The sequence below is a fragment of the Amycolatopsis sp. NPDC051758 genome (assembly GCF_044453095.1).
Classification (GTDB): domain Bacteria; phylum Actinomycetota; class Actinomycetes; order Mycobacteriales; family Pseudonocardiaceae; genus Amycolatopsis.
Genome location: NZ_JBITCJ010000013.1, coordinates 55,446 through 109,977 on the forward strand (window position 1 = coordinate 55,446; position 54,532 = coordinate 109,977).

General features: G+C 71.8%; 56 protein-coding genes (1 of these 56 running past the window's edge). 30 read left to right on the forward strand and 26 right to left on the reverse strand.

Going from position 1 to position 54,532, the window contains the following annotated elements; genetic code table 11:
* The 3 genes in view from ACIA5G_RS43810 to ACIA5G_RS43820 are tightly spaced (each overlapping or abutting the next) and all read left to right on the forward strand, a layout consistent with a single transcriptional unit that may run on beyond the window.
* Positions 1 to 741, forward strand: partial view of an LLM class flavin-dependent oxidoreductase gene (locus ACIA5G_RS43810; RefSeq protein ID WP_395934557.1) — the 3' portion only. Its footprint begins 102 nt before the window's first position; only the last 741 of its 843 coding nucleotides appear in the window; its start codon lies off the left edge, out of view; it ends in the stop codon at positions 739 to 741.
* A complete protein-coding gene (locus ACIA5G_RS43815) occupies positions 741 to 1,661 on the forward strand; it encodes a 3-keto-5-aminohexanoate cleavage protein (RefSeq protein WP_395934559.1) in 921 nt (306 codons plus the stop codon). Before ACIA5G_RS43810 ends, ACIA5G_RS43815 begins: the two co-directional genes overlap by 1 nt.
* The gene (locus ACIA5G_RS43820) at positions 1,658 to 2,404 is read left to right on the forward strand and encodes an SDR family NAD(P)-dependent oxidoreductase (RefSeq protein WP_395934561.1); all 747 of its coding nucleotides are present in this window, start codon (positions 1,658 to 1,660) and stop codon (positions 2,402 to 2,404) included. The genes ACIA5G_RS43815 and ACIA5G_RS43820 overlap by 4 nt, the downstream gene beginning before the upstream one ends.
* Before the next feature lie 35 nt (positions 2,405 to 2,439).
* On the opposite strand, the gene ACIA5G_RS43825 is transcribed toward ACIA5G_RS43820, so the two are convergent.
* Positions 2,440 to 3,600 carry an LLM class flavin-dependent oxidoreductase gene (locus ACIA5G_RS43825; protein WP_395934563.1) on the reverse strand — a complete coding sequence of 387 codons (1,161 nt, stop codon included), beginning with the start codon at positions 3,598 to 3,600 and terminating at the stop codon, positions 2,440 to 2,442.
* A 114-nt stretch (positions 3,601 to 3,714) separates the two neighbouring features.
* Positions 3,715 to 4,443: an SDR family NAD(P)-dependent oxidoreductase gene (locus tag ACIA5G_RS43830; RefSeq protein WP_395934565.1), complete on the reverse strand. Its 729-nt coding sequence runs from the start codon at positions 4,441 to 4,443 to the stop codon at positions 3,715 to 3,717.
* A gap of 71 nt (positions 4,444 to 4,514) precedes the next feature.
* Here ACIA5G_RS43830 and ACIA5G_RS43835 point away from each other — a divergent pair, with 71 nt between their 5' ends.
* Positions 4,515 to 5,357 carry a helix-turn-helix domain-containing protein gene (locus ACIA5G_RS43835; protein ID WP_395934567.1) on the forward strand — a complete coding sequence of 281 codons (843 nt, stop codon included), beginning with the start codon at positions 4,515 to 4,517 and terminating at the stop codon, positions 5,355 to 5,357.
* Here ACIA5G_RS43835 and ACIA5G_RS43840 read toward each other — a convergent pair.
* The gene (locus ACIA5G_RS43840; protein ID WP_395934569.1) at positions 5,311 to 5,736 is read right to left on the reverse strand and encodes a pyridoxamine 5'-phosphate oxidase family protein; all 426 of its coding nucleotides are present in this window, start codon (positions 5,734 to 5,736) and stop codon (positions 5,311 to 5,313) included. The two genes, ACIA5G_RS43835 and ACIA5G_RS43840, sit on opposite strands and share 47 nt — an antisense overlap.
* A gap of 152 nt (positions 5,737 to 5,888) precedes the next feature.
* Between ACIA5G_RS43840 and ACIA5G_RS43845 the strand changes: the two genes are divergently transcribed.
* Positions 5,889 to 6,158, forward strand: a complete 270-nt coding sequence (locus ACIA5G_RS43845) for a GlsB/YeaQ/YmgE family stress response membrane protein (RefSeq protein WP_395934571.1) — start codon at positions 5,889 to 5,891, stop codon at positions 6,156 to 6,158.
* A 45-nt stretch (positions 6,159 to 6,203) separates the two neighbouring features.
* On the opposite strand, the gene ACIA5G_RS43850 is transcribed toward ACIA5G_RS43845, so the two are convergent.
* On the reverse strand, positions 6,204 to 7,304 hold the full coding sequence (locus tag ACIA5G_RS43850) for a trypsin (protein WP_395934573.1): 1,101 nt from the start codon (positions 7,302 to 7,304) through the stop codon (positions 6,204 to 6,206).
* A 343-nt stretch (positions 7,305 to 7,647) separates the two neighbouring features.
* Between ACIA5G_RS43850 and ACIA5G_RS43855 the strand changes: the two genes are divergently transcribed.
* Together ACIA5G_RS43855 and ACIA5G_RS43860 are read left to right on the forward strand one after the other, a co-directional pair.
* Positions 7,648 to 7,914 (forward strand): hypothetical protein, encoded by a 267-nt coding sequence (locus ACIA5G_RS43855; RefSeq protein ID WP_395934575.1) that lies wholly within the window; start codon positions 7,648 to 7,650, stop codon positions 7,912 to 7,914.
* A gap of 140 nt (positions 7,915 to 8,054) precedes the next feature.
* Positions 8,055 to 8,462, forward strand: coding sequence for an ATP-binding protein (locus tag ACIA5G_RS43860; protein WP_395934577.1), 408 nt, complete (start codon positions 8,055 to 8,057; stop codon positions 8,460 to 8,462).
* Between the two features lie 296 nt (positions 8,463 to 8,758).
* Here the strand turns inward: ACIA5G_RS43860 and ACIA5G_RS43865 are convergent, their stop codons facing one another.
* From ACIA5G_RS43865 to ACIA5G_RS43905, 9 genes are all read right to left on the reverse strand, one after another.
* Entirely contained in the window at positions 8,759 to 9,142 is a 384-nt protein-coding gene (locus ACIA5G_RS43865) for a hypothetical protein (protein ID WP_395934579.1), read from the reverse strand.
* Between the two features lie 97 nt (positions 9,143 to 9,239).
* Positions 9,240 to 10,271 carry an ion channel gene (locus ACIA5G_RS43870; protein WP_395934581.1) on the reverse strand — a complete coding sequence of 344 codons (1,032 nt, stop codon included), beginning with the start codon at positions 10,269 to 10,271 and terminating at the stop codon, positions 9,240 to 9,242.
* 104 nt (positions 10,272 to 10,375) lie between these two features.
* The gene (locus ACIA5G_RS43875; protein ID WP_395934583.1) at positions 10,376 to 10,924 is read right to left on the reverse strand and encodes a hypothetical protein; all 549 of its coding nucleotides are present in this window, start codon (positions 10,922 to 10,924) and stop codon (positions 10,376 to 10,378) included.
* A gap of 92 nt (positions 10,925 to 11,016) precedes the next feature.
* Complete coding sequence (locus ACIA5G_RS43880) at positions 11,017 to 12,144, reverse strand: hypothetical protein (RefSeq protein WP_395934585.1); 1,128 nt, start codon at positions 12,142 to 12,144, stop codon at positions 11,017 to 11,019.
* Positions 12,141 to 12,476, reverse strand: a complete 336-nt coding sequence (locus ACIA5G_RS43885; protein WP_395934587.1) for a hypothetical protein — start codon at positions 12,474 to 12,476, stop codon at positions 12,141 to 12,143. Before ACIA5G_RS43885 ends, ACIA5G_RS43880 begins: the two co-directional genes overlap by 4 nt.
* Before the next feature lie 9 nt (positions 12,477 to 12,485).
* On the reverse strand, positions 12,486 to 12,983 hold the full coding sequence (locus ACIA5G_RS43890) for a YbaB/EbfC family nucleoid-associated protein (protein WP_395934589.1): 498 nt from the start codon (positions 12,981 to 12,983) through the stop codon (positions 12,486 to 12,488).
* 99 nt (positions 12,984 to 13,082) lie between these two features.
* Positions 13,083 to 13,385, reverse strand: a complete 303-nt coding sequence (locus tag ACIA5G_RS43895) for a DUF1905 domain-containing protein (protein ID WP_395934591.1) — start codon at positions 13,383 to 13,385, stop codon at positions 13,083 to 13,085.
* Between the two features lie 40 nt (positions 13,386 to 13,425).
* Positions 13,426 to 13,902, reverse strand: a complete 477-nt coding sequence (locus tag ACIA5G_RS43900) for a hypothetical protein (RefSeq protein ID WP_395934593.1) — start codon at positions 13,900 to 13,902, stop codon at positions 13,426 to 13,428.
* 101 nt (positions 13,903 to 14,003) lie between these two features.
* On the reverse strand, positions 14,004 to 14,981 hold the full coding sequence (locus ACIA5G_RS43905; RefSeq protein WP_395934595.1) for a helix-turn-helix domain-containing protein: 978 nt from the start codon (positions 14,979 to 14,981) through the stop codon (positions 14,004 to 14,006).
* 73 nt (positions 14,982 to 15,054) lie between these two features.
* On the opposite strand from ACIA5G_RS43905, the gene ACIA5G_RS43910 reads away from it, so the two are divergent.
* The 3 genes from ACIA5G_RS43910 to ACIA5G_RS43920 all read left to right on the forward strand — a co-directional run bounded on the left by ACIA5G_RS43910 (position 15,055) and on the right by ACIA5G_RS43920 (position 17,932).
* On the forward strand, positions 15,055 to 16,239 hold the full coding sequence (locus ACIA5G_RS43910; protein ID WP_395934597.1) for a hypothetical protein: 1,185 nt from the start codon (positions 15,055 to 15,057) through the stop codon (positions 16,237 to 16,239).
* Between the two features lies 1 nt (position 16,240).
* Positions 16,241 to 16,606: a hypothetical protein gene (locus tag ACIA5G_RS43915; RefSeq protein WP_395934599.1), complete on the forward strand. Its 366-nt coding sequence runs from the start codon at positions 16,241 to 16,243 to the stop codon at positions 16,604 to 16,606.
* Between the two features lie 153 nt (positions 16,607 to 16,759).
* Positions 16,760 to 17,932: an exo-alpha-sialidase gene (locus ACIA5G_RS43920; protein WP_395934601.1), complete on the forward strand. Its 1,173-nt coding sequence runs from the start codon at positions 16,760 to 16,762 to the stop codon at positions 17,930 to 17,932.
* Positions 17,933 to 17,945: 13 nt separating this feature from the next.
* Here the strand turns inward: ACIA5G_RS43920 and surE are convergent, their stop codons facing one another.
* Positions 17,946 to 18,686 (reverse strand): 5'/3'-nucleotidase SurE, encoded by a 741-nt coding sequence (gene surE, locus ACIA5G_RS43925; protein WP_395934603.1) that lies wholly within the window; start codon positions 18,684 to 18,686, stop codon positions 17,946 to 17,948.
* Complete coding sequence (locus ACIA5G_RS43930) at positions 18,683 to 19,609, reverse strand: 1-phosphofructokinase family hexose kinase (RefSeq protein WP_395934605.1); 927 nt, start codon at positions 19,607 to 19,609, stop codon at positions 18,683 to 18,685. Before ACIA5G_RS43930 ends, surE begins: the two co-directional genes overlap by 4 nt.
* A 151-nt stretch (positions 19,610 to 19,760) precedes the next feature.
* On the opposite strand from ACIA5G_RS43930, the gene ACIA5G_RS43935 reads away from it, so the two are divergent.
* The 3 genes from ACIA5G_RS43935 to ACIA5G_RS43945 all read left to right on the forward strand — a co-directional run bounded on the left by ACIA5G_RS43935 (position 19,761) and on the right by ACIA5G_RS43945 (position 24,334).
* Entirely contained in the window at positions 19,761 to 21,728 is a 1,968-nt protein-coding gene (locus tag ACIA5G_RS43935) for a glycoside hydrolase family 31 protein (protein ID WP_395934607.1), read from the forward strand.
* A 78-nt stretch (positions 21,729 to 21,806) separates the two neighbouring features.
* Positions 21,807 to 23,108, forward strand: coding sequence for a DUF1800 family protein (locus ACIA5G_RS43940; RefSeq protein WP_395934609.1), 1,302 nt, complete (start codon positions 21,807 to 21,809; stop codon positions 23,106 to 23,108).
* Positions 23,105 to 24,334, forward strand: coding sequence for a DUF1501 domain-containing protein (locus ACIA5G_RS43945; protein WP_395934611.1), 1,230 nt, complete (start codon positions 23,105 to 23,107; stop codon positions 24,332 to 24,334). The genes ACIA5G_RS43940 and ACIA5G_RS43945 overlap by 4 nt, the downstream gene beginning before the upstream one ends.
* Here the strand turns inward: ACIA5G_RS43945 and ACIA5G_RS43950 are convergent.
* The 3 genes from ACIA5G_RS43950 to ACIA5G_RS43960 form a co-directional block, all read right to left on the reverse strand.
* The gene (locus ACIA5G_RS43950; protein WP_395934613.1) at positions 24,331 to 25,635 is read right to left on the reverse strand and encodes a sensor histidine kinase; all 1,305 of its coding nucleotides are present in this window, start codon (positions 25,633 to 25,635) and stop codon (positions 24,331 to 24,333) included. The two genes, ACIA5G_RS43945 and ACIA5G_RS43950, sit on opposite strands and share 4 nt — an antisense overlap.
* On the reverse strand, positions 25,632 to 26,312 hold the full coding sequence (locus ACIA5G_RS43955) for a response regulator transcription factor (protein WP_395934615.1): 681 nt from the start codon (positions 26,310 to 26,312) through the stop codon (positions 25,632 to 25,634). Before ACIA5G_RS43955 ends, ACIA5G_RS43950 begins: the two co-directional genes overlap by 4 nt.
* A 141-nt stretch (positions 26,313 to 26,453) precedes the next feature.
* Positions 26,454 to 30,128 carry a CARDB domain-containing protein gene (locus tag ACIA5G_RS43960; RefSeq protein ID WP_395934955.1) on the reverse strand — a complete coding sequence of 1,225 codons (3,675 nt, stop codon included), beginning with the start codon at positions 30,126 to 30,128 and terminating at the stop codon, positions 26,454 to 26,456.
* Positions 30,129 to 30,309: 181 nt separating this feature from the next.
* On the opposite strand from ACIA5G_RS43960, the gene ACIA5G_RS43965 reads away from it, so the two are divergent.
* Entirely contained in the window at positions 30,310 to 30,819 is a 510-nt protein-coding gene (locus tag ACIA5G_RS43965; RefSeq protein ID WP_395934617.1) for a helix-turn-helix domain-containing protein, read from the forward strand.
* Here ACIA5G_RS43965 and ACIA5G_RS43970 read toward each other — a convergent pair.
* Positions 30,816 to 32,033, reverse strand: coding sequence for a sulfite oxidase (locus ACIA5G_RS43970; RefSeq protein ID WP_395934619.1), 1,218 nt, complete (start codon positions 32,031 to 32,033; stop codon positions 30,816 to 30,818). The two genes, ACIA5G_RS43965 and ACIA5G_RS43970, sit on opposite strands and share 4 nt — an antisense overlap.
* Before the next feature lie 187 nt (positions 32,034 to 32,220).
* On the opposite strand from ACIA5G_RS43970, the gene ACIA5G_RS43975 reads away from it, so the two are divergent.
* A complete protein-coding gene (locus ACIA5G_RS43975) occupies positions 32,221 to 32,709 on the forward strand; it encodes a beta-class carbonic anhydrase (protein ID WP_395934621.1) in 489 nt (162 codons plus the stop codon).
* Between the two features lie 79 nt (positions 32,710 to 32,788).
* On the forward strand, positions 32,789 to 33,181 hold the full coding sequence (locus ACIA5G_RS43980) for a hypothetical protein (RefSeq protein WP_395934623.1): 393 nt from the start codon (positions 32,789 to 32,791) through the stop codon (positions 33,179 to 33,181).
* A 42-nt stretch (positions 33,182 to 33,223) separates the two neighbouring features.
* Here ACIA5G_RS43980 and ACIA5G_RS43985 read toward each other — a convergent pair whose 3' ends face one another.
* Complete coding sequence (locus ACIA5G_RS43985) at positions 33,224 to 33,544, reverse strand: hypothetical protein (RefSeq protein ID WP_395934625.1); 321 nt, start codon at positions 33,542 to 33,544, stop codon at positions 33,224 to 33,226.
* 113 nt (positions 33,545 to 33,657) lie between these two features.
* Between ACIA5G_RS43985 and ligA the strand changes: the two genes are divergently transcribed.
* Both ligA and ACIA5G_RS43995 read left to right on the forward strand, forming a co-directional pair.
* Complete coding sequence (gene ligA / locus ACIA5G_RS43990) at positions 33,658 to 35,649, forward strand: NAD-dependent DNA ligase LigA (protein WP_395934627.1); 1,992 nt, start codon at positions 33,658 to 33,660, stop codon at positions 35,647 to 35,649.
* An 11-nt stretch (positions 35,650 to 35,660) separates the two neighbouring features.
* The gene (locus ACIA5G_RS43995) at positions 35,661 to 36,074 is read left to right on the forward strand and encodes a hypothetical protein (protein ID WP_395934629.1); all 414 of its coding nucleotides are present in this window, start codon (positions 35,661 to 35,663) and stop codon (positions 36,072 to 36,074) included.
* A 178-nt stretch (positions 36,075 to 36,252) separates the two neighbouring features.
* Here ACIA5G_RS43995 and ACIA5G_RS44000 read toward each other — a convergent pair whose 3' ends face one another.
* Positions 36,253 to 36,885 carry a TetR/AcrR family transcriptional regulator gene (locus ACIA5G_RS44000; RefSeq protein WP_395934631.1) on the reverse strand — a complete coding sequence of 211 codons (633 nt, stop codon included), beginning with the start codon at positions 36,883 to 36,885 and terminating at the stop codon, positions 36,253 to 36,255.
* A 118-nt stretch (positions 36,886 to 37,003) separates the two neighbouring features.
* Between ACIA5G_RS44000 and ACIA5G_RS44005 the strand changes: the two genes are divergently transcribed.
* Both ACIA5G_RS44005 and ACIA5G_RS44010 read left to right on the forward strand, forming a co-directional pair.
* Entirely contained in the window at positions 37,004 to 37,648 is a 645-nt protein-coding gene (locus tag ACIA5G_RS44005; protein WP_395934633.1) for an SRPBCC family protein, read from the forward strand.
* A gap of 34 nt (positions 37,649 to 37,682) precedes the next feature.
* Positions 37,683 to 38,024 (forward strand): hypothetical protein, encoded by a 342-nt coding sequence (locus ACIA5G_RS44010; RefSeq protein WP_395934635.1) that lies wholly within the window; start codon positions 37,683 to 37,685, stop codon positions 38,022 to 38,024.
* Between the two features lie 37 nt (positions 38,025 to 38,061).
* On the opposite strand, the gene ACIA5G_RS44015 is transcribed toward ACIA5G_RS44010, so the two are convergent.
* Positions 38,062 to 38,358 (reverse strand): DUF1540 domain-containing protein, encoded by a 297-nt coding sequence (locus ACIA5G_RS44015; protein ID WP_395934637.1) that lies wholly within the window; start codon positions 38,356 to 38,358, stop codon positions 38,062 to 38,064.
* A gap of 315 nt (positions 38,359 to 38,673) precedes the next feature.
* Here ACIA5G_RS44015 and ACIA5G_RS44020 point away from each other — a divergent pair, with 315 nt between their 5' ends.
* The 6 genes from ACIA5G_RS44020 to ACIA5G_RS44045 all read left to right on the forward strand — a co-directional run bounded on the left by ACIA5G_RS44020 (position 38,674) and on the right by ACIA5G_RS44045 (position 45,463).
* Positions 38,674 to 39,033, forward strand: a complete 360-nt coding sequence (locus ACIA5G_RS44020) for a hypothetical protein (protein WP_395934639.1) — start codon at positions 38,674 to 38,676, stop codon at positions 39,031 to 39,033.
* 185 nt (positions 39,034 to 39,218) lie between these two features.
* Positions 39,219 to 40,361, forward strand: a complete 1,143-nt coding sequence (locus ACIA5G_RS44025) for a cytochrome P450 (RefSeq protein ID WP_395934641.1) — start codon at positions 39,219 to 39,221, stop codon at positions 40,359 to 40,361.
* A gap of 67 nt (positions 40,362 to 40,428) precedes the next feature.
* The gene (locus ACIA5G_RS44030) at positions 40,429 to 43,587 is read left to right on the forward strand and encodes a BTAD domain-containing putative transcriptional regulator (protein ID WP_395934643.1); all 3,159 of its coding nucleotides are present in this window, start codon (positions 40,429 to 40,431) and stop codon (positions 43,585 to 43,587) included.
* A gap of 35 nt (positions 43,588 to 43,622) precedes the next feature.
* Positions 43,623 to 43,781 carry a hypothetical protein gene (locus tag ACIA5G_RS44035; protein ID WP_395934645.1) on the forward strand — a complete coding sequence of 53 codons (159 nt, stop codon included), beginning with the start codon at positions 43,623 to 43,625 and terminating at the stop codon, positions 43,779 to 43,781.
* A gap of 336 nt (positions 43,782 to 44,117) precedes the next feature.
* On the forward strand, positions 44,118 to 44,888 hold the full coding sequence (locus ACIA5G_RS44040) for a choice-of-anchor P family protein (protein WP_395934647.1): 771 nt from the start codon (positions 44,118 to 44,120) through the stop codon (positions 44,886 to 44,888).
* Between the two features lie 11 nt (positions 44,889 to 44,899).
* Positions 44,900 to 45,463: a class F sortase gene (locus tag ACIA5G_RS44045; protein ID WP_395934649.1), complete on the forward strand. Its 564-nt coding sequence runs from the start codon at positions 44,900 to 44,902 to the stop codon at positions 45,461 to 45,463.
* 197 nt (positions 45,464 to 45,660) lie between these two features.
* Here the strand turns inward: ACIA5G_RS44045 and ACIA5G_RS44050 are convergent, their stop codons facing one another.
* From ACIA5G_RS44050 to ACIA5G_RS44060, 3 genes are read right to left on the reverse strand one after another with little or no spacing between them, the layout of a single operon-like run.
* Entirely contained in the window at positions 45,661 to 46,407 is a 747-nt protein-coding gene (locus ACIA5G_RS44050) for a succinate dehydrogenase/fumarate reductase iron-sulfur subunit (protein ID WP_395934651.1), read from the reverse strand.
* Positions 46,404 to 48,332 (reverse strand): fumarate reductase/succinate dehydrogenase flavoprotein subunit, encoded by a 1,929-nt coding sequence (locus ACIA5G_RS44055; RefSeq protein ID WP_395934653.1) that lies wholly within the window; start codon positions 48,330 to 48,332, stop codon positions 46,404 to 46,406. The genes ACIA5G_RS44050 and ACIA5G_RS44055 overlap by 4 nt, the downstream gene beginning before the upstream one ends.
* A gap of 1 nt (position 48,333) precedes the next feature.
* Positions 48,334 to 49,050: a succinate dehydrogenase cytochrome b subunit gene (locus ACIA5G_RS44060; protein WP_395934655.1), complete on the reverse strand. Its 717-nt coding sequence runs from the start codon at positions 49,048 to 49,050 to the stop codon at positions 48,334 to 48,336.
* A gap of 85 nt (positions 49,051 to 49,135) precedes the next feature.
* Here ACIA5G_RS44060 and ACIA5G_RS44065 point away from each other — a divergent pair, with 85 nt between their 5' ends.
* Both ACIA5G_RS44065 and ACIA5G_RS44070 read left to right on the forward strand, forming a co-directional pair.
* Entirely contained in the window at positions 49,136 to 50,089 is a 954-nt protein-coding gene (locus ACIA5G_RS44065; RefSeq protein ID WP_395934657.1) for a LysR family transcriptional regulator, read from the forward strand.
* 76 nt (positions 50,090 to 50,165) lie between these two features.
* Positions 50,166 to 50,330: a hypothetical protein gene (locus ACIA5G_RS44070; protein WP_395934659.1), complete on the forward strand. Its 165-nt coding sequence runs from the start codon at positions 50,166 to 50,168 to the stop codon at positions 50,328 to 50,330.
* Here ACIA5G_RS44070 and ACIA5G_RS44075 read toward each other — a convergent pair.
* Positions 50,327 to 51,190, reverse strand: a complete 864-nt coding sequence (locus tag ACIA5G_RS44075; protein WP_395934661.1) for a LysR family transcriptional regulator — start codon at positions 51,188 to 51,190, stop codon at positions 50,327 to 50,329. The genes ACIA5G_RS44070 and ACIA5G_RS44075 overlap by 4 nt on opposite strands.
* A gap of 350 nt (positions 51,191 to 51,540) precedes the next feature.
* Here ACIA5G_RS44075 and ACIA5G_RS44080 point away from each other — a divergent pair, with 350 nt between their 5' ends.
* Positions 51,541 to 53,400 carry a ThiF family adenylyltransferase gene (locus ACIA5G_RS44080; protein WP_395934663.1) on the forward strand — a complete coding sequence of 620 codons (1,860 nt, stop codon included), beginning with the start codon at positions 51,541 to 51,543 and terminating at the stop codon, positions 53,398 to 53,400.
* Complete coding sequence (locus ACIA5G_RS44085; RefSeq protein ID WP_395934665.1) at positions 53,397 to 54,392, forward strand: 3-oxoacyl-ACP synthase III family protein; 996 nt, start codon at positions 53,397 to 53,399, stop codon at positions 54,390 to 54,392. The genes ACIA5G_RS44080 and ACIA5G_RS44085 overlap by 4 nt, the downstream gene beginning before the upstream one ends.
* Positions 54,393 to 54,532: the final 140 nt, after the last annotated feature.

Here is a 54,532-nt window from a genome sequence, read left to right on the forward strand (position 1 = left end):
CACCGGATGGTCTGGATCCCGGAGGTCGCCGGGCGGGAGGCGTTCACGACCGCGGCGCTCGTGCTCGCCTCGACGTCCCGCTTGATCGTCGGCAACGGCGTCGCGCGGGCCCTCGAACGTGTCCCGAAGTCCGCGGCGTCGGCGGCCCGGGACCTCGCCGCCGGGTATCCCGGGCGCTACGTGCTGGGGCTCGGGGTCAGCGGAGCGGTCCGTGAACGCGGGGTCGGACCGCTCCCGTTCCTGCGCGAGTACCTCGACGGCGTGGACAAGATCGCGGCCGGCGTGCCGCGGGTGCTGGGCGCGTACTCGGCGGGGATCACGCGGCTCGCCGCCGAGCGCGCCGACGGCCTGATCACGTTCCTCGTCACGCCGGAGCACACCCGCTGGGCGCGCGAAACGCTCGGGCCGGAGAAGTTCCTGTCGGTCGTCCAGTGGGCGGTGGTGGGCCGGTCCCGCGCGGCGGCGCGGGAGGTCGCGCGTCGCCGGCTCGCCTACTACCTGACGCTCCCCCACCAGCTCGCGAAGCTCACCCGGCTCGGGTTCACCGAAGCCGATCTCGCCCCACCGGGGTCCGACCGGCTGGTCGACGCGCTCGTCGCCTGCGGCCCGCCCGACCGGGTGCGCGAGGCGGTGCGGGCGCAGTACGAGGCGGGCGCCACCCAGGTCGCTTTGACGCTGGTCGGACCGCTGGACGACACCAAGCTTGCCGCCTACCGCGCACTCGCCGAAGAGGAGAACTGATGCGCACGGCCGAAAAGGTCATCATCACCACCGCGATCACGGGCTCGGTGAACATCCCGTCGCAGAGCCCGTACCTGCCACTGTCCGCCGACGAAGTCGCCGACGCCGCCTTGGCCGCCATCGAAGCCGGGTCGGCCATCGTGCACCTGCACGCCCGGGAACCGGACGGGCGGCCGACGCCCGATCCGGACGTGTTCGAGAAGATCGTCGGGCGGATCACCGCGCAGACCGACGCCGTCATCAACATCACCACCGGCGGCGCTTCGTCGATGAACATGGAGCAGCGGCTGGCGGCGGCGTTCCGGTTGAAGCCCGAGGTTGCGTCGATGAACATGGGGTCGATGAACTTCGTCTACTCCGGCATCGCCGACAAGGTGACGGAGTGGAAGCACGACTGGGAAAAGCCGTACGTGCTGAACACCTACTCCCACCCGTTCGTGAACACCTTTGACAAGATCGAGTACACGCTGCGAGCGCTCGGTGCGTCCGGCACCCGGTTCGAGTACGAGTGTTACGACATCGGGCACCTGTACTCGCTGGCCTACTTCGTCGAGCTCGGCCTGGCGAAACCGCCGTTGCTGATCCAAGGTGTGTTCGGTGTTCTCGGCGGCATCGGCGCCGACCACGCGAACCTGGAGCACATGGTGCGGATCGCCGACAAGCTCTTCGGGGACGACTACTACTTCTCGGCCTTCGCCGCGGGCCGCGACCAGATGAGCTTCGGCACCCACAGCGCGTGGCTCGGCGGCCACGTCCGGGTCGGCCTGGAAGACAGCCTGTGGATCGGCAAGGGAAAGCTGGCGGAGAGCAACGCCCAGCAGGTGCGGAAGATCCGGGCGGTGGTGGAGGATCTCGGCAAGCCCATCGCCACGCCGGCCGACGCCCGCGCGATGCTGGCCCTGCGAGGAGGAGAAGCATGAGCCTGCTGACCGGAAAGGTGGTCCTGGTCGTCGGGGCCAGTTCAGGCATCGGCGCGGACGCGGCGCGCGTGTTCGCCGAGGACGGCGCTTCGGTGATGCTGGTGGCGCGGCACGAAGAGCCGCTGGCGAAACTGGCCGCCGAGCTCGGCGACCACGACGTCGCCTACACGACCGGTGACGTCGCGTCGGCGTCCGATGTGGACGCGTTCGTCTCGGCGACGGTCACCCGGTTCGGCCGCCTCGACGGGGCGTTCAACAACGCGGCCATGGGCGGCGGCGGGCGGCTCGACTCGGTGTCCGAGGCGGACTTCGACCGGATCATGGCGGTGAACGTGAAGGGCACCTGGCTGTGCCTGCGCGCGGAGGTCGCCGTGATGGAGCGCCAGGGATCCGGATCGATCGTGAACGTGAGCAGCATCGGCGGCCTGCGGGGAAGCCCGGGCATGGGCGCGTACCAGGCGACGAAGCACGCGGTGATCGGCCTGACCCGCACGGCCGCCCACGACTTCGGGCCGCTGGGCATCCGGGTCAACGTGCTCGCCCCGGGCCCGACGGAGACCCCGATGCTGGACGAGCTGCGCCGCACGATCCCGGGCGGCGTCGAGGCCCGCATCGCGGCAACGCCGTTGCGCAAGGCGGGCACGGGCGCGGAAGTCGGCTCGACGGCGGCGTTCCTGCTGAGCGACCGGGCGAGCCACCTGAGCGGAGTGGTCGTCCCGGTGGACGGCGGCTTCACGGCCTGAGCGGTGGGGCGCCGGTTCCCGGCGCCCCACCGTCGTCACGCCAGGTCCGGGATCAGCTCGCCGATCAGCCGGATGCTCTTCAGCACCTTCTCGTGCGGGATCCCGCCGATCTGCTGGAGGCACATCATCCGGTCGATGCCCAGGTCGGCGTACGCCCGCAGCTTCTTGCGGCACGTCTCCGGGCTGCCGACGATCAGCGAGTCCTGCGCGCTCAGCACCTCGAAGACCTCGTCGTCCGGCACCTGCTCACCCTGGAGGATCCGCGCGATCAGCAGGTTGGCCGCCGAGGGTGCGTTCGCTGCTTCGCCGCGCAGGAAATCGCCGGTGAGGCCCGGGGACTTCATCAGTTCTTCGTTGCGGGCGTTGGCGCGCACGAACTCCGTCGCCGCTTCGAAGAACGTCAGGGCCGTCACCGTGTACCAGGCCGCGGCCGCCGCCGCGCCGCTCCGCATCGCCTCTTCGTCGGTGTCCGCGCAGTGGACGAACGTGAAGAACCCGACCTGGTTGTTGACAAACGCCCCGACCGGCGACGTGCACTGCTCGGCCGCGGCGCGGTACAGGCCGATCAGGCGGCCCGCCCGCTCCAGCGACTCCCACATCGTCGTGCCCAGCACGCCCACCCCGCGCCGGCCGGCCTCCTCGAACGACGCCGGGCTCGCCGCCGCCTGCCAGAGCGGCGGGTGCGGGCGCTGCATCGGCTTCGGGCCGATCGAGACGTCGGCAACCTGGTAGGTGTCACTCTCGTAAGAGAACCGCTCGGACGTCCACATCGCCGGCACCATCTCGAACGCCTGCTGCGTCTCGGCGCGCGCGTCGTCCGGGGTGATGCCGAACAGGCGCCACTCCGGGATCGTCGACCGGGTCAGGCCCAGCTCCACCCGGCCGCCGCTGAGGTGGTCGAGCGTCGCCGCCCGCTCGGCGACGCGGATCGGGTGGTTGAACCGGCCCGGCGCGAGCACCGCGGAGTGCCCCAGCCGGATCCGGCTCGTGCGCTGCGAAAGCGCCGCCAGCACCAGCTCCGGCGCGGACGACAGGCTGAACTCCCCCGCCCCGTGGTGCTCGACCTGCCACCAGCACCCGTAACCCAGCTCGTCGGCGAGGACGGCCTGCTCGATCGCCTGGCGGAACCTGAGCTGCTCGTGCCCCTCGGCCCAGGGACGCGGGTTCTGGATCTCGTTGAACAGGTCGATCTTCATCCACGGCCTCCGCTCGTCGGGGTCACCGAGAAGTCAGTCTCCGAGAGCGACCGGCTCGTTACCGATAGTCGCCCGGAAGGAGTAACCGCACCCCGGGGCGGCCGTCACCACGGATCACCACGGCACCGGGCCGTCCTCGTTGAGGAAAACGCCGCTCGGCGCGTCCGCGCCTCGGGCAACCAGGTCGAGGATCACCTTCGCGCCCTGCTCGGCGGTCCGCGGCCCGGTGTGTCCATTGAGGTCGGTCGCGAGGTGGCCCGGCGTCACCGCGTTGACGCGCACGTGGGCGAGCTCCGGCCGGGCCGCGAACGCCGTCGCGTAGCGGATCGTCGCCATCACCAGTGCGCTCTTTGCGGAGGCGTAAGCGATCGTGTCCGTCGCCGCCGCGAACGTCGAGCCCGGTGCGGTTGTCAGCGCCAGGGAAGCCGTTGTGCTCGCGACGTTGACGATGTGCGGATGCTCGGCCGGGCGCAGCAGCGGCAGCAGGGTGTGGATCATCGTGACCGCGCCGAACAGGTTGGCCTCGAACGTGCGCCGCAGGTCCGCCGCCGTCAGCTCGGCCGGCTCGGTGCGGAAGACCGCGCCCGCGTTGTTGACCAGCACGTCCAAGTGGCCGTGACGACGCCGGATCAGGGCGGCCACCGCCTCGGCGTCCGTCGTCGAAGTGACGTCCAGCCGGACGGGCGTGACCGAAGCCGGCAGCCGGGCCGCGGCTTCCGCGCCCTTGGCCGGGTCCCGGCTGCCGAGCAGCACCGCCCACCCGAGCCGCGCGAGCCCCCGCGCGACCTCGAAGCCGAGTCCTTTGTTCGCACCGGTCACCAGCGCCACCCGAGTAGTGCTCATGCCGCGAGCCTGGGCCGGCGGCGCCGGGCGGACCAGGCCGTGGCAGGGCCACCCGGACTACCCTGGTGATCATGACGAACCGCATCGGAGAGTTCCTCCGGGCGCGGCGCGGGCTCGTCCGGCCCGCCGACGTCGGCCTCCCGGACCTCGCCGAGCGCCGGGTCCCCGGCCTCCGCCGCGACGAGCTGGCCGCGCTCGCCGGCGTCAGCCCGGAGTACTACACACGGCTCGAACAGGGCCGCGACCGCAACCCTTCGGAGCAGGTGCTGACGTCGCTGGCGCGGGCCCTCCGGCTGGACACCGACACCGAGGCGCACCTCCGGCAGCTCGTCCGCCCGCCTCGCACCGCATCCGCCGGGCCCGAACGCCTGGCGCCGGGCATGCAGGAGCTGATCGACGCCTGGCCGGACACCCCGGCGCTGGTCTGGGGACGGCACCTGGACGTGCTCGCCGCGAACGCCCTGGCCGTCGCGCTCGCTCCGCGCTACGCCCCCGGCACCAACCTCTTTCGCTCGTTCTTCCTCGACCCCGCGGCCCAGGAACTGCACCCTGACTGGGAAGCGATGGCGGGCAACGTCACGGCCATCCTGCGCCGCCTCGCCGGCGCCGCCCCGGACGACGAGCGGCTGACCGGCCTGGTCGCCGAACTCACCGCCGGCAGCACGGCTTTCGCGCAGCGCTGGGCCCGCCACGACGCGCGGCGCACGACCACCGCCGTCAAGCGGTTCACGCACCCGGTGGCGGGTGAACTCGAGCTGGCCAAGCACGCGTTCGGCGTGCCGGGGGCCGGCGAGCAGACCCTGGTGGTCTACCGCGCCGAGCCGGGCAGCCCGTCGGCGGACCGGCTGCGGCTGCTGGCGGCCTCGGTCAGCCGGGCCCCAGGTCGGCCGACAACCAGTGCTCCGGTCGCATGAAGATGGCCGGATGCTCGCCGAGCTCCTTGCGTTCGAAGGCGACGAACTCCTCGACCTTCTCCGCCGGCAGGTAGCGCGCGGCCATCTCGTGCGCCCGCTCGTCGTCGTCCGGCGCGGTCCCGGTCACCGGGCCCTCCACCGAGACGTAGCGGACCGTCGGCTCGGTTCGCTGCACCAGCAGGCTGAACCGGCCGGCCACCTCGATCGCCCGCGCCTTCCGCGACCCCGGCGGGGTGCGCACCCACAGGTCCCCGCCCGGCGTGTACTGATACCAGATGGGCACCGTGAGCGGCGCCCGATCGGGCCGCTCGACGACCGAAAGCGCACCGATATGGGGTTGCGCCAGGAACTCTTCGCGTTCTTCCTTGGACAGCACCATGCGCCGGAAGCTACCCCGGGGGTCCGACAAAAACGCACAAACACCCACCACCGGTTGAGATCCAGGTCACGTCCGGCTCACTCGGCGCGCCGCACCGCGGGGTGACTGCCATCCTGTGCCGTCAGGAAGGCGTGCGGACGAAAGGACACCCCGTGGGGATCATCGGCTGGATCGTGCTCGGCCTCATCGCCGGCATCATCGCGAAGGCCCTCATGCCCGGCAAGGACCCCGGTGGCTGCATCATCACCATGCTGCTCGGCGTCGCCGGCGCGTTTCTCGGCGGCTGGATCGGCAAGACGCTGTTCCACACCCAGCTCGGCACGTTCTTCGACCTGCGCACGTGGGGCCTGGCGATCCTGGGCGCACTGGTCATCCTGGTCGGCTACCGCCTGCTCTTCGGCGGCCGCAGCCGCCGCGACTGACGGAAAACCGCCGGGAGCAAGCGCTCCCGGCGGCTGTCCGCGTCCTCAGTTGAGGCTGACGCCGTACGCGCTCAGCGCCTCGCCCACCGGCTGGAAGTAGGACGAGCTGCCGCCCTTGCCGGAGGTGATGCCGAGGCCGACGCTGCCGGCGAACAGGCAGCCGCCCGAGTCGCCCGGGTTGACCAGCGCGTTGGTCTGGATCAGCTGGTACACCGAGCCTTCGGCGTAGTTGACCGTCACGTTCGTCCGCTGCACCGAGCCCGAGGTGAGGTGGGTGGTGCTGCCGCTCTTGCTGATCCGCTGCCCGACGGTCGCGGTCCCGGCGGAGCTGATCCGCTGGGTGGAGCCGTTCCACAGGGTGACCGCGCCCGGCGCGCTGCCGGTGGTGTTGCGGATCAGGCCGTAGTCGTTGGTCGGGAAGCTCGCGCCCTGCGACGGGCCGACGTTCCACGTCGACACCGCGCGGGTGCAGTGGCCGGCGTCGACGATGTAGTTCTGGCCGCCGCGGTTGGTGTTGAAGCCGGCCGAGCAGCGGGTGCCGCCGCCGGTAATGGCTTCGCCGTTGTAGATCGCGGTGTGCATCTCGCCGGCGACGCGCTCCACCCGGACGCGGTCGCCGAGCGTCCCGGCCGCCCGCAGCAGGGCATCGGTGCCCTTGGCCGCATCGGCCACGGTCAGCACGACCTGGTTGGTCTTCGGGTCGAGGCCGACCGAAGTGTGCGCCACCGCGGGCAGCGCCTGCAGGGCGTCCTGCGCGCCCGCCAGCGCGGCGCTGGAGTGCTTGACCAGCCGGGCCTGCGCGCCGGCCGCGGTGACCTGGTCGGCAGCGGCCTGGTCGAGCACGTTCACCACCGGCTTCGCGGCTGCGTCGAGGTAACCGTCGACGGCGCGGGCGCCGAGGGCGGCGGTCGTCTTCTGCAGGGTCTCAACGCTCGCCGACTGCGTGCGCAGCAAGGCGACGGCGGCGGACTCGCTGATCCCGGCGTCCGCGGCGAGAGACGCGACCGCCTCTTGCTGCACGGCCGGCGAGTAGCCGTCGATGGTGGTGGCGGTGGCCGGGGTGGCGAAGCCGATGACCGCGGCGGCAGCCACCAGAGTGGTGGCGGAGCGGGCGAGCAGGTGGTGTCCCGGGGACGTTCTGCGCATGCCGGTAACTCACTTTCGCGGGGAGGACCGGCGCGAAGGGGTGGCCACGCCGGTGGGGTGGCCGGCCGCGGGGCCGGCGCCGGTGATCCGGTGCGGTCGAGGGTGCTGCGCGGCCGGGACCGGCGGTACCGACTTTCGTCGGACAGGACAAAAGATAGGTACCGGGCAAAACGCCTACCGAGGTTTTTGCGCACAGTAACCGGGCAGCGAACACGCGGTGCCGGTCCGGCCCGAAGTGCCAGCGGAGATGTTGTGGCACAGCAGGTTTTCAGCTGAGGTGGACGAGAATCGGCTGTTCGCGTGAACGTGTTCGTCGCTTCGCCCGGTTAAACTGGAAGCCGGTGTGACCGTCGGTTCGGAGAAGACACACAACATGAACGACCAGCGGCAGGTGCTCGTCCGGGCGGAATCCCGGCGCGTCAACGTTTCCGACGTCGACGGTGGGCACGAGACGCTCTCCTACCCCGGTGTCACTCTCACTCGTGTCAGCGCCGGCTCCCCGCAGGACGAGGTCTGGCTGCCGATGGGCGATCTGCCCTCCGAGGTCGACGACGAAGCCCTCATCGCCGCCCTGCGTGACGCGTTCCTCTGGCGGACCGGCGTCCGCTAGCGCCGAGCCGGATCGTTGCACAAGCGCTCGCACGGCCCCGGTGGTCGAATTCATCGAACGGTCGAGCTCACATCGATCGCGCCTCCCGTGGATAACCACCGCCGTCCTGGGTAGACCTCCTGCGAAGGAGGAACCGCACAGTGCGAGTGAACTGGAGCACGGCGGGACAGCCGGGCTGGCGGGTATTGGACGTCGCCGGGCGCAAACCCGCAGGTCTGGCAGCCGCCCGCCGGTGGGCGGAGGACACGCTGGCCACCCTCGGCGAAAACCAGCTGATCGACGCGCTGATCGTGGTCGGCGAGCTGCTCGAGAACGCCCACGTGCACGCCGGAGGACCCCGCCAGCTGCGGATCCACCGTGCGGACGACCCGTGTGAGGTGACCGTTGCCGTCGCCGACGCCGGGCGCGGTGAGCCCCGCCTGCGGGTTCCCGACCTCGGTGGCGGCCGCGGGCTGCTGCTCGTCGACCAGCTCTGCCTCGCTTGGGGCGTGAGCCGCCACGACGACGGAAAGCTCGTGTGGGCCCGGCTCGAATGTGCAACGCCTTGACCGGCGGCAACCGATGCGTTACCGATGCGGTCCTGCTTCAGTCCACTTTGAACGGATGCTGCCGGTCGAACAGCATCGTTCGGTCTCCTGTGGACGGTCAGGGTCACGCCGGATCGAGGGCCAAGCCGAGGACTTCCTTTTGCCGCACGAAGAACTGGCGTCCAAACGCGACACGTCGCATGGGGACTGTCCACCAATGAGCTCGCGGCCGAGTCCGCCGGAATTCTGATCGATCCAAACGTTCTCTTGTCTTCCGGGACGATCGCGAAACGCGCTTGTCGCCGCCCCGGCACCGCTCAGCGGCGGGGCGCTCCCGGCGGCGCCTGCCGCTGGCCGGAGACGGGCGGCGGCCGCCGGACCGGGGGCTGCTGGGCCCGGGGTTGCTGGGGCCGGGGGCGCTGGGCCGGGGGCCGCTGGGGCGCGCGGTCCTGCGGCGGGCGTCGCCGCGGAACGGGCTCGGGGTCGGGCTCCGGCTCCGGCGCCCGTCGGCGTGACGGCCGGTTCACCCAGGAGTCGAAAACGAGGATCAACCCGGCAAAAACGGCGCAGGCCAGCCCCAGTCCCACGTTGACCAGCGCGCCGAGGATCCCGGCGACGAGCAGCACCGGCAGCACTGCCATCAGGCAAAACGGGTCGATCCGGCCGAATTTCGGGCGCTTCCCGCCCGCGCTCGGGCTCACGCCCGCCACCCGGCGTGACTGGCAGTTCTTCGGACCATGGTCGCAGTATGCAAGACCGGGCCGGGCCCGGCCAGTGTCGCCGGACACGTCCGCCGGCTCAGCTCGCGCGCAGGGCCGTCTCGATCTCGACGTCGGTGAGGCGGCGCGGGCTGACGTAGTACAGGGTCGAACCGGCCGGGAGGTCGCCGTCCCAGGCCGGGTTGACCACGAGGTCACCGGCGGACCGGGCGGCCAGGATCGTGGCGCCGAACGCCCGGCCCAGCGCGAGCCGGCACCGCTCGGCGGGCAGCCGGCCCAGCGACGCCGGCAGCGTCACGGAGTACGTGCCCGCGCCGCCCGTCGTCATCAGCTCGGCGTAGACCTCGGCGATACCCGGCGACGTCAGCTCCTCGGTCACCATCCGCGGGGTGTGCCACTGGACGCACTTGATCCGCGGGTTCACGTAGCGGACCAGCTCGGACTTCTCCATGTCCCGGAGGGTGACCACGACGTGCGCGGCCGGGCTGGCGTGGTCGACCGTGACCGCGACGGCCAGCGCTTCGTTGTCGTCACCCATGTCGACCAGGACGGTCGCGGCCCGGTCCACGGCCGCCCGGGCCAGCACGTCGGCGGTGGTCGGCTCACCCCGGACGAACTCCACCGGCTGCGCCGGCATCGGGTGGAGGGCGACCTCGTCCCCGGCGCAGACGACCAGCCCGGTCACCCCCTCGGCCAGCAGCTGGGCGACGATCCGCTCGGTCCGCCCGGCCGCGTAGCCGATCAGCACCGTGTGCCCGGTGGCACGCACCGGCTCGGTCCCCTGCATACGCCGTCCCTTCGCCTGTTCGAGCCTCGAAGCGAGCTTGGTGAACACCGTGGTGAGGGTGGCGATCCCGCCGATGATGACGTAGGCGCCGACGAAGTGGCCGGCGGTGGTCTCGGGTGAGTAGTCGCCGTACCCGACGGTCGCGGCGGTGACCACGAAGTACCACCAGTAGTTGCCGGCCCGGACCAGCTCGCTGCCCGCCGGTTCGGCCAGCGCCATCAGCGGCCAGCTGGTGCCGAACACGAAGACGACCACGAGGACCGGCAGCATCCAGCCCTGGTTCACCACCCAGCGCGCGAGCAGCCGGGAAAGGAAGAACGACACCGGCCCTCCTCACCGAACACCACCGCGAATTCCCGCCAGCGGATCACATCGCCGGTACCGGAACAACGGCGGTTACCGGAATGAGTCCGGTTGAGACGGTCCGGTTATCCGGGTCGCCCGGTCCAGTGGACGACGTCCGGGAATTCGAGGAACTTCTTCAGGTGCTGGTCTTCGGTGCGGCGGTGCAGCGGGAATCGCAGGACCGAACCGTCCGGCCACGTCAGGGTCCGCTTGCGCAGGCTGAGCTCGGGCGCCTGCGGTCCGCGCGCCTCCCAGACGACCTGCGGCTCGGGCGCGTCCGCGGGGTCGGTGAACGTCGTCCCGGTGTCCACCACCGCGACACCCGAGGGTGCGCACACCAGCCACGGCCCCTTCGCCGTCAGGAGCCGATCGGCCGGTTCGAGCGCCATCGCGTCCGCCGGGCCCGAAACGCGGACCTCCCGCTGGGACAGTCGCCCCGGAGCGCCACCGTTCGCCAGGGCGAAGACGGAAAACACCGCCGTGCCGATCCCGCGCAGGACGTTCCGGAAGGCCTGCCGGCCGAGCTGCTCGCCCTCGACCGAGCCGTCGTTGCGGCGGCCGGGCACGTCGAAGCCCAGGTCGGTGTCGCCGAGGCGCAGCACGATGACCGGCTCCTGCCACCGCGCGCGCATCAGCTCCTCGACGCGTTCCCGGAACCCGGGACGGACCTGAGCCTCCTCCGCCCAGTGCTCGGCACTGGCCTGGAGCCCGGCCGCCCGGTCGGTCAGATGTCGAGGTCCTTCCGGGTCTCCTCCGGGCTCCGGTCCCCGCCGATCTCGCTCTTGTCGAACCACGGTTCGTCTCCTTCGGGCGTGACGGCGTCCTTGCCTTCGGCGAAGGCGCCCTTGCCGGCGCCGATGCCCGCCTTGACGCCCGCACCGGCGAGGAACGGCTTGACCCCGGCCGAAGTGCCGAACATCGTGGTGAGCACCCGGTTGCTCGGCTGGAACCCCTGCGCGGCCGCGCCGAAGCCGAACTTCGTCTCGCCGGGCATCACGCCGAGGCGCAGCTTCCGGGTGAACACCTCCAGCTTCCCGGAGTACTTCACCAGGAACTCCATGAAGGTGTCGAGCAGCTTGCCGAACTTGCCCAGGTAGCGGGTGACCTTCTGCAGCACGCTGGCGGCCTTGGCGATGGACGCGGTCATCGCGGCGGCGACCGAGCCGCCGAAGCTGATCACCGACGCGGCCAGCGCGGGCAGCCAGAGCGTGATCAGCCAGGACACCAGCTCGGTGATGATCCCCTTGATCACCTCTTCGATGACCACCATGACCATCGACCACATCTGCAGCACCTCGGCCACCGAACCGGCGGCCGAGCCGATCCCGCGGATGCCCGAGGAGAAGTCGCCGAGCGCTTCCTTCGCCGCGTTGCCGGCGTCGTCCACCCACTCGGCCAGCGCGGTGTCGCCGGTCTTCTCGAAGTCGTCGGCGAGCGCGACGAAGCCCTGCGCGATGGTGACGAAGTTTTCCGACGCGTGCCCGATCGCCGGGCCGTCCCCGGTGACCTGGTGCAGCGCGTCCTGCAGCGGCTGGACCAGCTCGAGCAGCATGTTCAGCCCGTGGCTGACCAGCCAGCCGATCGGGTCCATCGCGAAGGTGACCATGTCGCCCGCGGCGGCGCCGACGAACGCCGCGCCGTCGCCGACCAGCGCGCCGCCCGCGGAGGCCAGCTCGCCGATGTTATCCGCCTGGCCCGCCTGCTGGGCGTGCTCGCCGATGGACTTGCCCGCCTTGTAGGCGGTGCCCGCCACCGGCACGTACCCGGCCGCGCGGTCGAGGTTCGCGCCGGTGCTCTCGTCGTAGGCCTCGACGTCCAGCGCGTCGGCGATGCTCTTCTTCGGCTCGGTCATTCGCCCTTCCCCACCGCGTCGATCTGCGCCTCGTACCGGCCGAAGGTGACGACGCCGGCGTCTTCCATGCCCTGGTACAGCTCCGCGGCCTTGGTCAGCTTGGCGGTGAAGCCGTCCACGCCGTCCTTGAGGTCGGTGAGCAGGGAGCGCAGTTCGGTGAGGCGGTCGGTGTACCCCTGCTTGGCGAAGAGGCCGACCAGGCCCCACGCCTCGTTCGTGACGTCGGCGGCGTCGATCTTGGCGCCGAACTTCTCCGCCTCCTGCTCGTAGAACGGGAGCTGGCGGGCGTAGGCGGAGATCGCCCCGATGTTCGTCTGAATTCCGTCTGGCATCGCGGCTCCCTAGGATCGGCGGAGGATGGGGCCCTGGTCGTCGAAGTAGTCGTCGTCCCCGCCCCGGGGCCGGCGAACGGGCCGCGACGGGGTTCGCGGCTGCGGTTCCGACGCGGGTTCGGCCGCCGCGGTTCCGAACGCTTCGGTCTGGGCCTCGCGCACCTGCGCGGAGACGTCGACACCGAGCGTGTCACCGAAGGTCTCGTCGACGATCCCGGCCTGCTGCTGCACGGCGCCGGCCACCGCCCGGCGGATGGTGTTCATGATCGTCGCGGACAGCTGGCCCGCTTCGACGCGCATGGCGCCCGCGGTGAGCCGGACGTCGGTGACGGTCCCGCCGGCGCCCGCGGTCACCGTGACGGTGCCGTCCGGCGAGGTGACGGTGGTCGAGACCTGGGCGACCCGCTCCTGCATGTCACCGACGTCGGCGAAGCGGGCCTCGGCCTGCCGCACCTTGGCCCGGAAGTTCTCGAACTGGGCGATCAGCTCGTCCATCTGGGCGGACATCGTGTCTCCCTTGCGCGATAGGTCGGACAGTGGCCGCATCATGACAGATTCGTGCGTCCGAAGACCTCAATTCGACTGATCGCGCGGTATCGGGGCCGGTCAGGCGTTGAGGAGCTCGAGGGTCACGGTCAGGCTGTCCCCGATTTCGAGGCCCTCGGCCTTCCGGACGGCGCGCTTGACGGGCAGCACGTAACCGCCGCGCCCGCTGTCCGGGAAGATCGACGTCCGCCAGCTGGTCGTCCCCACGCGTACCCGGACCCGCACCGCCCCGAAGCCCCGCCGCGGCCCGGCGGCGATCTCCCGGATCTCCTCCGAGGCGTCGACGGGCAGGCTCACGAAGGTCCAGCTCTCGGTGCGCCGGGCGTCCCACTCCCACAGCTCGGCCTCGAACACGAAGTTCACCCGGCCAGTGTCACACGGGGCACCGACAGTTCTTCCCGCGTCACCGTCCCCGGTGCACAGCCAGGACCTCGGCCGCTTCACGGGGTGTGCACGCGCCGATCAGCACGTGGGCCGTGAGGCCGTCGACCAATGCCGACGTCACGCGGGCCTCGTGCCCGGGGCCCGGTTCGGCGGTGGCGGCACGAGCACACAAGTCCTGGTGGGCCGCGCCGAAGCGCCGGCGCACCGGATCGGCGAGATCCGGGCCCGCGGCCGAGCGGACCAGCAGGCCCAGCCACGGCCGGCGCCCGGCGAGGTCCGGCACCCGCTGCCCGGCCAGCGTGCCGAGCAGACCGGCTTCGCCCCGGACAGCGGCGATCCGCCGGTCGAGGGCGTCGACGGTGTTCGTGAGCGTCAGCCGCAGCAGCAGCTCCTCGCCGGCGGCGTGCTGCGCCGCCCAGTCCCGCGGTCGCCGTGCCTCCGCGGCGACGGCCGACGCGGTCACCCCGGTCAGCCCGTCCCGAACGATGATGCGCACCACCGCGTCCGCCACTTCCGTCCGTCTGCCCGACCCGCGCATCCCGCACCTCCCGGTCCCCGTGGCCCGATCGTCGTCGCGCCGGCCGCGGGGCGCGACGATCAGGGGACGGCCGAATCGTCGTGCAGCAGGCCGGCGCCACGCGGGGTTCGTTCGTAGAGCACAACCCGGCCGACGCGGCGGGAGCGGACCAGGTTGTTCAGCCGGAGCACGGCGAGGTGCTCGCTGACCGTCGCGGCCGTGACGCCGAGCTGCTCGGCGAGCTCCGTGGTCGAGCGGGGCAGGTCGAGCAGGGCGAGCAGCGCCGCCCGGCTGCGGCCGACCAGGTCCGCCAGCGGTGCCCGCGCCACGGCCGGCGCGGTTTCCCACAGCCGGCCGACGCCGCGTGCGGGGTAGCCGATCGAGACCTGGTCCCGGCCGTCGCAGACGCTGATCCTCGGCCAGATGAACGCACTCGGCTTGAGCAGCACACCCACCCCGTTGACGGTGTGCCGGACGTCGTGGTGCGGCAGGAGCACGCGGAGCCGGTCGCCCGCGTACTCGAGCTGGGGGTGCAGGTCGTCGAAGAGGCGGGCGAGCCCGCCGCTGGTCAGCGTCGCCGACCGGTGGGCGAAATCGGCTTCGTGCAGCGAACAGAGCCGCGGCCACACCGGCTCGATCGCGGCTCGCCAATACTCGCCGAGCAGATCGCAGAACGGCCCGAGCGCCCGTTCCGGATCGTCGTGCAGCGGCCGCAGCACGGGCGGGATTTCGGCGGGAGCCCACACTTCGTCGAAATAGCACCGGACGCCGGCGGCGTCGGTGGCGCGCACGCGTTCGAGCTGTTCGCCGAACGTTTCCCCGGCCCGCGTCAGCGGATTCATGAAGCCGGGAAAACCGTGGTCGATCGACAGCAGCGAGCACAGCACGGTGAGGTCCACGCCGGCCAGCCGGGACCGGGCCATCGTCACCCACGGACGGTGCAGGTCCCCGCCCCGCCGGCCTGCTAGCACGTAGACACTGTTGCGGAGCTCTTCCATCGGCGAGCGGGCGAACCACACCTTCGCCAGGTCGAGCGTCCCGAGCACCAGCTCGATCACGAGGCCGATGGTACGCCCGGCGAATCGACCAGAACTCCCCTTTGGTCCACGCGCGACGAGCCGGAATGGTTTAGTGTGGGAATTCCGCGGAATCCGCCGTACGCTCCCACTATTCGAACGGATTCGGGAGACGACCATCAGCAGCAATTTCCGGGCCGACCCGGACGCGATCCAGAAGCTCGGCGCGCTGGCCGGGCGGGCCGGCTCCGCGGCCGGGCTCTACCGCGCGGCCGCCACCGCCGGCCCGAACGAGTGGGGTGAGGGGCTGCTCGGCAAGCTCGCCGCGCCGCTCGACCGGTGGCAGGAGCTCGCCGTCGCCAACGGGGGCAAGGCCGAGTCGCTCGCGCACGCCTACGACACCACGCTCGTCGCCGTCGCGAAGCTGTACCGCGAGACCGACCACGAGGCCGCCGCGAAGGCCGATGCGTCCTATCCGGACGCGCTGTCCGAACGGGTCGCGGCCGACGACGTCGCCTCCCCCGAAACCGCGGCGGCCTTCACCGACTTCGACAACGCGTCCCGGAACCCGCGGCACCCCGAGCTCGAGTACACCGGCCCGGACAATCCGGGCGAGGACGCGTTCGGCGGCTGGAACATCGAGGTGCAGCGCATCGCCGACGAGATCGCGGGCGGCGCGTCGATCTCCGGGTCGGCACGCGGCCTGCTGACCAAGCTGGTCGGGATCGACCTGCTGACCGTCGTCGAGAAGCTGGTGGCCGGCGACTGGGACGCGCTGCTGCGGCAGGGCATGGTCTTCGAGGACACCGGGCTCGCGTTCGACAAGATCAAGCAGAACATCGACCGCGGCCGCTACGGCATCCAGGAACGCTGGACCGGCCACGCCGGCGAAGCCGCGCGCGCCTGGCTGACCGACTACTCCTACGCCTGCGCGGAACACGCCAAGTTCTGCACCGAAGCCGGTGCGAAGATCAAGAACTTCGCCCGTGCCGCGTACGACGCGATGCAGGCGCTCGACATCGCGCTCGAGGGGCTCCTCGACGCCCTGCTCGGCAAGATCCTCAAGCTCGGCAAGGCCCTGGAGCTGTTCCTGCTGGGCATCGCCGGCCTCGGCGACGGCGAGTCCGTGCGCCAGGCGATCGCCGGGATCATGACCGAGGTGACGCAGCTGCGCACCGCCATCGACACACTGAACATGGTGGCGCACACCGTCGCTTCGATCTCGGAACTGGTGGCGGGCAACGGCGAAGTCGCCGCCAAGGCCTGGCCGGGCGAACCGTACAAGCACCCGGGGACGTGACATGGAAGTTTCACCGTGGCGCACCGAGCAGGGCCGGCTCGCCCGGCACAACCAGATGGTGCTGCTGGCTCGCGGCGAGGGCGACCTGGCCGACTTCGCCCGCGACGTCCTGGCGGGCCGGGCGAAACCGACGGATCTGCTGTACCGCTCGTACCTGAGTGAAGAGACGCTCGACGCGGCACGGGCGGGGATCGACGAATGGCACGCGCTGCCCGAGGAGGAGCGGCAGGCCGCTCTCGACGGTGCGCAGGCGCGGACCCGGGAGGAGATCGCGGCGCTCGCGGCCGCCGATCTTTCGGAACCGGAAGCCGATCCCGAGGACGACGAGCACGACTACGACGGCGGGTTCATGAAGTCCGGCTGGTGACCGCCGGCTCCTCTCGCTCCGTGGCCGATCCGCTGCCGAGCGTGCTCCTTGACGAACGCGCAGCCGCCTCTTAGGTTGTCGGGACATAGGACGTCGGACATCCCATGTCCTCTCCCTCATCCCCTCAGCGAGGAGGCGGAACCGGTGTCACCGATGCGCAGGTTCGGCACGATTTTGCTGGCGGCGGCCGCAGTCTGGCTGCCCCTCACCCCGGCGGCCTCGGCCGCACCCGCCCACGGCTGCACGTCGTCCGTGCCGTTCACCTCCGGCACCGAGGGCTACGACACCTTCCGCATCCCCGCGGTGGTGCGCGCGGCGAACGGCGCACTGGTGGCGTTCGCGGAAGGCCGGCGCGACTCGGCGGGCGACTCGGGCGCCATCCAGACGGTCTCGCGGAGCTCCCGCGACGGCGGCTGCACCTGGGGCGCCCTGTCCGTGGTGACCAGCAACGGAGACGCGACGGCCGGCAACCCCACCCCGGTCCTCGCCCGCAACGGCGACCTGGTGCTGCTGACCGTCCACAACGGACTCGTCTCGGAGAAGCAGATCATGTCCGGCGAGGCGTCCGACCAGGACACCCGCCGCGTGTTCGTCCAGCGCAGCGGCGACAACGGCCGCACCTGGAGCGCCGCGCGCGACATCACCGCGGACACGAAGCTGCCGGGCTGGCGCTGGTACGCCACCGGCCCCGGGCACGCCACGCTGCTGCGGCACGGCCCGCACGCGGGCCGGATCGTGGTGCCCGCCAACCACTCGAGCTCGCCGCCCGCCGGCTCCACCGACGTCGGCACCGAGGCGAAGTACTACGGCGGTCACGACCTCTACAGCGACGACAACGGGCGCACCTGGCACATCGGCTTCACCGACGACCGCACCGACGGGGTCGTCGCCGCGAACGAGACGACGGCGACCGAGCTGCCCGACGGCACGCTCTACTTCTCCAGCCGCAACCAGGGTTCCGCGGCCGAGCATCGCGTCGACGGTTACAGCGTCGACGGCGGCAAGACGCTGGTCCGGCCGTACCAGGTGCAGCCGTCGGTGTCGGGGACGAAGGTCGAGGGCAGCGTGCTGCAGACGACGCTCCCGTGGCTGGTGCTGTATTCCGGCCCGGCCGACCCCGCGACGCGCACGGTGATGCAGCTGCGGCTGAGCACGGACCGCGGGCACACCTGGCGGCCGGGCCGCACGCTGACCACCGGCCCGGCGGCGTACTCCGACCTCGTCCAAGCCGACCCGGCGACCGTCGGGCTGCTGTACGAGACGGGCACGGCCGGGCCGTACGAAACCATCGTGTTCCAGCGGATCCCGCTGACCCAGGTCGGCTGAGTCAGCGCGTTCGTCACAGGGTCAGCCCGGGATCTTCGGCGACCGACCGCAGCGCGGTGACGGTCGGGTGGCCCTCGGCCAGCAGGGCGGCGTCGCTGCCCGGCGGCAGTTCGCCCTCGACCAGCACCGCGGTCAGGGCGATCGCGCCGTCGCCGGTGTCTTCGATCCGGCTCCGCACCGCACCGAACTCGGCAAGCGTCGCCTGCTTGGGGACGTCGACCTCGGCGCGGTCGGGCACGTTCAGGTTCAGCACAGCCCCGGCGGGCAGCGCCGCGAGCCGGTCGAACAGCCCGGCGGCGACGGTGACCGCGGTGTCCCAGTGGGTGCCTTCCTCGGCGTCGAGGGAGACGTCGAGGGAGACCGCCATCGCGCGGGCGCCGTTGATCGACGCCGTCAGCGCAGCCCCGACGGTGCCCGAGTGCAGCACCGCACGTCCGACGTTCGCGCCGCGGTTCACCCCGGAGAGCACGATGTCCGGCGGGTCCCCGAACGCGCCCTGCGCCGCCACCAGGGCGATGAAGCCGGGGTGGGCGGCGACGGCGTGCGCCGGAACACCGGGGAGGCCGGGCAGCTCGCGCCGCTCGACGGCGACCCGCCGCATGTCCCCCGCGGCGGTCAGGCCGGCGCTGGTGCCACTGGCTTCATGAGCGGGCGCCGCGACGACGACGTCCCAGCCGTGCGCGTGCGCGCCGCGGGCCAGCGCGATCAGCCCTGGGGCGTTGATGCCGTCGTCGTTGGTGACCAGCACCCTCATGCGTCGTCCTCCCAGCGCTCGAGCCGTACCCGGCCGGCCAGTTCGCGCACCACCTCGCCGCTGCCGGAGCCGAGGCCGTGCCGGGTGACGTTGACCGCGCCCGCCGCGGCGCCCAGTTCGACCGCGTCCCGCAAGGATCCGCCCTGGGCCAGCGCGACCGCCAGCCCGGCGGTCATCGAATCGCCGCCGCCGCGGGTGTCGACCGGGGTCAGCGCGGGCGACCGCACGAGGTAGAACTCGTCCTCGAGCAGCGCGAGCGTGTCCTCGGCGGCGCGGGACACGACAACCGCCCGGGCCCCGTATGACGCCACCTTCCGGCACCCGGCGGCCAGGTCCGGCAGCGCGTCCGACACCGCCATCCCGTCCGCCACCAGCTCCTCGTGGCTGACCTTCACCACCTCCGGCCCGCCTTCGAGCGCCCGCGCCAGCCGGCCCCCGGACAGGTCCACGACCACCCGGCCGCCGTGCGTGCCGATGTCGCGGGTCAGCCGCTCGTAAACCACGTCGGGCACCGGCGCGTCGTCGGCCGCCGGGCCGCTGAGCACCGCGACGTCCGAACGCAGGCATTCGACCAGCGTCAGCTCGTAGAGGTCGTCGAGCTCGTGCCGGGACAACGCGTCCGCGGCCATCCGCACCACCTGGTCCCGCTCGCCTTCCCGGCGGTCGTGCACGTAGGCGCCATTGCGCGCATTGACGTCACGCACCCGCAGCTCCACCCCGATCAGCTGCCGCAGGACCTGCCCGGTCTCGCCGCCGAGCGCGCAGCACAGCACCGCTTCCGCACCCAGCGACCCGACCATCCGGGACTGCCACACCCCTTGGCCACCCGCGTGGATGTGCACGTCCGGCGCACCCTCGAGGTCTTCCACCGTCACCGTCAGTTCAGGAGACGGCGCGAAGACCGTCACACGACCCTTTGTCATATGCCCGATATACCCGTTTAGCCCCTTCTGTAACTTGTCGCCGCTCTACCGCGCCGGGCACCCTTGACAACCAAGCCTGTCACCCTGTCTGCTTACTCCTGCGCGTTCCAGCGCATTAACGAGCAACTTCTCGCACTTACTGGAGGCTCGGGTGCATCGAGGCAAACTGGCGTTGGGGATCGTGGGCCTGCTGCTCGCCGGAGCCGGCCCGGCCGTGGCGGCTCAGCAGGCGTCGGTTCTGATCCCGCGCAGCGGTGACGCCCCCGGCTACCAGCTGCGCATCACCACCGCGCACCTCGGCATCAGCGTCTCCCGCGACGGCGAGCAGGTGCTGCGCACGGCCCCCGACGCCTTCACCTTCGCCGGCGGAGTGGCCACGCGGGTGCGTTCCGTCGTGAAGCAGGGTGACACGCTCGTCGCCGAGGCCGACAGCACCGCCGGCAAGCCCGTGACCTTGCGGTTGACGCCGAAAGCGGACCGTTTCGACCTCAGCTGGTCGGTCGGCGGCGAACCGCCGGGCGACCGCGCCACGCACTTCGACCTGGCGACGTCCGGGCACTGGTACGGCGGCGGGGAGACCAGCGAAGGCAAGACGCAGCCCTACCCGCTTTCGGCCGGTGTGGTGGACGAGCCCGAGTTCTCCCCCGCCAGCTACATGATGCAGGAGCCGTACTTCTCGACGTCGAAGTCGGTCGGCGTCTTCGTCCGCACCGCGCAGCCGATGAAGGTCGCGCTGGCGACCGGGCGCGCCGATCTCGCCGTCACCGGCTCGGCCGACTTCTCGAGCACGGTGTTCGTCGAATCGAGCCGCCGCGCGGTCTACGACGACTACGTCGGCGAGGTCGGCAAGCCGCGGAAGAGCGACGCCACCGACGCCGAATACGCCAGTCCACTGTGGAACTCGTGGGCGCAGTACTACCGGAACATCGACCAGGACAAGGTCGTGGCGTGGGCGCGCGACCTCAAGGCCGCGAACGTCGCCGGGCACACCGTGCAGCTCGACGACAAGTGGGAGTCGAACTACGGCAACCTGACCTTCGACGCGAAGACGTTCCCGGACCCGAAGAAGCTCGTGGACGACATCCACGGGATGGGCCAGAAGTTCGGGCTGTGGACGACGTTCTGGATCAACCTCGACTCGGCGAACTACGCCTACGCCAGGGACCACGGCTACCTGCTGCGCGCCAAGACCGGCGCCGAACCGTGCACGGTCAAGTGGTGGAACGGCACCGCGGGCATCATCGACCTCGGCAACCCGCAGGCGCGTGCCTGGTACACCGGCAACCTGCGTGCCCTCATGGCGAGCTACGGCGTCGACGGCTTCAAGTTCGACACCCGGTTCTTCGACGACAGCTGCGCCACCTCGAACGGCCTGACCCCGCAGGACTACCAGCGGCTCGGCGCGGACATGACCGACGCGTTCGACCAGCAGGGCGCCGGCATCCGCACCCACTGGGGCACCCAGCGCTACGGCTTCGTGATCCGGGCGGTGGACGCGGACACCACCTGGGACGGCCTCCGCACGTCCGTCCGCCGGGCCTCGGTCATCTCCACCGACGGTTACCCCTTCGTCGAGACGGACATGATCGGCGGCTCCAACAGTGAACCGCCGCCCACGCCGGAAGTGCTCGTGCGCTGGGCGCAGGCGGCGTCGCTGATGCCGCTCATGTACTCCTCGACGTCCCCGGTGACCACCGTCGACACCACGACCGGGCAGCCGGTGACCTACCCCGCCGGCACCGCGGAGCGCTACGCCGACGCCGTCCGGACGCACTCGAAGCTGGCCGGCTACCTGAAGACGCAGGTGAACCAGGCGGTCGCGGACGGGACCCCGATCATGCGGCCGGTGTTCTTCGACTTCCCGCGTGACCACCGCTTCGACACGATCGACGACGAGTGGCTGCTCGGCCCGGCCCTGCTGGCCGCGCCGATGATCTCCGCCGGCACTTCGCGTGACGTGGTGCTGCCGGCCGGGCTCTGGTTCGACCCGCACACCAAGCGGGTCGAGCTCGGCGGGCGGACCCTGCACGACTATGCCGCGCCGCTCGACGTCACGCCGATGTTCGTGCGGCTGGGCGCGCCGGGAGCCGCCGGGCTGGTCGCCGCTTTGTCCCGCTGAAGCCCGCGGCTGTGGATCGGCTTAAGAAACGCCGTCAGCCGTCGCGGTGAGCCGGGTCCGCGAAGCAGGATCAGGGGCATGGTGGTGCTCTCCGAACGAGCGGCCGTCCGGCGGCTGCACGACCGGCTCGGCTTCGGGCCGCGCCCGGGTGACCTCGACCGGGGGTTCGCCGAGACCCGCGACCGGCTGCTGTCCGGCGGACCGGACGCCGGGGCGGCCGCGACGCCGATGCCCGAGCTCGCCACGCCGCCGGACAAACCCGGCAAGAACGCCGACCAGGGCGCGAAGCAAGCGGCGAAGAAGCAACTGCAGGCGCAGGCCACGCAGGCCGTGGGCTGGTGGCTGGACCGGATGGCCGCCGCCGACGTCTCGTCGGTGGAACGGCTCACCTGGTTCTGGCACGGCCACTTCGCGACCAGCGAGCAGAAGGTCCGCAGCCCGCAGCTGATGCTCGCGCAGAACCGGACCCAGCGCGAGCACGCCCTCGGCAGCTTCACCGACCTCGCCCGCGCGATGGTCGTCGACCCGGCTCTGCTGCTGTGGCTCGACGGCAACAGCAACAAGGCGGGCAAGCCGAACGAGAACCTCGCCCGCGAGTTCATGGAGCTGTTCGGCCTCGGTGTCGGGCACTACTCCGAGGACGACGTCCGCGAAGCCGCGCGGGCCCTCACCGGCTGGACCGCCAAGCGCGACTCCGGCACCGCGCAGCTGGTCGCGAAGCGGCACGACAACGGTGTCAAGCACATCCTGGGCGCCGACGGCGACTTCTCCGCCCAGTCCTTTGTGGACCTCGTGCTGGGCCGGCCGGAGTCGGCGCCGTTCGTGGCCGGCCGGGTCTGGTTCCGGCTCGTGTCCGCGACCCCGCCGGCGCCGGACACCCTCAACCGCCTGGTCGCCGCCTACGGCAGCCGCCGCGACATCCGGGCGCTGCTGCGGGCGATCACCGACGAGCCGGCCTTCCGCGACAGCGCGACGTCGCTGGTCAAGCAGCCGGTCGAATGGCTCGCCGGGCTGCTGCGCGCGCTCGGCGTCCGGCCCGGTTCGCTCGACGAGAAGACCCGTGCGCAGCTGCTGACCGGGCTGCGCGGGATGGGGCAGGTGCCGTTCCAGCCGCCCAGCGTCGGGGGCTGGGCGGCGGGCGGCGCCTGGCTGACGACGTCGGCGGGTGTGGCGCGGCTGCACGTCGCGCAGCTGGTCGCCGAGCACGCCGACCTCGGCGCGGTGACGAAGGCCCGCGACAAGATCGCCGCGATCGGCGACCTCCTAGGGGTCGACAGCTGGTCCGGCCGCACCCGCGCGGCGCTGGCGGGGGTCGCCGGCAACGTGCGTCAACTGTCCACAGTGGCCGCTTGTGCCCCCGAATTCACAGTGAGCGGGTGACGATCGTGCAGCAGGTGAACCGACGCCGGTTCCTCACCGCGACCGGCGTGACGGCCGCGGCGGCGCTCGCCGCCGGGGCCACGCAGGTCGACTGGGGCCGGCTGATGTCGGCCGCGCAAGAGAACCCGCTCGACCCGGACGCCGGGGTGCTCGTCGTCGTCACCCTCTACGGTGGCAACGACGGGCTGAACACCGTCGTCCCGGCGGGCGATCCGGCGTACCAGAACGCCCGGGCCGAACTGGCGTACAAACCCGAAGAGGTGCTCGACCTCGGTGAGGGGCTCGGGCTGAACCCCGGGCTCAAGGGGTTCAAGAGCCTGTGGGACGGCGGGCAGCTGGCGGTGCTGCGCGGTGTCGGTTACCCGAAGCCGGACCACAGCCACTTCCGGTCGATGGCGATCTGGCAGACCGCGTCCCCGGAGACGTCGGTGCCGACCGGCTGGCTCGGCCGCTGGCTCGACGCCACCGGCGACGACCCGCTGCGCGCGGTGTCGGTCGACCCGGTGCTGCCCCCGCTGCTCGCCGGCGCCCGGACCGCCGCGGCGTCCCTGCCGGTCGGCGGGCTGAAGCTGCCGAGCGGCGCACTCGGCGCGGCGTTCCAGGGTCTCGGCGCGGCGCAGCCCGGCGAAGGGTTCTGGCAAGCGCGGGTGGCGCGTTCGGTGAACGACCTGCACCGCGCGGTGCAGACGCTCGGCGCGGCCGGGTCCGGATCCGCGTCCGACAAAGGAAAGACTCAGCCACGCAAGGGAGAGCTCGCCGCGCAGCTCGACGTGGTCGCCGGGCTGATCGAAGCGGGCGTGCCGTCGCGGGCGTACTCGGTGTCGCTGGGCGGGTTCGACACGCACGCCGACGAGCGCGGCACCCAGCAGCGGCTGCTCACCGAGCTCGACGGCGCGCTGACCCCGTTCGTCCAGCGGCTCGCGAAGTCCGACCGCGGCAAGCAGGCGGTGGTCATGGTGTACTCCGAGTTCGGCAGGCGCGTCGCGGCCAACGCGAGCCAGGGCACCGACCACGGCACGGCGGGCCCGATGTTCGTCCTGGGCCCGGACGTCAAGGGCGGCTTCCACGGCGCCGAGCCCAGCCTCACCGACCTCGACGACGGCGATTTGAAGCTCACGACGGACTTCCGCGACGTCTACGCGACGCTGGTGGAGGACGTGCTGGGTACTGATGCTGGTCAGGTGCTGCCCGGCCACAGCGGCCGGGTGGCCGGGTTGTTCGCCTAAGCCGAAAGCCCGGCCAGCCGGAACCGCGCTCCCCCACCCGGCGCGGCCTCACACCAAAGGTCACCACCGTGCGCCCGGGCGAACCCCCGGGCGATCGGCAACCCCAGCCCGGACCCGCCGCCGTCGCCGCGGGCCGTGTCCAGGCGCACCAACCGGTCGAAGATCCGCTCGCGGTCGGGTCCCGGCACGCCGGGCCCGGTGTCGGTCACCACCATCCCGTCGGCCGTGACCTCGAGGGTGAGCGTCCCGTGGCCGGCCATCGCGCGGACCGCGTTGCCCGCCAAGTTGGCCAGGATCTGCGTGAGCCGCGCCGGGTCACCCAGCACACGCGTGTCCGGCCCGCGCACCTCGACGGCCACTTCGGGCGCGGTCAGCCGCACCTGGTCGGCCTGGGCGTGAGCCAGCGCCAGCAGCGCCACCGGCACCCGTTCGAGGTCGGCTCCCGCGTCGAGGCGGGCGAGGTCCAGCAGGTCGGCGACCAGCCGGCCGGCCCGTTGCGACTCGCGGACCACCAGCAGCTGCAACCGTTCCCGCTGCTCGACCGGCGCGTCCGGCGGCTGCTGCACCAGCGCCTCCGCGGCGGCCTGCACCCCCGCCAGGGGCGTCCGCAGCTCGTGCGCGGCGTCGGCGACGAACTGCCGGGTGCGGTGTTCCGATGCCTGCGCCGCCCGTTCGGCGCCTTCGAGCGCGTCGAGCGCGGAGTCGAACGCCGCCGCCGCGCGGCCCAGTTCGGTGCCGGTCCGCTCCGGGGCGAGCCGGCCGCCGCGGCCGCCGGAGACGATCGAGCGGGCCAGCCGTGTCATCGCGTCCAGGGGCGCCAGCGCGAACCGGACGGCCAGCAGCAACCCGATCGCGGCCACGAGCAGGGCCGCCACGCCGGTGGCCAGCAGCACCCACCGCAGGCTCTGTTCGGCGGCCGCGACGAGGGACTCGTCCGCGGTGAGCGTCAGCTTCGCCCCGTTGATCCGCGCCGGGCCGGACAGTGTCGCCTTCACCTGCCGGATCCGCGCGTCCGCGGGCAGGTCCGCCGCGCCGAGGAAGGTGCCGTCCGGCAGCACGAGCGAGCCCTGCACACCGCGCGTCTCCACGCGCCGCAGCAGGTTCTGCGGGGCGACGTTCTGCTTCGCCAGCTGCTGGGCCAGCTGCACGCGGGCGGTGAGCACGGCGTTGACGTCCCGCTCGGCCTGCGCGCGGAACACCGTGTCCACCACGATCCCGACGGCGATCAGCACCACCGCCAGCACCACCAGCACGGTGACGGTGACCCGGCGGCGCAGCGACGTCGTCCGCAGGCCGGTCACGGCTCGCCGCGCAGGACGTACCCCTGGCCGCGCACGGTGTGCAGCACCCGCGGGCCGTGCGCCTCGAGCTTGCGGCGCAACGTGCTCACGTTGACCTCGACGAGGTTCGCCGCGTAGTCGCCGTAACCCCACACCGCGGTGAGCACCTGCGTCTTGCCGACCACCCGGTCGCGGTGCTGCGCGAAGTAGACCAGCAGCTTCCACTCGGTCGAGGTCAGCTCGACGTCGGCGGCGCCGTACCGGACGCGGCCACCCTCGACGTCGACCACCAGGTCGCCGATCTCCACGGCGGCGCGGGTGCGGCCGGTCCGGCGCAGCACCGCCGTCACCCTCGCGACGAGCTCGGCGAGCACGAACGGCTTGACCACGTAGTCGTCCGCGCCTTCGCCGAGGCCGCGCAGCCGGTCTTCGACGCCGTCACGCGCGGTCAGCATCACCACCCCGGCGGCCGAGTGCCGCCGGATCACCCGCAGCAGCTCGAACCCGTCGCGGCCGGGCAGCATCACGTCGAGGACGACCAGGTCGGGGCGGGCGCGGACGAGCTCCGTCTCGAGGCCGGCGCCGTCGGGCCGGGCGCGGACCGAGAACCCGGCGGTGGCCAGCGCCGTCTCCACCGAGACGCGGATCGCTTCGGCGTCCTCGATCACGAGGATGCGCGGCGCGGTCGGCTCGTCCACCGGACCAGCCTAGCGATCACCCCGTGAACGGGCCGTGCATGCTCAGGGCGGCGGACTGGTGCTGCTGACCCGCAAGCGAGCCTTGCGACGTCGGTGAAGCCGTCGGGACGGCCAGGGAAACCGGCCGTCCCGACGGTGGACCTACCGCGTCTCGCGGCGCACGATCGCCGGGACCGGCGCCCCGTTGATCACGAACTGCGTGCCCGGCTCGCGGACGACGTCACCCTTCGCCGAGCCCGTGATCGTCACGTTCGTCAGGGTCGCCGTGCCGCGGGCGCCGCTCATCGCGAGGATGCCGGCCCCGTTGTTCGACTTGTCGATCTTGACGTTCGTGACCGCCGCGGTCACCACCCCGCCGCCGGTCTTGAACTGGATGCCGTCGTAGGTCGAGTCGTGGATCTCGGTGTCCCGCAGCGTCACCCCCGGGATGTCCTTGCCCTGCGCGAAGAACGTGATCGCGCCGAACTGCTGCTGCTCGCCCCAGAACACACCGCCGCAGCGGTAGAGGGCGTTGTTCGCGATCGACGTCTGCCCGGAGAACGGCAGCGGGTCGTGGTCGGTCGCCAGCATGATGCCCGGGTAGTTCATCGTGTCGTAGACGAGGTTGTTCTCGATCTTGTTGCCGTACCCGCCGTAGACCGCGATGCCGTTGGCGCGCCAGGGCAGCTGGATCGTGTTGTTGGTGAACACGTTGTCGTGCGCGATGTCCACCGACGGGTCCTTCACGTACTGGTTCGCCCACACCGCGAGCGAGTCGTCGCCGGTGGTGCGGAACGACGAGTTGAACACCCGGGAGTTCCGGCTGCCGTTCGTGAAGTTGATGCCGTCGGCGTAGGTGTCGCGGATCCGCATGCCGCTGAACTCGAGGCCGTCGGCCGGGCCCCACAGCGCCGGGATGTTGCTGTAGTCCCGGCCGACCCACACGCCGACGTTGGCGTGCTCGATCCAGACGTTCGAGATCTTCGTGCCGGTGCCGAACCGGCCGTTGAGGCCGACACCGCCCTCGGCGTTGCCGTCCCCGCCGCGGATCCGGCCGGAGCCGAAGATCGCGAGGTCGGAGAGCTGGACGTTCTTGTCGATGTCGAACCCGAAGTTGCCTTCGTGCGGGTGGTTGATGGTGCCCGCGTCCTGCGGCTGGGTCAGCGAGTACAGCTGCGAGTGCCACATGCCGGCACCCTTGACCGTCACGTTGGAGATGCCGATCTGGTTGTACTGGCCGCCGCCGTTGGGCACGTTCGGGTCGTCGGTCAGGATCTTCTTCTCCTGGCGCCACTGGCCCGCCGGGATCCACACGCAGGTGATGACGCCGTTCTGGTCGTCGGTGACCGCGCGCTGGATCGCCGTCGAGTCGTCGTTCCCGTCGTTCGGCACCGCGCCGTACTCGGTGATCGAGGTGCACTCGGCCGGCTTGGCCGCCGCCGGGGCGACCTGCTCCAGGTCGACCAGGTCGATGACGTAGAACGACGCGCTGTCGCCGTTGTCCCGCTGCAGCTTGAACTTCGTGCCCGGCGGGTACGACTGCGCCAGCAGGGCGTGCGACTCGTCGAACAGCCGCCGCGCGTCCCCACCGGGCCGGTTCGTCAGGCCTTCGGGGTCGTCGGTGCTGCCGTAGAGCCAGCTGTGTGTGGAGGACAGCGTCAGCTTCTGGGCGAACGCGCCGTTGACGTACAGGCTGAGCGTGTAGTCCTGCCCGCCGCCGGCAGCCGCGTCGGGCACCGAGTTGCGCACGACGATCGAGTTCGACTGATTCGTGGCGGTGAACTCCACGTACTGGCCCTGGTTCGCCAGCCGGACGGACTTGCGGCCGGAGGACTCGGTCGCGAAGTTCGTGTGCCCGAAGGTGCGCAGCGGGTCGGCTTCGAGCAGCTGGCCCTGGTACTGCGCGGCTTCCGCTTCGTACTCGACGTACGGCACCGCGGCGCCGCGGCCGACGACGATCGCCCGCGAGAGCCCGTTGTTGGACTCGTTGGTCTCCGCGACCGTCTCCGTCGCGTCGGCCGTCGCGGTGAGGGTCGCCCCGCCGTTGGTGGCGGTCCACGTGCCCGAGATGGCGACGTTCGCCGTGGCGCCGGCCGCGATCGTGGCCGTGGTCCCGGTCAGCGTCGTGCCGCCGATGGTCAGCCGGGTCACCGAGGCGCCCGCGCCGCTCGTGCCGCGGTTGTGCACCGCGACGGTGAACGAAACGGCCGCTCCGACCGCCGGGTTGGGCGGGTTCGACGTGATGCCGGTGACCTCGAGGTCCGGCCCCGGCGCCTGCGCGACGACGAGCTGGGTCGGTGCGGTGAAGGTGTTGTTGGTGTCGTCCTGCTCGACGACGGTGTTCGTGGGGTCGACGGTGGCGGACACGCTGTAGGTGCCCTGCGGGCGGGTGCCCGCGTTCACGGTCACCGTGGCGGACGCGCCCGCGGCCAGCGCGGCGACGGCCGCGTTGCCGACAACGGTGCCGCCGAGGCTGACGTTCACGGTGGTGGCGGCGGCGTTCGCGGTGCCCGCGTTCCGCACGGTCGCCGACACCGCGACCTGGCTGGTCTCGGTCGGGTTCGCCGGGGTCCACGTCGTGCCGGTGACCACCAGGTCCGGGTTCGGCGCCGGCGTGCCGAACACCTGGAGCTCCGCGACCTGCCCGCCGGGCGCGCCGGAGTTGGCGAAGAACTGCAGCCGCACGTCCGCGGTCCGCCCGGTGACCGGGATGGTCACCGTGTTCTGGCCGGACGCCGGGTCGAAGCGGTAGTCGGCGCGGGCCTTCAGCGAGGTGAACGCCGTCGCGCCCTGGTCACGGCCGAGGATATCGAAGTTCTGCGTCCGCGCGCCCCACGCCGGATCCGGGTTGAGCTTCACGACCACCTGGTCGAGGTCGGCGTTCGAGCCGAGCTTCACGGTCAGCGTGTTCGGATACCCGCCGGCGGACTCCCAGTAGGTGCCGGTGTTGCCGTCGTTCGCGTTGGTGGCGACGAAGTTGTTCACGACCGACGACGCCTCGATCGGCTTACCCGCGGCGAGGTTCGTGCCTGCCTGGGTGCCCTGGCGCACCACGTGGTTGCTGTCGGCGGATTCGTGGCCGGCCGCGTCCTTCGCCCGCACGAAGTATTCGACGCGCGTGCCCGCGGGCCGCGTCTCGGTGAAGGTCGTGCCGGTGACCGTGGTGACGGGCGCGCCGTCCCGGTAGACGGTGTAGCCGGTGACGCCGACGTTGTCGGTCGAGGCCGACCACGCGAGCCGGATCTGGCCGGAGCCGGGCTCGGTCAGCACGAGGTTCGCGGGCGCGGTCGGCGCCTGGGTGTCACCGGTGTCGGGCCCGTAGAGCTCGAACTCCGAGAGCTGCGCGGCCGGCCACTGCGTGTTCGCGGTGACGGTCAGCCGCACGTACCGGGTCGAGGCGGTCACCGGGATCGTGACCGTGTTGGCCGCGGGGGCGAACGCGTACCCGCTCGCGGCGGCGAGATCGGTGAACGACGTGCCGTCGGCGCTGCCGCGCACGGTCAGCGTCTGCGTGCGGGCCTCCCAGGGCGCGGGCAGCTTGAGCACGATCCGCGACAGCGCCTTGGCCGAGCCGAGATCGGCCTGGATCCATTGTGGGAAAGCGTTGTTGGCCGATTCCCAGTAGGTGTCCTGGTTCCCGTCGACGGCGTTGGCCACCGGGTAGCCGGGCTGCGCGCTGCTCGCCGACACCGTGCGGGTCAGCGGCACGTCGGCGAGCGCGGCCGGGGCGGCGGCGACGGTGTCCGGGGGTGGACCGGCGGCCGCGGAGGCGAGGGAGAGCCCGGCGACGGACAGCCCCGCGGCGAGGAATCCGGCGAGCAGCCGGGGCAGGCGCATACGTGTCATGGCGTCTTCTCTTCTTTGAGAGGGCAGGGGAGGGAGAGCCAGAGCGCTACCACCATGCAACAACGGGGAGACAAGATGCAAGAACTTGACATGATTCGGAAAAATTGCGACTCAGCTCGCTAAGCTCGCGCTTGACGGACTGGGCACACGGTGTCAATCCAAGGGATGGGCGATGCAGAAGGCGGAGATCCTCGACGCGGCCACCGCGGTGTTCCTGCGTTACGGCTATCGCAAGACGTCGATGGACGACCTCGCCCGCGCCGCCGGCCTGTCCCGCCAGGGCCTCTATCTGCACTTCCGCACGAAGGAGGCGCTGTTCGACGCCGTCGTCGGGCACGCCGTCGCGGCAACCCGCGCGACGGCTTCGGCCGCGCTCGCCGACGAGGAACGCACCCTGGCCGGCCGCCTCACCGGCGCGCTGACCGCCCTGCACGGCCCGTCAGCCGCGAGCGTGCACGAACTGCTGGGCACTCCCCTGCTGGCCCCGGTACGCCGGGACGTCGCCGCCGGCATCGCGGATCTGTTGCGGCACAACGGGATCGACGCGCTCTGGCAGGAAGCCGGAGTCACCGCCGACGAACTGGCCGAGCACCTGCTCGTCGTGGCGGCGGGAGCGGCTCAGGATTGCGACGAGGCCGAGCGGGTGCTGGCGATCGCCGTCCGCATCGTCACCATGGCTTAAGCCGCGCTGACCGTCACCGGGTGGCGGACCACCGCACCGAACAGGTACCCCTGCGTGTTGTACGGCGCGACGTCCGGCTGACGGACGCCGGTGATGTCGGTCGCGCGCGCCCGCAGGGTGTACTCCCCCGCGTTGCGTGGCCGCCACGGGAACTCCCACTGCAGCCAGCCGCGATCGAGCGCGGGACTGATCGGCTTCGCGGGCTCCCACGTGACACCGTCGGTGCTCACCTCGACCCGCCGGATCCGGCCGTGGCCCGACCACGAGCGGCCGCGCAGCACGTGCCGCCGTCCCGCGGCCAGCGTCGCGTGCCACGGGAGCTCGAACGCGCTCTTCACGACCTGCTCGGTGACGAGCGTGCCCTCGGCCGGGTAGTCCGGGCCGAGCAGCCGGTAGTACTGGGTGTTCCACGGCGAAACCAGCGGATCCGCGGAGACCTCGAGCCGGCCCAGCCACTTGATCGAGGAGATGCCGGCCCACGACGGCACCACCAGCCGCACCGGGAACCCGTGGTCCGGCGGCAGCGGACGGCCGTTCATCTCGTACGCCAGCAGCACGTCCTGCAGCGCCTTCGCGACCGGCAGCGGGCGCCGCACCTTGCCCAGGTTCACCCCCGCCGTCACGTAGTCGGGGTCGAGCCCCTCCGGCAGCACGTCGACGGCGTGGCGCGTCAGCCCCGCGCGGGCGAGGACCGTGGCGAGCCGGACTCCGCGCCACCGGGCGACGCCGACCGCGCCGAGCTTCCACGCCGTCCCGCTGACGCTCTGGCCTTGCTGGCTGGTGAAGAAGCTGCGCCCGTTGCCGGCGCATTCGATGAAGGCGGTGATCGTTTCGGACGGCAGCTCCCGCAGTTCGCGATAGCTGAACTCGACGGGGTTCGCCGCGGTCGGCGCGCCGCGCAGGCCGCTGCCGAACAGCCGCAGCCGCCACGCCGCCGCGTCGAGGATCGGCGTGGAAGTGTGGTCACGGACGAAGAACCGGTCGACCGGGGTCAGGTACCCCTGGCCGCTCAACGCTTCCCAGCGGGTCTCCGCATTGGTGCCGTACACCTCGAACAGCTCCGGCGGCAACGGTTTCACGATCGGCCCGTCGGCGGCGGCCGCCGTCCCCGCGGGCAGTGTCCCCGCGGCAGCCGCGGCCAGCCCGCCGGCCGCGGCGAGCTTCAGCATTCCGCGGCGCGAAAGCCCGGGCAGCCGGGCCTCCCCGCCTCCCACTGAGCCATCCGCGCCCGATCGTAAGCCCGCTCGTTCACGTGCATGCGGGCATTCTCGGCAGCGGCGCCGGGCGGGGCCAGAGCGTCCACGGAGCGGACGGCCGTCCTCCCAGTTCCTGGACACGGTTGCGCATGGGTGCATGCGACGGTCCACTCAGCGCAGCCACCCCTACTGCGGAAGGACCACCATGTCCGTCACCGACGAGCTGCTGGCCAACAACGCCGCCTACGCCGAAACGTTCTCCGGGCCGCTGCCGCTGCCGCCCGCCAAGCACGTCGCCGTGCTCGCCTGCATGGACGCCCGCATCAACGTCTACGGCGTGCTCGGTCTCAACGAAGGTGAAGCCCACGTCATCCGCAACGCCGGCGGAGTGGTCACCGAGGACGAGATCCGGTCCCTCGCCATCAGCCAGCGGCTGCTCGGCACCGAAGAGATCATCCTCATCCACCACACCGACTGCGGCATGCTCACCTTCACCGACGACGCCTTCAAGAAGTCCATCCAGGAGGACGTCGGCGTGAAGCCCGCCTGGGCCGCCGAAGCGTTCAGCGACCTCGACGACGACGTCCGCCAGTCCGTCGCCCGGATCCGGAACAGCCCGTTCATCCCCAAGAAGGACTCCGTCCGCGGCTTCGTCTTCGACGTCGCCACCGGAAAGCTGAACGAAGTGAGCTGACCCTTCACCCGAGTGCCGGACCCGGGGCCGCCGTGAGATGCTCATCCGCGCAGGCAGGCATAGGGGAAAGGCGGATCGGGTGACCAGCTGGACCGATGTGATCAACTTCGTCCGGACTCGGTACGAAGTGCTGGAGGAGTCGGACGGCTGGTTGCGGTTCCGGCTCGACGGCCCGCAGGACCGTTCCCAGCAGGTGACGGTGCACCACCTCCCCGAGCTGGACGGCGGGGCGTGGATCGAGATCTCCTCGCCGGTCGGCTGGGCCGACAAGATCGACCTGCGCAAGCTGCTCGAGCTCGCGGGCGGCTCGGCCGTCGGCGCCGCCGCCGTGGTGGACGGCGTCGCGCTGCTCAAGCACACGTTCCCCCTGGAGGACCTCAGCATCGAGCACGAGTTCGAGCGCCCCCTGAAGTCCGTCGTCGCCCGGGCGGACGCCTTCGAGCACGAGCTCACCCAGGGCGACGAGTTCTGACCTGCCGAGCGGTCGCCGATCTCGCGGCGACCGCCCCGCCGGTCAGCTGTGGACGTCGTAGGTCATGTGGTAGTCGGCGTGGGTCCGCGCGTTGAAGAACGCCGTCAGGGTGCCGATCCCGGCCTGGCTGTCGGTGATCGTCACCGTGCCGAGGTCGTCGTCCGCGCCGGCGTCCTCCTCGATCAGCGTCACGCTGATGGAGGACGTGAAGGTGCGCAGGGTGTTCAGCGTGACGTCGTCACCCTTCCCCAGCAGGTGCGGCCCGGAGACGGTGGCGCCGTTGACCCGCAGGATCGCCGAGTCCTTCCCCACGGTGTCCTGCTTCTTCACGCATTTCAGGTTCTTGATGTGCAGTTCGGGCATGGTCCCCTCCAGCGGCTGACGGGAGCTGCGGTGCCCCCGATGGCAAAGGGCCCGGCCGCGGCACGCAGATACGTGCGCCGGATTGTCGGTGGTCACCGGTAACGTTCCGTGCTGTGAACGCTCGGGACCGCATCCAGGAACTCGCCGACCAGATCGTCGTGCTGCGCGACGCCTACTACCGGGGCTCGCCCGAGGTGGCGGACGCCGAATACGACGCGATCGAAGACGAGCTGCGGGGGCTCGTCGAGGCGAACCCGGAGCTGGCGCCCGACCCGAACCCGCTGGAGCAGGTGGGCGGGCCCGCGGTGCTGCACGCGCCGATCCGGCACTCGCGCCCGATGCTCTCGCTGGAGAAGGCGACCAAGCCCGAGCAGGTCGTGGCGTTCTTCGACCGCTTTCCCGGCCAGCCGGTGGTGGTCATGCCGAAGCTGGACGGCCTGTCGCTGGCCGTGGTCTACGAAAACGGCCGCCTCGCGCGGGCGGTCACCCGGGGCGACGGGACGACCGGCGACGACGTCACCTTTCTGGTGCGGGCGCTGACCGACGGGATCCCCGACCGGGTCGACGCGCCGGGCCGGGTGGAGGTCCGCGGTGAGGCCGTCATGCTGCGCACCACCTTCGCCGCGTACAACACCGTGCACCCGGACAAGCCCCTGATCAACCCGCGCAACGCCGCCGCCGGCACCCTGCGCGCCAAGGACCCGGCCACCGTCGCCGGCCGGCGTCTGCAGTTCTTCGCCTTCGACCTGTACACCGACCCCGACAGCGCGGAGACCGATCTGGACGGTGCTCTTCGGACACTCGGGTTCACCGCCGCGGACATGCGGCGCTGCGCCGACGCCGAGTCCGCGCAGGAGGTGATCACGGCGATCGAGCAGCAGCGCAACAACCTGGACTACGACCTCGACGGCGCCGTCCTGCGCCTGGCCGACCGTGACGCCTACGCCGCCGCCGGCACCCGTTCGAGCTCGCCGCGTGGCGCGCTGGCGTTCAAGTTCGCCGCCGAGGAGAAGACCACCGTGCTGGCCGACGTCGTCTGGGACGTCGGCAAGACGGGCAAGATCGCCCCGGTCGCCTGGCTGGAGCCGGTGTTCGTCGGCGGCACGACGGTCACCCGCGCGACCCTGGCCAACCAGGAGGTGATCCGCGCCCGCGGTATCAAGATCGGCGACACCGTGCTGGTGCGCCGCGCGGGTGACGTGATCCCGTTCGTCGCCGGTGTGCTCGACGCGTCGAAGCGCACGGGTGAGGAGCGCGAGATCGTGCCGCCGGCCGAGTGCCCGTCGTGCGGGCAGCCGCTGACGGAGCAGGGAAACAGCCGGGAATTGTTCTGCACCAACGTGTCCTGCCCCGCCCAGACGGTGCGGCGGCTGATCCACTGGGCGTCCCGGGCCGCCGCGGACATCGACGCCATCGGCGGCGTGTGGATCGAGCGGCTGGCCGAGACGGGGCTCCTGGAGCACCCCTCGGACTTCTACCGGCTGACCAAGGAGCGGCTCCTGGAGTTCGAGCGCATCGGCGAGATCTCGGCCACGCGCATGATCGAGTCGATCGACGCCAGCCGCGCGGTCGGCCTGCGCCGCGCGCTGATCGGGCTGGCGATCCCGATGGCGTCCGAAGGCACGGCGGCCCGCCTGTGCCGCGCGGGGTTCGGCTCCCTGGAGGACGTCGTCGACGCGGGGGTCGACGGGCTCGTCGAGGTCGAGGACATCGGGCCGAAGGTGGCCGCGTCGCTGATCGAGCACCTCACGCGGCTACGGCCCGAGCTCGAGCGGCTGCGGGAGTCCGGGGTGTCCCTGGACGTACGCGAAGAAGACCTGCCCCCGGTCGTCGCGGCAGGCGCGCCTTTGGCGGGCAAGACGGTGGTGGTCACGGGCGCGATCAGCGACCCCCGCTCCGGCGAGAAGGTCCCGCGCCCGACGTTCCAGCGGCTGTGCGAACGAGCCGGGGCGAGCATCGCGTCGTCGGTCTCGGCGAGCACGGATCTGCTCATCACCGGCGCGGAGGTCGGCGCGGCGAAGCTGACGAAGGCGGAGAAGCACGGGGTTGAGGTCGTCGACCAGGGCGAGATCTGGCAGCAGCTGATCGCCGCCGGCCTCATCTAGCCGCGGTGAGGATGAACTCACGGGCGTGGCCCGGCCGCTTCGACGAGGTTCCCTGGGCGGAGATCGCCACCCGGTTCGGCGAGCTGGCCGCGCAGCACCCCGAGTTGCGCCCGATGGCCGACATCGCCGACAGCGTCCTGGCCTGCGGAGGCGAGCACCGCCTGGCCGGGCTCACGTCGATGCACGACCTGGTGGTCACGGCCCGGCCGGTGCCGGCCCACCGCCCGATCGAGGTCGTCGTGGTCCGCTCGCCGTCGTCGGGCTACGTGGGGCCGGGCGGCGTCTTCATCGAGCACCGGTCCGGCACTGGCCACGACGACCGGATCCACCGCCCCGCGGCCGAGGCGGTGCCGCTGTTCTGGCGGTTCATGATCGAGAAGTTCGCGGTCGAACCGGAGCGGCCGGCGAGTTCTCCCGGCAGCTGATCGCCGCCGGGTTGCTGTGCGGTGGCCCGCGAACCTCACGATGCCGGAGCTTCGCACCGCCGCCGCCCCTCGCGGCTGCCTTCGGGCACGCCAGTCCTCGGGTGCTTGATCATCGCCAGTTCCGCAGGGCTGAGAGGCGGCCCATCCCGCGGTTTCGCGATGCTGGGCCGCCGCCGGGTCACCTGGCAAGCGCATCCAGCTCGGCGTCGATCAGGAGGTCGGGGTTGAAGCCCATGCCCGCAAAATGCCCGGCGAGCTCCAGCGACAACACCCCGTGCAGCCGGGTCCAGAACGACAGCGCGCGGTGCAAAGTTGTTGCCAGCACTGACTGATCGCCCGCCCACTCGCGGTGGTCTTCGAGGTGCGCGGCGAACGGAGTGGGCGTCGACGGCAGGCCGGCGCTCGCTTCGAGCAGCACCGCCATGACCTCGTTCGAGATCGCGGTGATGTCGTCGGGCGCGTGGTAGCCCGGCACGGGTGTGCCGTAGATCAAGAGGTAACGCTGCGGGTCGCTGCGGGCCCAGTCCCGGATGACGTGGGCCAGGTCCTTCAGCCCGGCGCCGGAGTCCCGCGCCGCCCGGACGGTGTCGGCAAGGCTTCGGTACGCGTCGCGGATGAGCGCGGTGATCAGCTCGTCTCGGCTCGCGAAGTACCGGTACAAGGCAGGCCCGCTCATCCCCACCTGCTTCGCGATCGCATTGAGCGACAGCGCCGGCACCCCCGCCGCGGCGATCTGCTCCCACGCGTGCTGCTTGATCTCCGCGCGCACCTGCACCCGGTAGCGCTCGCGCGGGCTGTCCACGTCCGTCATGGGCCTCCGTCCATCCGCCTGGTTAGAGGTTATCACTTTTCTTATTGACACTAAGCTCGCGTTGGTTATAGGTTCTAACTAACGCGATGAGCACTAACGAATCTGAGGGAGAAACGCCATGGTCAACACCCGCACGCTGCTCGCCATCCCGCTCGCGGCCGCCGCGCTCTTCGCCGCCGTGCCGGCGGAAGCGGCCACCCCGTCGCCCACCTCGCCCACCTCGCCGACGTCGCCCGCCTCGCCGGCCCCGCTCACCTGCAAGGGCCAGGGCATCAACCCGGCCGCTCAGCTCCACCACCAGACCGAGACGTTCGTCAAAGCACCCCTGAGCACCATCTGGAAGCTGCACACGAACGTCGAGTCCTGGCCCTCCTGGCAGACCCCGGTCACCAGCATGAAGCGGCTCGACCCGGGCCCTCTCCGAGAAGGCTCGCGCTTCCGCTGGACCACCCCGGCGCCCCCGACGCCGACCACCCCCGCGACCACGCTGGTGATCACCTCCACCGTCCGGCAGGTCGACCCGGGTCGCTGCATCCGCTGGTCCGGCCCCGCGATCGGCGAAGGACTGAGCATCGACGAGGGCGTCCACGTCTGGACGTTCACCCCGGTCCGCGGCGGCGTGGTCGTCCGCACCGAGGAGAGCTGGACGGGCGAGCAGATCGAGGCCGACCCGGCCACCGCCATCCAGTACCTCGCCCCGGGTCTCGACGCCTGGCTGGCCGCGCTCAAGAGCACCGCCGAAGCCCGCTCGAACCACTGCTGAACCCCACCGACGAAACGAAAAACAGGAGAAGACGATGACTGCCACCACTTCGCGACCCACCCGCAGCTCACGAGCCGTCCTCATCGCGGCCTGGGCGTTCCCGGTCATGGTCGTCGGCCAGTTCGGGTTGCTCGGCGGCATCCCGGTCGTGATCGTGCTGGCCGGCACCCTGCGCGACCCCCGCCTGCGACCGGCCCGCTGGTGGACCGCCCTGCTCACCACGGCCTACGTCGTCCCGCTGGCGTTCTGGCTGCTCGGCCCGAGTGACGCGCCGAGCCTGTCGAAGTCCATGAGTCCCGTGGTCACGGCGATCGTCGCCGCGGCCGGGGCCGCGGCCGCCATCGGCCACCACGTGCTGCGCCGACGCCAGGCTTGACGGGACCGGCTCCAGCTCTGAAGCCGGTCCCGGGAAGCTACTTCGCGAAGGTCAGGCAGTTGGCCGCGTGCCCGCCGTCACCCGGTCCGATGCGGACACTCGCGGCCGTGCACTCCAGCGAGGAGTTGTGCCGGCAGTCGGTGCGGGAGCAGGCGCCGACCTGGGCCGCGACGCGGTCGAGGCCGCCCTTCGTGTTCAGCGGGACGAACGTGCCGCAGTCGGCCGTGCCGTTGTCGCCGTTGACGGTGATGGCGAACGCGTGGCAGCCGTCGTGGTTGTAGGAACAGCCGCTGACGGTGCACTCGTGCACGGCGGGCATCTCGGTGGTGGTCATGCGCGGACTCCTGATTCCGTGGTGGGAAAGCAGTTCGGTCCCCCGACGCTCCCACCGGGGCCCGGACCTCGCAATTCACGGAACTTCGGCCGGGTGATTTCCCGCCCCGGCCGGGTGGTTTTACCGGGCTTTAGCCGGCGCCCGGCAAGATCGGATCCGCCAGACGGCCGGCGGCGGGGACAGGGGGTTCGCGCAGCGCACCGGCGCAGGGGGACGCAACGGTGGCCGAAGCCTGCCGTCTGGCATCGGGGAAAGGGGGACCCCGTCGGTGACGCGTTTCCCCTTTCGCGGTACCAAGGGGAAACGGGGGAAATCATGCACAAAACAGCGAAGCGCGTGGCCACCGTGGGGGCGGTCGTGGCCGGGGCGCTGGCTCTCGCCGCGCCGATCGCGTCGGCCACCGAACAAGGCGGTGTCTCGCGCACGTGCAACGACAGCGCCTGCAGCACACCGCCGACGTGGTTCCCGGGCGGAACCCTTTCCGTCGACGCGGACGTCCACGGCAGCGGCCCCGCGGAATGGGTCGTCCGCGGGCCGGGCGGCGTGGTGTGCCGGACCGGTTTCGCTGCCGAGAACGGGCCGGCTTCCTGGGTCTGCCGCAACGTGCCGGCCGGTGAACTGGAAGCCGTGGTGGCCGGGCCCGCGGGCCCGTCCAACATCGGCCTCCGCTGGTAGAGAACACCCACTGGGAAAGGAGAACCACGATGACGACTGTTCGTTTCTTCACCCGCTCCGTGCTGCGCAGCATGCGCAACCACAAGCTCGGCTCGTCCTGGCGGTTGTACTACGAAATCTACTGATCGTCCCCGCGGCCGTGGTCCTTCGAGGACCACGGCCGCGGCCGTTCCCGGGGAGGTTCCGTGCGCAGCTCCACCACCGCGGCCGACAGGTTCCTGACCGATCCGCGGGCCGCGCTCGCGGAGTGGGCCGGCGACGGGATCCCGATCCGGCGCTTCGAACCCGGCCGGTACCTGGTGTCCGGTGACGACCTCGTCCGCACGGCGCTGGCCGGGACCGTCAGCCCGTTCGAGGCCAGGGCGGCGACCTTCGGCGCCGTCGCCGACTGGGTGCCCGGCTCCGACCGCAGCCGCCCGGTCAACGCCGCGCTCGGGCGGGAGCTGGACCGGGCCTGGCAAGCGGTGCCGGACGACCGCATCACCGCCGAACTGCGCCGCTCCGCCGCGGCCGGAGAGCAGTGGCCGGGCGGCCTTTCCGACGTCTACCTGCGACTTTTCGGCGAACAGCTCTTTCCCGGCTTGACCCCGCAGGCACGCCAAGCGCTGCAGAGCGCCCTGGCCGCTTCCGACGGACTCGACCGGACCGGCTCGGCGCTTCGACGGCTACGAGGCCGGATCGCGCACAGCCGGGCCGACGCCGCACTGCACCGCTGGGCGGCCGGCAGCACCGCGGCCGTCCCGGAAGCGCTCCGGGCGACGCTCGGCGCGTCGGACGACGTGGCGCTGGCCCTGCACGGCCTGGTCGGCGCGGTCTGCCGGGCCGCGTCGATGGTGTTCGCCTGGGCCGTCCTGCTCGACCGGGGCTGGCAGCCCGGCACGCCGGCGGGCACCACGCTCCGGCCGGTCCCGGCGAGCGAACCCGCCGCGCACCGCGTCCGGGAGGCGCTCCGGCTGTGGCCCGTCGCGTGGCTGCTGTCCCGCGAGATCACCGCAGCCACCGAGCTGGGCGACGTCTCGCTGGTCCCGGGCGACCGCCTGTACCTGTGCACCTACCTGCTGCACCGCGATCCGGACGTCTGGTCCGCGCCCGGCGAGTACCGGCCGGAGCGCTGGGCGCGGCCGCCGGACGGCTACAAGGCCCGCTTCCTGCCGTACGGCTTCGGCAGTGCCGCCTGCGTCGGCTCCCGGTTCGTCGACCGGGTGACGGCCCGGATGCTCGACCACTCGGGCGCCCTCGACGGCTTCGGCCTGCGCATCGTCGAACCCGAACCGGTGTTCGGCTCGCTCCTCGCCCCGCCCGTGGTGCGGCCCGTCCCGCTCGGCTGAGCGGTTCCCGCTACCCTCGCGACGGGAATGACCGGTTTGCCCGGTCGGCGTGGGGGGTGTGCGGGTAGTGCTCAGTTTCGGCGTGCTCGGACCGTTGCAGGTCCTGCGCGACGGCGTGCCCGTCGTGATCAACGGACCCAAGGTGCGGGCCCTGCTGGCGGCGCTCCTGATGCGGCCGAACACCACCGTCTCGCTCGATCGGCTCATCGAACTGCTCTGGGACGGCGACCCGCCGGAGACCGCCCGCAAGAGCATCCAGGTGCACACCGTCCGGCTGCGGCGGGTGCTCGGCGACGGCGTCGTCGAAACGCAGCCGACGGGCTACCTGCTGCGCGTCGACCCCGACCGGCACGACCTGCTGCGGTTCCGCCGGCTCACCGCGGCCGCCCGGGCCGAAACCCGCCCGGACGCCGAACGCGCGGTGCTCGCCGACGCCCTCGCCTGCTGGCGCGGACCCGTGCTCGCCGACGTCCCGACCGAAGCACCAGACGTCGAAGCCGCCGCCGAGGAGCGGCTTCGCGCGCAGGAGCGCTACTTCGAGGTGAGCCTGGAGCTGGGCCTGCACGCCGAGAGCACCGGCGAGCTGGGCCGGCTGACCCGCGAACACCCGTGGCAGGAAGCTTTCTGGGCGTTGTACCTACAGGCCCTGCACCGCTCGGGGCGGCGTGCCGACGCGCTGGAGACCTACCGCGCGGTGCACCGGATGTTCACCGGCGAGCTGGGGGTCGCCCCCGGTGACCGGCTGCGGCAAGCGCACCAGGCCGCGCTGGCCGACGAGCCGGCCGAGCCGCAGTTCCGGCCGCGCCAGCTGCCACCCGACGTCGCCACGCTGGTCGGGCGCGCGGCGCTGCTGTCCACAATGGACGACGTGCTGGGCCCGGGCCGGCCGCCCGCGACACACCCGGCGATCGCGCTGCTCGTCGGGCCGGCCGGCGTCGGCAAGACGAGTGCCGCCGTGCACTGGGCGCACCGGGCCGCGCGGCACTTCCCGGACGGGCAGCTCTTCGCCGACCTGCAGGGGTATTCGCCGGTTCCGGCCCTCGACCCGCTCGAAGTGCTGACGCGGTTTTCGCACGCCCTCGGCGTCCGGCCCGGCCAGGTCCCGACCGACCTCGCGGACGCCGCGGCGCTCTACCGGTCGGTGCTCGCCGACCGGCGGGTGCTGATCGTGCTGGACAACGTCGCCGGCGCCGGCCAGGTGCGCGCGCTGCTGCCGGGCACGCCGGGGTGCGCGGTGCTGATCACCAGCCGCGACCGGCTCGGCGGCCTGACGGCCACGGTGGACACCCGGCTCGTCGAGCTGGCCGAGCTGCCGGCGGACGACTCGCTGGCGCTGCTGGCCACGGTCGTCGGCGCGGACCGGGTGGCCGCGGAGGAGGACGCCGCCCGCGAGCTGGTGCGGCTGTGCGCCGGGTTGCCGCTGGCCGTGCGGATCGTCGCGGCGAACCTCGCGCAGTGGCCGGAGCGGTCGCTGCGGAGCTACCTCGCCGAGCTGGCCGGGCCCGACCTCGTGGCGCGGCTGGCCGTGCCCGGGGCCGAGCAGCTGGGCGTCCGGCGGGCGTTCGACCTGTCCTTCGAGGCCGTCTCCCCCGCCGCGACGCGGGTCTTCTGCCTGCTCGGCCTGGTGCCGGGCGCCGACGTCGGTGTCGCCGGGGCGGCGGCGCTGGCCGGTCTAGACGACACCCGGACCGGCGAGCTGCTGCGTGAGCTCGCCACGAGCCACCTGGTGCAGGCCCGCGGCGACGACCGCTTCGGCCTGCACGACCTGCTTCGCGGATACGCCGCCGGGCGGGCTCGCGATGACGTGCCGGACCGAGCCGAAGCGCTCGACCGGCTCTTCGCGTACTACCTGCGCGAGGCGGCCCGCGCGGCGACCGCGCTCTACCCCGACCTCCAGCGGCTGCCCGACGCGTCCGAGGACGGCCGGCCCGTCGAACCGGCCGAAGCCCGCCAGTGGCTGCTGGCCGAGCACGGGAACGCGCTGGCGGCGATCCGGTCGGCGAGCGGGCCGTTCGCCTGGCGGGCGGCCGACCTGCTGCGCGGGTTCTTCCATTCGCACCGGCTCGACGCCGAGTGGCAGGCGGCGGCGACCGCCGGGCTGGCCGCCGCCCGGCAGGCCGCGGACGAGCGAGCGATCGGGGCCATGCGGCACAGCCTGGGCGCGCTGGCGTGGAGCCGCGGCGACTACCGGACGGCGCTCGGCGAACTGGAGGCCGCGCAGGAGTCCTACCGGGTCGCCGGCGCCCGCGACGGCGCCGACTCGGTCCTGCACGCCCTCGGTGTGGTGCACCTGGACCTCGGCCGCCTCGACCGGGCGATCGAGCACTTCACGGCGGCGCTGGCCGGCGCGCTCCGGCACGGGACGTCGATCCGGGTGGCGAACGGGCTGATCAACCTGGGCGCCGTGCTCATCGAGCACGGCCGGCTCGCCGAGGGCATCCGGCACAACGAGCAGGCGCTCGACCTCTGCCGCCGCCTCGGGTCGCCCCACGCGGCGGCGATCGCGCTGTGCAACCTCGGGTACGGCTACCGCGTCTCGGGAGACCTGGCCCGCGCGCTCGCCGTGCTCACCGAGGCGCTGGATTCGTTGCGGGAGCTGGGTTCGCGCGACGACGAAGCGGACGCCCTGGTGCGCCTGGCCGCGGTGCACCGGGTCACCGGCGACGTCGCGAAGGCGTGGCCGGCCGCACGGCTCGCGGTGACCGTCGCGCGAGAGGCGGGCAACCAGCGGTTCGAGGCGGATGCCCGCTGCACGCTCGGCGACCTCCACCGCCAGACGGGAGACACCGAGGCGGCGCTGACGGAGTACGCGGAAGCCCACCGCCTGGCCGAAAAGATCGGCTACCGCCGCGGTGAGCTGACCACCCTGGTCGGCTTGTCCACTGTGGACAGGACAGCGGGACACGCGGAAACGGCCCTGGCGGCCGCCGAGCACGGCGGGTTCCTGCTGCTGGCCGAGCAGGCCCGCACGAGCCTGGCGGAGACGTCCCTGGCCGCGGGAAACCTCGAGGCGGCCGCAAGCCAGGCGGCCCGGGCGGTCGACGGTTTCCGGGAGTCGGGGCATCGGCTGGGAGAAGCGTATGCGCTGATGACGCTCGGCAAGGCCCGGTGGTCGCCGGCGGGCCGGGAGGCGGCGCGGGAGTGCTGGGTCAGCGCCGAGGGGCTGCTGGCCGGGACCGGCGCGGGTCCGGCGCTGGCGGCGGTGCACCGGCTGCTGGCGCGGTGAGGCTTGAGCCGCCGGTCATCGGGTAACCGGAGCGCATGACCGAAAGCGATCACGGACCCCTGCCCCCCGACGCGCCGCGCCCGCCCGGCACTCCGGACGTCGACCTCGATGTCGACGTTCCCGAGACCAGCCGGGAGCAGCCCGAAACGCAGGATGTCGACGAAGACGCGGGCGAGGTGGAGCCGCCCAGCTGAATAAACCACCGTGGCCGTCACATCACGCTCAGTGCTTGGCAGCCTCCTTCCAGGTAATCACTCGACCGTGTCTGTTCTGCCCACGGACCCGCTCGAATGCCGCAACGCTCACTACTGTGTGTCGGCAATCGATCATGGTGCCCACGCTTGAGTGACCGCTTCGAGTTGTTCTTTCCGATGGAGATCACTTTTCGCGTTTTGCCGCGACCGCCACCGGGTCGCGGAATCCTTGCCCGGGGTAGCGATTTTGATAGCGTGGCCGAGCTTTCCCACGCCGCCGGGTCACGTCCCGATGCGGCGTCTCCCCACGTTTTTGTTCCGGTGAAAGGATTCTTCATGCGCACAACCCTGCTCCGAGCCGGGAGCCTCGCCGGGGTGACCGTCGCCGTGCTCGCCGGTTCGGCCGGCGTCGCGGCGGCGGACGACGCCGTCACCGGATCCGCTTTCGGCGCGTCCGCGACCGTCTCGCTGCTCCCCGGTGTGCTCACCGAAAGCAAGGGAATCACCGTCGAAACGGGCGAGCTCGCGAAGTCGAGCAGCACCGGTCCGGCCTCGGCGAGTGTCGCCGACGTCCCCCTCAAGGGCCTCGTCACGGCGAAGGCGATCTCCAGCTCCGTGATGGACGGCGAAGGTTCCGTCGCCGCCAAGGCGAGCGTCGCCGAAGTGACTCTTCCGCTGCTCGCCGCGGCCGCCGGCCGGGTGCCGACGATCCGGCTGATCAGCGCGCGCTGCGGCTCGGCCGACGGGCACGTCGTCGGCAGCAGCGACATCGCCGGGGTCAACCTCGGCCGGCTCGGCACGCTGCCCGCCGCCACCTCGCCCAACCAGAAGCTGGGCATCCCCGGGGTGGCCGAGGTGATCGTCAACGAGCAGGTCCAGCGGTACGACGGCACCCTCGAGGTGACGGCGCTGCACATCAAGCTCCTCGGCGGCAAGACCACCGAGGCGCTCGGCAGCGGGGACGTGAAGCTGTCCTCGGTGACCTGCGGCCCGTCCAAGGAACGCGCGCCCCAGGCGCCGCCGAAGCCGACCGGCCCCGGGCAGGTGGTCGTCGTCCCCGCCGGCGCGCCGCAGACCGGTGACGGCAGCCTCGCCGCCGAGCACTGAGAGGACTGCCGATGCCCCGCCGCGCACTCCTCGTCGCCGTTGTCGCCCTGCTGCTCGCCGGGTGCGGCGCGACGGCGGCCCCACCCGCCGCCCAGGCCCCGCCTCCCGCCGCCGTGAGCCTGGCGCGGTCCCTGCCGACCGCGCTGGACGTCCCCGCGATCGACGCGAAGTCGACACTCGTGTCCCTCGGCCTCAACCCCGACCGCACGGTCGAGGTGCCGCCGGTCGACCAGCCGCTGCAGGCCGGCTGGTACGAGTACGGCCCGACGCCCGGTGAGGTCGGGCCGGCGGTGATCCTCGGTCACATCGACGGTGACCACCGCAAGGGCATCTTCTGGCGGCTGCACGAAATGAAGCCGGGTGACCCGGTGCACGTCGACCGCGCCGACGGCGGCAAGCTGACGTTCGAGGTGACGAAGGTCGACCAGATCGCGAAGAAGTCGTTCCCCACGGAAGCCGTGTACGGCAACACGACCGACCCCGAGCTGCGCCTGATCACCTGCGGCGGTCAGTACGACGCCGCGAACAAGAACTACCTCGACAACGTCATCGTGTACGCCAAGCTCAAGAAGTGACGCCGGGGTGCGGCGGGGGGGGGGGGGGGCCCCCCCCCCCCCCCCGGGGGGGCCGGGGGGGGCCCCCCCCCCCCCCCCCCCCCGCCCGGCGCCCCCCCCCCCCCGGGGGGCCCCCCCCCCCCCCTGGGGGGGGGGGGGGGGGGGGGGGGGGGGGGGCCCCCCCCCCCCCCCCCCGGCGGTTCACCGGGTCGTGCCCGCTAACGCCGTCCTGACCGAGATGCCTTGAGGAACTCCCGGTTCAGCGACGAAATGCTCGCGAACGGAATCCCCTTCGGGCAGGACGCGACGCACTCCCCGGTGTTGGTGCACCCGCCGAAGCCCTCGGCGTCCATCGTGTCGACCATGTCCAGCACCCGCTGGGCCCGCTCCGGCTGTCCCTGCGGCAGCAGGCTCAGGTGGGTCACCTTCGCCGCGGTGAAGAGCATCGCCGAGCCGTTCGGGCAGGCCGCCACGCAGGCGCCGCAGCCGATGCAGGTCGCGTTGTCGAAGGCCAGGTCCGCGTCCGGCTTGGGGACCGGCGTCGCGTGGGCGTCCGGGGCACTGCCGGTCGGTGCGCTCACGTAGCCGCCGGCCTGGACGATCCGGTCGAGCGCCGAGCGGTCGACGACCAGGTCCTTGATCACCGGGAACCCCTTGGCCCGCCACGGTTCCACGTCCACGACGTCACCGTCGGCGAACGAACGCATGTGCAGCTGGCAGGACGTCGTGCGTTCCGGCCCGTGCGCCTGGCCGTTGATCACCACGCCGCACGAGCCGCAGATGCCCTCGCGGCAGTCGTGGTCGAAGGCCACCGGCTCTTCGCCGTTCTCGATCAGCTCCTGGTTGAGCACGTCCAGCATTTCGAGGAAGGACATGTCCGGGCTGACGTTGTCGACCGGGTAGGAGACCAGCCGGCCTGCCGTGGCCGGGCCGGCCTGCCGCCAGATGCGGACGGTGAGGTTCATGTGTAGCTCCGCTGGGTGGGGTGGACGTGCTCGAAGACCAGTTCTTCGCGGTGCAGCACGGGTTTCTCGCCGTGCTCCCACGCCGCGACGTACGAGAACTGCTCGTCGTCGCGGCGGGCTTCACCGTCAGGAGTCTGGTGCTCTTCACGGAAGTGGCCGCCGCAGGACTCCTCGCGCACGAGGGCGTCGAGCAGGAGGAGTTCGGCGAGCTCGAGGAAGTCGGCGACCCGGCCGGCCTTCTCCAGCTCCTGGTTCAGCTCGGCGCCGGTGCCGGGGATGCGGACGTCGCGCCAGAACTCGGCGCGCAGCTCGGGAATGCGTTCGAGGGCCTTGCGCAGCCCGGCTTCGGTGCGGGCCATGCCGCAGTGGTCCCACATCATCAGGCCGAGCTCGCGGTGGAAGGAGTCGACGCTGCGGGTGCCGTTGACCGAGAGCAGCCGCTCGACACGCTCGCGCACCTCGGCCTGCGTCCGCGTGACGGCGGGGTCGCCGGCGGTCACCTCGTCGAGCTTGCCCTGGCCGAGGTAGTCGTTCACCGTCGCGGGCAGCACGAAGTAGCCGTCGGCGAGGCCCTGCATCAGCGCCGACGCGCCGAGCCGGTTGGCGCCGTGGTCGGAGAAGTTCGCCTCCCCGATCACGAACAGGCCGGGGACGGTGCTCTGCAGGTCGTAGTCCACCCAGAGCCCGCCCATCGTGTAGTGGATGGCCGGGTAGATCCGCATCGGCACCTCGTACGGATCCTCCGCCGTGATGCGCTGGTACATGTCGAAGAGGTTGCCGTACCTCGCTTCGATGGCCGGGCGGCCCATTCGGCTGATGGCGTCGGCGAAGTCGAGGTAGACACCGAGGCCGCCGGGCCCGACCCCGAAACCCGCGTCACAGATGTTCTTCGCCGCCCGCGACGCGATGTCGCGCGGCACCAGGTTGCCGAAACTCGGGTACAGCCGCTCGAGGTAGTAGTCCCGCTCGACCTCCGGGATCTGGGCCGGCGGCCGGGTGTCGCCTTTCTCCTTCGGCACCCAGATGCGGCCGTCGTTGCGCAGCGACTCGCTCATCAGCGTCAGCTTCGACTGGTGCTCCCCCGAACGCGGGATGCAGGTCGGGTGGATCTGGGTGTAACACGGGTTCGCGAAGTACGCACCACGCTTGTGCGCCCGCCAGATCGCCGTTGCGTTCGAGCCCTTCGCGTTGGTGGACAGGTAGAAGACGTTGCCGTAACCGCCGGTCGCGAGGACAACCGCGTCGGCCAGGTGGGTCCGGATCTCACCGGTGACGAGGTCACGCGCGACGATGCCGCGGGCCCGGCCGTCGACGACGACCAGGTCGAGCATCTCGGTCCGCGCGTGCAGCTCGACGTTGCCCGCGTCGATCTGCCGTGACAGTGCCTGGTACGCCCCGATCAGCAGCTGCTGGCCCGTCTGGCCGCGGGCGTAGAAGGTGCGCTGGACCTGGACCCCGCCGAAGGAGCGGGTGTCGAGCAGGCCGCCGTATTCGCGGGCGAACGGCACCCCCTGGGCCACGGCCTGGTCGATGATCTGGGCCGACACCTGGGCCAGCCGGTACACATTGGACTCCCGGGAGCGGAAGTCGCCGCCCTTCACGGTGTCGTAGAACAGGCGGTACACCGAGTCGCCGTCGTTGCGGTAGTTCTTGGCCGCGTTGATCCCGCCCTGCGCCGCCACCGAATGCGCGCGCCGCGGCGAGTCCTGGAAGCAGAACTGCACCACGTGGTAACCCTGTTCGGCCAGCGTCGCCCCCGCCGAGCCGCCGGCCAGCCCGGTGCCCACCACGATCACGCGGTGCTTGCGCCGGTTCGCCGGGTTCACCAGCTTCGCCGTGAACCTCCGTTCGTCCCAACGGTTCTCCAGCGGGACGGCAGGCGCCTTGGTGTCGGCGATCGGGTCACCGATCGAATAGTCGGCCATGTCAATCCACCAGTCCCGTCATGACCGCGACCGGGACGAGCGCGTACCCGCCCGCGACCACGACCGCCGTTGTGCTGCCGAGGATTTTGATCACCCGTTCCCGTCTCGCGCTGGTGACGCCCAGCGTGCGTGCGGCACTGGCGAAGCCGTGGTGGATGTGCAGGCCCAGCATGGCCAGTGCGACGAGGTAGATCACGTTGACCCACCAGACCTGGAAGTCCGCCACGAGGTTGTGGTACGGGTCGCCGGGCACGAAATCCTGGTTCACGCTGCCGACGGTGAAGTCGAGGATGTGCCAGACGACGAACACCGCCAGTGTCGCGCCGCCCCAGCGCATCGTGCGGGTCGCGAAGGTCGCGCGAACCGGCCGCCGGTGGACGTAACCCACCGGCCGGGCCCGGTGGTCGCGCCGGACGAGCTGCACGGCAGCGGTGATGTGCAGGACCAGCGCGACGAGCAGGACCACCCGCTGGATCCAGAGGAACCAGCCGTAGTGCAGGACGGGTTCGCCGAGCGTGCGCAGCCAGTGCGCGTAGTGGTTGAGGTCCGTGGCGCCGAGGAAGGTCTTGAGGTTGCCGACCATGTGCGCGAACACGAACGCGAGCAGCAGCGCGCCACTCACCGCCATGACGGTCTTCTTGCCGATCGTCGAAGCCCAGAACTGCCGGAGGGCCGAGCGGCGGCGCCGCGTCGCGGGCCGGTCTGCGAGGTCGTTCACCACTCGATCGACGGTAGGAGCCGCTTCTTCAGAGGTCAAAGACATCATAACTCTGCACTCGATAGCCATCGCCTATCATGGACCGATGCAGCTGCACCAGCTCGCCTACTTCGTCGCCGTCGCCGAGCACCGGCACTTCACCCGCGCCGCCGAGGAGGTGCGGGTCGCGCAGCCCTCGCTGTCGCAGCAGATCCGCACGCTCGAACACGACCTGGGCGCGGCGCTGTTCCACCGGATCCGCGGCAACGTGACGCTCACCGAGGCCGGCGAAACGCTGCTGCCGATCGCCCGGCGGATCCTCGCGGAGGCCGAAAGCGCCCGGCGCGCGATCCGCGAGCTGGACGAGCTCGACCGCGGCCGCGTCCGGCTGGGCGCGCCGCCGAGTCTCTGCACGGGCCTGCTCCCGCCGATGCTTTCCGCGTTCCGCCGCCGCTACCCGGGCATCCAGCTGGAGCTGCACGAGAGCGGCTCGGGTGACCTGCGGCAACGGCTGTCCGAAGGCGCACTGGACCTGGCCCTGCTGGCCGGCGCCCGATCACCGGGTGATCGGGCGCTGTCGGCGACACCCTTGCTGCTGGAAGAGCTGGTGGTGATCTCCCCGGTGGACACACCGGTGGAGCGCGCGGGCGCGCGCCTCGACGTCCACGAGCTCGTGGACGTCCCGCTGGTGATGTTCCGCCGCGGGTACGACGTCCGCGAGGCCACGGTCAACGCCTGCCGCGCCGCCGGGTTCGAGCCGTCGTTCGCGATCGAGGGCGGCGAGATGGACGCGGTGCTCGAGCTGGTCCGCGCCGGCGTGGGCGCGGCGGTGGTCCCGAGCACGGTCGCCGGCGACCGCTTCCTGATGACCCGCTTCGTCCCGGAGGCGGGCATGACCCGGATCGTCCAGCTCGCCGGCCGCCGCGACGTCGACCCGACCCGCGCGGTCCGCGCCCTGCGCGACGCGATCGTCGGGTTCGTGGCGGATCCGGCGCACCGGAAGAACCTGCCGCCCGGCATCGAGTCCCTTGTGGACGAACGGGCTGCTTCCCGGGCCTGACGCATCGATGTGACAGCTGAATCCCAGCACTTCTTTGCGCTGGACCTGCCGGCCGAGGCAGGCCGATACTCGATCCATGGACAGTGAAGCGACGGACCTGACCCGGCTGCTACGGCTTTTCGGCGTCCGCGCGCTGGTGCTGGCCGCAGTCACCGCCCTCGTCGGCTTCACCACCGTGGCCATGGCCCTCGCCCTTGCGGGGTTCGGCCTGCTCTTCGCGCCGGTCCGAGACCGGCGCTAAGCGAGCAGGTGCGCCAGCAGCTCTCGAGCGGCAGGGTTCGTCGGCTTCGGCCCTCGCCCCGCCAAGTGGATCGCCCGGGTGAACCCCGGCTGCCCGATCCGCGCGAACGGCAGCCCGGACTTCTCCGCCACCGGTTGCGGCACGATCGAAACACCGAGCCCGGCGGTCACCAGTTCAACCAGCAACGGCATGTGGCTCGCTTCGCACACCCGGTTCTGCCGCACACCCGCCTCGGCGAACCTCCGGGCGACCATCGCCTGGATCCCGCTGCCGCCGAAGTCGACGAACGGCTCGTTGTCGAGGTCGTCGAGGCGGACCCGGCGGCGGTGCTCCAGCCGGTGTCCCGGGTGGCACAGCAGCACGAGGTGCTGGCTCCACTGCGCAAAACTGGACAGCTCACCGGCGAGCGGCTCCTCGCCGGCCAGGAACGACAGGTCGAGTTCGCCGTTGCCGACACCGGCCGCGAGGTCGAAGACGGTGCTCTCACGCACGTGGATGCGGACGCCGGGATAGCGCAGCCGGAACTCGCCGAGCTTGGCCGGCAGGTCCACGACGGTGAGCGTCTGGATCGTGCCGATGGACACCTGCCCGCGCGTCAGGCCCGCCACGGCCGCCACTTCGCCCCGCGCCGCAACGATGTCGGCGACGATCCGGTGGGCCAGTGGCAGCAGCGCCCGGCCGGCCTCGGTCAGCGTGACCCGACGGGTGGTCCGGTCGAAGAGTGGCGCACCCAGTTCGCGTTCGAGCTTCCGGATCGACGCGCTCAGCGCCGACTGCACCACGTGCACATCCTGCGCGGCGCCGGTGAAACTGCCGCTGCGCACCACCGCGAGGAAGTGCTCGACCTGCCTCAGCTCCATCCGGCGACCCTAGTGCGCGGCACACCCCTCCCCCGCCGGGGTGACGAATCCGGGAAACACCTCCCGGGGTCGGCGGAACGGAACCCACCGGTCGTCACGCTGGGAAAGGTGCGACCACTCCGTCGGGTGGCGACGCAAGATCAAGATCGCGGAACCGGCCACACCACGTTGACACACGGTTGTTCTTCGCGCAGGTAAAGGTTTTCCGGCCCCGACCGGGCGTACGGATCCGAAGTGCGGCACCACGACCGAGCGGCTGTTAAGGTCCGCCCAACCCGGCCATGATCGCGTTTTTTTCGCGCCGGCCAGGCGATTCCCCACTCCGGACGCATCTGAAGACAAGGCTCGACTTGACCCACCTGAACCACCTCGCCCCGCCGGAGCCGGCGCCGCTCGGCAGCCCCGACTGGCACGTCACCGCGTTCCTCGGGCCGCAGCCCGGAACCGGCGACCACGCACCGCTCGACGCGGTGCGCGACCTCCGCGCGCGCATCCTCTTCGACCACGGGCGGCGGCCGGCGTTCCTGCGCGCCGACGGCACGCCCGTCGACGACCAGGACCTCGACTTCGGCGCGTGGCACTTCATCGCCCGGCGCAGCCCGGCCGGGCCGCCGCTCGGCTACATCCGGCTGTCCACACCGGACACCGGCGCGCTCTTCCAGTCCCGGGCCTACCTCGGTGCCGCGCGGTACGAGGAACTGCTGGCCGCCGAAGGGTTCGCCGAGCCCGAGGTGTTCGAGCACAGCCGGCTCGTGGTCGAGCACCGGGCACGCAAGCTCGGCCTCGGGCAGTACCTGAACGCGCTGGCCATCGCCGCGGCGCACCACCTCGGCGCGCGGGCCATGATCGGCACATCCGGCACGAAGGACGGCCAGGACCGGTTCCACGAGCGGTTCGGCTTCCGGCCCGTGCCCGGCACCCGCCGTTACGTCCCGCAGTACACCGAAGACGTCGTGATCATGCTCCACCGCGTCGCCGACGGCGCCGGCCGGCACCACGACCTCGTCACCCGCCTGCGCGACGAGTTCCCGGTGATCGCGACCGCCGGGATCGGCGCCGATTCCCCCGTGCGGCAAGGATCCCCCACCGCGCCGGTCAGCCTGACCACCGCGGCGGCGCCGGATCACGACGTGTGGCAGCCGGTGCTGTTCACCCCGGCCGAACCGGCCGGCCTCGACGGGCTGAACCGCCTGCTGGCTTCGGACGCCGTCCGCGAAGTCCACGACACACTCGACGACCAGCTCACCGAACTGGTCCGCAGCCGGGAACCCGCGTGCCGGGACACCGCCGAAATCGCGCGCAAGAAGCGGGACCAGCTGGCGGGCCTCGAGCCCTGGGAGTACGGCACCTGGGCCTGGTACCCGTGGTCCGGCCGGCTGGTGCACCTGTTGCCGCGCGAGGAGTTCCGGCTGGTCCGCACCGACCGCAACCGCGGCCGGATCGAACGCCCGGAGCAGCGCCGCCTGTTCGGCAAGCGGATCGGCGTCATCGGCCTGTCGGTCGGCAACAGCGCGGCGCTGACGTTCGCGCTGGAGGGCATCGGCGGCGCGTTCAAGCTCGCCGACTTCGACGAATTCGGCCTGTCGAACCTCAACCGGCTGCGCGCCGGGGTGCACCACCTCGGGGTCAACAAGGCGGTGCTGTCGGCACGGCAGATGTTCGAGGTCGACCCGTACCTCGACATCGAAATCCAGCGCGACGGCCTGACCCCGGACACCATCGAGGAATTCTTCGGCGGCGGGCTCGACCTGCTCGTCGAGGAGTGCGACACCCCGTGGGTGAAGGTCGCGGCCCGCGAGTACGCGCGCGACCTCGGTATTCCGGTGGTGATGGACTGCAACGACCGGGGCATGCTCGACGTCGAGCGGTTCGACCGCGAACCCGACCGGCCGCTGCTGCACGGGCTGCTCGGCGACGTGAAGTCGGTCGACCTGCTCGAGCTCGGCCCGCAGGAGAAGGTCGACCTGGTCCTGGCCATGGTGGACGCCGAGCTGATCAGCCCGGAGCTGGCGGCGTCGTTCGGCGAGCTCGGGCGCACGCTCAGCAGCTGGCCGCAGCTGGCGTCCGGTGTTGCGCTCGGTGGCGCGCTGTGCGGGGAGGCGGCCCGCCGCATCCTGCTCGGCCGGACCTGCGAGTCGGGGCGGTTCTACACCGACCTCGAGCAGCAGCTCCGCCCCTCTCGTGACGTCTACGCCGGCGGTGTCCGGTGAACGGCTTGGAAATCCCGGTCACCATCACCGGGACCGGAGTGCACCTGCCGCCGGACGTCGTCACCAACGCGGAGCTGGCCGAGAAGCTCGACACCTCCGACGAGTGGATCACCAGCCGCACCGGCATCCGGGCCCGGCGCCGGCTCGCGCCCGAGCACGCGACGTCCGACATGTGCGTGCCGGCGGCGCGCGCGGCGCTGGCCACGGCCGGCCTCACCGCCCTCGACGTCGACGCGATCGTCGTCGGGACCTACACCTACGACCAGCCGCTGCCCTCGACCGCGCTGATCGTCAAGGAGCTGCTGCGCGCGGACCGCGCACTCACCTTGGACGTCACGCAGGCGGCGTGCGCCAACGGCGTCCAGGCGCTGTTCCTCGCGGCGCACCTGCTGCAGACGTCGGCGGCTTCGACGGTCCTGGTCGTCGCGGCCGACTGCGCGTCCCGGGTGACCGACCCGGAAGACCGCACGACCCGGGTGTTCTTCGGTGACGCGGCCGGCGCGGCCGTCCTCACCCGCGCCACGACGGCGGGCGCGGGCCTGCTGGGCTGGGACTTCGGCAGCGAGCTGTCCCACGACGTCGAGATCCCGGCCGGCGGCTCACGGCTCCCGCCGGGCGAGCGCACGTTCGCCGAGCGCAGCCACTACCTGAAGATGGACGGCCGCGCGGTCTGGAACACCGCGACCCGCTGCCTGCCGGACAGCATCCTGCGGGCCGCCGACCACGCGGGGGTGCCGATCGACGAGGTCACGCACTTCTTCCTGCACCAGGCGAACCTGAACATCATCACCGCGGCGCTCGACAAACTGGGCATCCCCCGCGACCGCGCGCCGATCACGGTGGACCGCCTGGGCAACACCGGCTCGGCGGGGGTGTTCACGGCGTTGCACGAGCTGTTCGGCCGCGGCGGGGTGCGGCCGGGCGACACCTACGTGATGTCGTCGATCGGGGCGGGCTTCCAGTGGGGCACCTTGTGCTTCCGGCACGCGTGAGGTGAGCCGTCGGGGGGGGCGGGGGCCCCCCCCCCCCCCCCCCCCCCCCGGGGGGGCCGCGTGGGGCGCGGTTTAGAAGCGCCCCGCGCGGGGGGGGGGGTTGCACCCCGGCGCGGGCGGGCCGGGAGGCCGGGCGCCGC

Bases quoted from the DNA above. Each gene is read 5' to 3' on its own strand.
- ACIA5G_RS43815 (WP_395934559.1), top strand. From the start codon at position 741: ATGCGCACGGCCGAAAAGGTCATCATCACCACCGCGATCACGGGCTCG.
- ACIA5G_RS43820 (WP_395934561.1), top strand. From the start codon at position 1,658: ATGAGCCTGCTGACCGGAAAGGTGGTCCTGGTCGTCGGGGCCAGTTCA.
- ACIA5G_RS43825 (WP_395934563.1), bottom strand. From the start codon at position 3,600: ATGAAGATCGACCTGTTCAACGAGATCCAGAACCCGCGTCCCTGGGCC.
- ACIA5G_RS43830 (WP_395934565.1), bottom strand. From the start codon at position 4,443: ATGAGCACTACTCGGGTGGCGCTGGTGACCGGTGCGAACAAAGGACTC.
- ACIA5G_RS43835 (WP_395934567.1), top strand. From the start codon at position 4,515: ATGACGAACCGCATCGGAGAGTTCCTCCGGGCGCGGCGCGGGCTCGTC.
- ACIA5G_RS43840 (WP_395934569.1), bottom strand. From the start codon at position 5,736: ATGGTGCTGTCCAAGGAAGAACGCGAAGAGTTCCTGGCGCAACCCCAT.
- ACIA5G_RS43850 (WP_395934573.1), bottom strand. From the start codon at position 7,304: ATGCGCAGAACGTCCCCGGGACACCACCTGCTCGCCCGCTCCGCCACC.
- ACIA5G_RS43875 (WP_395934583.1), bottom strand. From the start codon at position 10,924: ATGCGCGCGCGGTGGCAGGAGCCGGTCATCGTGCTGCGCCTCGGCGAC.
- ACIA5G_RS43880 (WP_395934585.1), bottom strand. From the start codon at position 12,144: ATGACCGAGCCGAAGAAGAGCATCGCCGACGCGCTGGACGTCGAGGCC.
- ACIA5G_RS43885 (WP_395934587.1), bottom strand. From the start codon at position 12,476: ATGCCAGACGGAATTCAGACGAACATCGGGGCGATCTCCGCCTACGCC.
- ACIA5G_RS43890 (WP_395934589.1), bottom strand. From the start codon at position 12,983: ATGTCCGCCCAGATGGACGAGCTGATCGCCCAGTTCGAGAACTTCCGG.
- ACIA5G_RS43915 (WP_395934599.1), top strand. From the start codon at position 16,241: ATGGAAGTTTCACCGTGGCGCACCGAGCAGGGCCGGCTCGCCCGGCAC.
- ACIA5G_RS43920 (WP_395934601.1), top strand. From the start codon at position 16,760: ATGCGCAGGTTCGGCACGATTTTGCTGGCGGCGGCCGCAGTCTGGCTG.
- surE (WP_395934603.1), bottom strand. From the start codon at position 18,686: ATGAGGGTGCTGGTCACCAACGACGACGGCATCAACGCCCCAGGGCTG.
- ACIA5G_RS43930 (WP_395934605.1), bottom strand. From the start codon at position 19,609: ATGACAAAGGGTCGTGTGACGGTCTTCGCGCCGTCTCCTGAACTGACG.
- ACIA5G_RS43940 (WP_395934609.1), top strand. From the start codon at position 21,807: ATGGTGGTGCTCTCCGAACGAGCGGCCGTCCGGCGGCTGCACGACCGG.
- ACIA5G_RS43960 (WP_395934955.1), bottom strand. From the start codon at position 30,128: ATGCGCCTGCCCCGGCTGCTCGCCGGATTCCTCGCCGCGGGGCTGTCC.
- ACIA5G_RS43965 (WP_395934617.1), top strand. From the start codon at position 30,310: ATGCAGAAGGCGGAGATCCTCGACGCGGCCACCGCGGTGTTCCTGCGT.
- ACIA5G_RS43975 (WP_395934621.1), top strand. From the start codon at position 32,221: ATGTCCGTCACCGACGAGCTGCTGGCCAACAACGCCGCCTACGCCGAA.
- ACIA5G_RS43985 (WP_395934625.1), bottom strand. From the start codon at position 33,544: ATGCCCGAACTGCACATCAAGAACCTGAAATGCGTGAAGAAGCAGGAC.
- ACIA5G_RS43995 (WP_395934629.1), top strand. From the start codon at position 35,661: ATGAACTCACGGGCGTGGCCCGGCCGCTTCGACGAGGTTCCCTGGGCG.
- ACIA5G_RS44000 (WP_395934631.1), bottom strand. From the start codon at position 36,885: ATGACGGACGTGGACAGCCCGCGCGAGCGCTACCGGGTGCAGGTGCGC.
- ACIA5G_RS44005 (WP_395934633.1), top strand. From the start codon at position 37,004: ATGGTCAACACCCGCACGCTGCTCGCCATCCCGCTCGCGGCCGCCGCG.
- ACIA5G_RS44010 (WP_395934635.1), top strand. From the start codon at position 37,683: ATGACTGCCACCACTTCGCGACCCACCCGCAGCTCACGAGCCGTCCTC.
- ACIA5G_RS44015 (WP_395934637.1), bottom strand. From the start codon at position 38,358: ATGACCACCACCGAGATGCCCGCCGTGCACGAGTGCACCGTCAGCGGC.
- ACIA5G_RS44020 (WP_395934639.1), top strand. From the start codon at position 38,674: ATGCACAAAACAGCGAAGCGCGTGGCCACCGTGGGGGCGGTCGTGGCC.
- ACIA5G_RS44035 (WP_395934645.1), top strand. From the start codon at position 43,623: ATGACCGAAAGCGATCACGGACCCCTGCCCCCCGACGCGCCGCGCCCG.
- ACIA5G_RS44040 (WP_395934647.1), top strand. From the start codon at position 44,118: ATGCGCACAACCCTGCTCCGAGCCGGGAGCCTCGCCGGGGTGACCGTC.
- ACIA5G_RS44045 (WP_395934649.1), top strand. From the start codon at position 44,900: ATGCCCCGCCGCGCACTCCTCGTCGCCGTTGTCGCCCTGCTGCTCGCC.
- ACIA5G_RS44050 (WP_395934651.1), bottom strand. From the start codon at position 46,407: ATGAACCTCACCGTCCGCATCTGGCGGCAGGCCGGCCCGGCCACGGCA.
- ACIA5G_RS44055 (WP_395934653.1), bottom strand. From the start codon at position 48,332: ATGGCCGACTATTCGATCGGTGACCCGATCGCCGACACCAAGGCGCCT.
- ACIA5G_RS44065 (WP_395934657.1), top strand. From the start codon at position 49,136: ATGCAGCTGCACCAGCTCGCCTACTTCGTCGCCGTCGCCGAGCACCGG.
- ACIA5G_RS44070 (WP_395934659.1), top strand. From the start codon at position 50,166: ATGGACAGTGAAGCGACGGACCTGACCCGGCTGCTACGGCTTTTCGGC.
- ACIA5G_RS44075 (WP_395934661.1), bottom strand. From the start codon at position 51,190: ATGGAGCTGAGGCAGGTCGAGCACTTCCTCGCGGTGGTGCGCAGCGGC.